We start from the raw sequence: 57,671 nt of genomic DNA on the forward strand, positions 1-57,671 counted from the left end.
AAGGTACTACGTTGCCGTTTTCGAAGAGCGGGTGCAAAGATAAGGAGCGGAGTAATGATAAAACAATCTGTTCTGTTGTTATTACTCTTTTACAAGCTTCTTATAGTTTGGTAAACCACTGCCTTTCAAATTACTATGTGACTTATCCACCTCATCAATATTCTTTCCTTTCATTGCATCATCCGGTTTTGAATCACCAGGTCATATCCTTCTGTTCGCTTTAATTTAGCAAGAACATGCTTCTTATACTACTGTAAACAATTGCATTTTTCATTCCTGCTATCTCTTTACGATGCTTCTTTTCAGCTCTGTAGTTTATTCTTTCATCTTCTTCTTATATATAAGGATGAACAAAGAAGTTGCACAAACACTAAAATGACCTGGTATAGATATTAGTGGTTCCGCACTCAGTAATTTTGCGGCATGCAAACACAAAGATCCTCGCGTCCTGTAGCTATATGGCTGCTCGTTGGTGTGTTTATGATCATGGTTCAAATTGTACTGGGTGGCATTACCCGGCTTACAGGTTCCGGTTTGTCCATTACAGAGTGGGATGTGATTACCGGTTCGCTGCCGCCCCTCAATGAAGCCCAATGGCTAATGGAATTTGACAAGTACAAGCTTACTCCCCAGTTCCGCCTGCTCAATTCTGACTTTGGCCTTTCTGATTTCAAGTTCATTTTCTTTTGGGAATGGTTTCACCGTTTGTGGGCCCGCCTCATTGGTCTTGTGTTCGCCATTCCTTTTATTATCTTCCTGGTGCGAGGTCGTTTTCGCAAAGACATGGTTAAGCCCCTTGTTGTATTATTTATTTTAGGTGGCTTACAAGGGGCAGTAGGTTGGATTATGGTTGCCTCGGGTCTTGTTGGCGATGCGGTATATGTAAAACCTACCCGCCTGGCTGCGCATTTTGTATTGGCACTTGGCCTGCTTGCCTACACTTTTTGGTTTGCGCTGAAATTGCTGGTTCCCCATCGGCAGCTTGTTGCTGCCCCCCGCCTGAAAAACCTTACTATTGGTATCATTGCCTTGCTGTTTATACAACTTATATATGGTGCCCTCATGGCGGGCCACAAGGCGGCTCCCGCAGCGCCAACCTGGCCCGACATCAACGGCGCATTTCTTCCCAAGTATGTTTTTCGCAACCCACATGGCTTGCTTGGTCTTATTGACGACCGGATAGTGGTACATTTTATTCATCGTACTACGGCTTACCTGTTGGTAGCGCTTGTTATACTTTGGACGGTACGTGCGGTCAAAGAAAACGCAACACCTCTGTTTGCAGTTGTACGCTGGCTGCCGCTTGTTACGGTATTGTTGCAAACTACGCTCGGTATTCTAACCGTACTTACCAGTATTGGTATCCGGGCAGGAAAATGGAATGCATTTGAATGGATGGCGCAGCTGCACCAGGTAGTTGCGTTCTTCCTGTTGTTATCGCTTGTACTGGCAGCCTATGTGCTGCGCAGGCAGGTACCAGCAACGGCTGCTTTTAGCCGCGATTTGAATAAAACACCTAAAGCAAGCTTTGCAGGGTAAATAGTTATTGCTGGAAAAAAGGCATTGAAAAAGCGGCATAATAAAAGAGGCATCATCACTGATGCCTCTTTTATTATGCCGCATACATTACTTTCAAAAAAGGTTGGTGCTCTTTAAATACTAATAGTACAAGCATTTACAAAGAGATTTGCAGGTATACCCGCTTGCGCAGGCTGTTCAAAACCGCGGCCACGCATCCGGGCACCCGGCACTGGTTTTATAGAATAGATAGTATAGCAATTTCATCGTAAATTAAATCTATCTACAAGCCGAGCCCATGGAGTACCTCAGAGGTATATTTTATTCCCTTCCTGTACAATTGTTATTCCTGCACTTTCGCAAATACCAGTTGCTGCTCCTTTTTTGGGTGATCCTTTTTGCTACGGTATCCGGCAACTTTTTAAAATCAATGGGTGCTGATGCCCTTTTCCTGGCCCCTGAATACCTGGGCGATGTAAATGCACTGAGCGCAGGCATCATGGGGATGAGCATCGGGGTGTTCATCATGTGCTGGAACATCACCACTTTTATCCTGTTCAGCAGGCATGTGCATTTCCTGGCGGCAACGCAGTATCCTTTCTTTAAATACTGCGTCAATAACAGTGTTATTCCCATCAGCTTCCTGGTTTATTACCTGGTGAAGGCCTACCAGTTTTCGCACTACAAAGAGCTTATTTCAAATGTTGAAATCATCTTTATCAGCATCGGTTTCATCACTGGTCTTATACTCACCTTAAGTATTTCGTTTACCTACTTTTTTGGCGCAGACAAAACCATCCTGAAACGCATTCAGCCCCTGTTTAAAGGCGCATCCGATTTTGTATCGCACTTGCAACCCGAGCAACCCCGAAAAACAGGCTCGCTGATACATGCCGAATGGTTCCTTACTTCCTTTAACTCGGTGCGGCGCTGCCGTGATGTATCGCATTACAGCGAGCACATGATGAATACCATCTTCAAGCGGCATCACTTTGCAGCGGTGGTTTCCATACTGGTGGCGGTGTTCTTTTTGGTCACCATTGGCTTCTTTCTGGAGTCGCCGTTTTTCCAGATTCCTGCAGGCGCTTCTATCACTTTACTTTTTGGTATTCTCATCGGTGCATCGGGTGCATTGGCTTATTTCTTTCAAAGCTGGAGCATCCCGTTTCTTGCTATATCGTTGGTTGTGCTCAACTACCTGTATAAAACGGATATCATCGATCCGCGCAACAAGGCTTATGGCCTTAGTTATAACAACAAGGACGCATGGCCAACTTATAGCCGTGAGTGCCTCGACTCGATGGCCAGTGCAGCAAACCGTGCTGCCGACCGTGCAAACATGGAACAGATCCTTTGGCGCTGGAAGGCCAGGCAAGGAGAGGAGAAGCCCCTGCTGGTACTAATAGCCACCAGCGGCGGCGGCAACCGAAGCGCCACTTTTACCATGAACACCCTGCAAACACTCGATAGCCTGATGGGCGATCAGTTGATGAAACGCACCGCGTTGATTACCGGTGCATCGGGTGGCATGATCGGCGCTACTTATTTCCGCGAACTGTATCGCCAAAAGCTCAATGGCAAACCCATTAACCTGCGCGACCAGCGCTATGTGGAGCATATTGCACGCGACCTGCTCAACCCTATTTTTTCTTCCTTTGTGGCACGCGATGTGTTTGCGCCAGCGCAGTTTTTTTCGGTTGGTGAAAACCGCTATATAAAGGACAGGGGTTTTGCTTTTGAAAATAAACTGAATCAAAATACCGACAGTTTGCTGGATCACCGGCTGCGCGATTATGTGCAGGACGAAACACAGGCACGCATACCCATGATCCTGTTTCATGCACTCATCAATCGTGATGCCCGCAAGCTGGTGATCAGCACCCAGCCGGTAAGGTTTATGATGCAATCGCCAGCCGATACCTTGCATGCACCACCTGATGCCGTTGACTTTGTATCCTTTTTCGCCAACCAGGATCCCTACAGTTTGCGGATGCTTACCGCGCTCAGAATGAATGCCACCTTTCCGGTAGTACTGCCTTCGGTTTGGCTGCCTTCGCAACCTGTAATTGATATCATGGATGGCGGCTTGCGCGATAATTTCGGCGTGGAAAACAGCCTGCGTTTCCTGAGTGCCATGCAGCAGTGGATACAGGCCAACACAAGGGGGGTGCTGCTCATCCAGATACGCGACCGGCAGCCCGGCTCCTGGGATGATCCTTTCGTGCTAAAAGGTTTTGGCGATCATACCATCAAACCCATAATGCTGTTGCAAAACAACTGGGCAGATATGATGGAATATTTTCAAAACGATAGCTATACCTATTTCGCCCTAAATAATGGTCTGCCCATACACCGCGTCATCTTTCAGTATGTGTCGGATAAAAAAAAAGAGAAAGCGGCCCTGAGTTTTCACCTCACCAAAAGCGAAAAACAAAACATCCGCGAATCATTGCATGCACCGGTAAATATGCAAAGCTTTGAACAGGTAAAAGCGTTGCTGCAGGCAGTAAAAGTGGAGGAGCCGGTTAAGCCAGTAGAATAAAGGTGATGTGTTTTTACACCAGTGCACAATCAGCACGTACAACGATACGGCAACACCTTTACAGCTTTATGGATAAATAAGTTGGAATGCACCAGGAAATAGCTGCACATCAAAAAGATGCGAACTGTCGGCAGGGTCACCATCTACATGCAACAAGGCACCGGAAGGATTGTGGATCCTGATGGCATTGGTTTGAAAATACAAAACGCTGGCTTCGGCGCTGATCTGCTCAATGCTTTGCAACTGCACCAGCCCGGTTACCTGCCGCAAGGTTTGCAGCAGTACACTCCACTTGCTTTGCCGCAGCATCACCACGATATCGAGCAGGCCATCTTTCAGTGAAGCCTTGGGTGCAATGGTAAACTGGTTGCCAAACTGGTTGCTGTTGGCAATAGAGATAAAGTAAGCATCCAGTTGGAGGCTGTCGCGGCCATTTTCCAACACAAAGGGATGTGTTTGTGCTGTCCAGAAATTGGATACCACTTTCCGGATATAGGTCGTCAGTCCACGTTTGCCGGCATTGGCAAAATCGTGCGCCACCTGGGCATCGAAACCCAGTCCGCACAACATACAGGCAAAGCGGCCATTGATGGTAAATGCATCCGTTGCCTGCGGCTGGCCATTGATCACAATGTCCAGTGCCCTGCCCGCATCTTTGGGAATACCGGCGCTAAAGGCCAGGCCATTGCCCGAACCTGAAGGGAGGATGCCAAAGGAAACAGGGTGGTGTCGTAAAGCCTGCACCACGCTGTTGATGGTACCATCGCCACCGGCAATAATGATATCGGTAAAATCCCGCACCTTTTCTTCCAGGAAGCTGTAATCGCCGGATGCCACGGTATTTTCAATGGCGTAATCGACACCGGCGGCAGTCATTTTTTGTTGGATTAACAGCGGTAAACCAGCCTTGCTGGTGGTACCGGATATGGGGTTGACGAGAAAGAGAAAGCGGCGTTGCATGGACATGTTCAGGCGGCAATATTAGGATAATGAGAGAAGAAGGAAATGGTAAAACTTACAGGAAGGCTTAGGCAGCAAAAGAAACCTTGTGGAAAGAGGAGGCAGCGTTTGATTTAAGGCACAAAATAAACAGGCATGTATTTGCCAGAAGCATACAGGATAATGGTGCCCCCTAAAAGCTGACAGCATATCTTTTAAACAGCAATCATCCTGATGGCTGGAGCAAAGCCTTATTTTTTAAAAGCATGGGAATAACCAAATCGGAACTGCTACAAGAGATATCGGAACATCTTGCAACACATAATCCTGTTGGCACCACAACAGATTCGCCCTATGGAAATAAGTTTATCGTTGAGGGGGAATATAGCGGCCTGCAAGGCAAATCCTTCCGCCTAAGAACCGTCTGGATCGTACTTCCAGGAAGTGAAATATGTACCTTTATTACAGCTTACCCAATATGATCAAAGCATTAGAAAGAGTATACCTGCTGGAAGACCTTACCGGTACTGCCTTTGTTAAGGGAGATGTGGGTACTGTAGTAGCCGTTTACCCCAATCAAAAAGGGTACGAGGTAGAGTTCTTCGCCCTGGACGGCACCAGCCTGGGCGTAGAAACGGTGTTGGCTCACCAGGTACAATCTGCCAACGGCATCAAAAAAGTTTTACATATTGATATAGCTGCATAAACCAGGCTTTTTGCATTGTCTACCCATCCCGCCAAATACCTCATCCTCCTCGGCCTGGCCATTGTCCTTATCGGCGTGATCTGGTATTTCTTCGGCAACCGCCTGCATTTCCTCGGCAGGCTGCCCGGCGACATCCGGGTAGAGCGGGAAAACTTCCGCTTCTATTTCCCCCTCACCACCATGATCCTGCTCTCTATGCTGCTCTCCGGCCTGCTCACATTGATTAAAAAGTTTTTGTAAACTCCTTGCCTGCGGCCTTTTCCCGGGCTGAAAGGCATACCTTTGCGGCTCAAATTTTTAATAAGTCAGCGGAAACCAACGATGACGGACAACAGCCCACAGACCACGGTTTACTGCCGTCTGTTGTTTGTCGCCGAGCCTTCCGCCTGCCTTCTGCCTTTTTTATGGATATCAGAAACATTGCAATCATCGCCCACGTTGACCATGGTAAAACTACCCTGGTAGACCGGATCCTGCACACCACCAAGGTGTTCCGCGATAACCAGGAAACCGGTGAGTTGATCATGGACAGCAACGACCTGGAAAGGGAGCGTGGCATCACTATCTTCTCTAAAAACGCCGCTGTTACTTACAAAGGCGTTAAGATAAACGTTATTGACACCCCTGGTCACGCCGACTTTGGTGGTGAGGTAGAACGCGTACTGAAAATGGCCGATGGTGTGATCCTGTTGGTGGACGCCTTTGAAGGTCCCATGCCCCAAACGCGTTTTGTACTCCAGAAAGCCCTGGCCCTCGGCCTGAAGCCCATGGTAGTGATCAACAAGGTTGACAAGCCCAACTGCCGCCCCGATGAAGTGCACGACGCGGTATTTGAATTGTTCTTCAACCTTGATGCTTCCGAAGAGCAGCTCGACTTCCCCACCTTCTACGGTTCGGGCAAAAACGGCTGGTTCAACAGCAGCCTGGAGCAGTCGGAAGACATTACCCCGTTGATGGACGGCATCCTGCAATACGTACCTGAGCCCAAAATTGCCGAAGGTCCGTTGCAGCTGCAGGTTACCTCGCTGGACTACTCTTCTTTCCTTGGCCGTATTGCCATTGGTAAAGTAGCCCGCGGTACCATCAAGGAAAACCAGCCCATTGCCCTGGTACAGGCCGATGGCACCATCAAGAAACAACGCGTAAAAGAACTCTACGTATTTGAAGGCATGGGCAAAAGAAAGGTAACTGAAGTAGTTGCCGGTGACCTTTGCGCCGTGGTAGGTATCGAAGATTTCACCATCGGCGACACCATTGCCGACCAGGAAAATCCCGAGGCACTCCCCATCATTTCGGTGGATGAGCCTACCATGAACATGCTGTTTTCCATCAACAACTCGCCTTTCTTTGGTAAGGACGGCAAGTTTGTTACTTCCCGCCACCTGCGCGACCGCCTGGTGAAGGAAACAGAAAAGAACCTGGCCCTCCGTGTGGTTGACACCGACAGCGCCGATTCTTTCCTTGTTTATGGTCGTGGTATCCTGCACCTGGGTGTACTGGTGGAAACCATGCGCCGCGAAGGTTATGAACTGACCATCGGCCAGCCACAGGTTATCGTTAAGGAAATCAACGGCGTGAAGAGCGAACCGTTTGAAACCCTGGTAGTAGACGTGCCCCAGGAATATGCTTCTAAAGTAATTGACCTGGTTACCCGTCGCAAAGGCGAAATGCTGGTGATGGAAACCAAGGGCGATATGCAGCACCTGGAATTTGAAATTCCTTCGCGTGGCCTGCTGGGTCTGCGTACCCAGATGCTCACCAACACCGCCGGTGAAGCCGTGATGAACCACCGCTTCAATGAATACAAGCCCTGGAAAGGACCCATCCCCGGACGTAACAACGGTGTGTTGATTGCCAAGGAAGCAGGTAGCACTACCGCTTACTCTATCGACAAACTGCAGGATCGTGGTTTCTTCTTTGTAGACCCAGGTGAAGAAGTGTATAAAGGCATGGTGATTGGCGAAAGCAACAAGCCCGGCGACATGGTGGTAAACCCCAACGAAGGCAAGAAGCTCACCAACATGCGTGCATCGGGTTCCGATGGTACGGTAAGCCTGCCGCCCAAGCGCCAGCTGTCGCTCGAGGAGTGCATGGAATACATCCAGCAGGACGAGTGCATCGAGGTAACACCTAACTTCATCCGCATGCGCAAGGTACTGCTCGACGAAAACGAACGTGCCCGCGTAGCCAAGCAAATGAAGGCTGAAGCTTTATAATACCCAGATCTTCCATCTCTTGAAAAGATGGAAGATCTTTACCAAAGCCGCTCCAATTGGGGCGGCTTTTTTATTGCAGGCTACCCTGCAGCTATAAGCATTGATGGCATTTTACCGGTGAGCTTTTAGCCATTGCTGGAGCTGCTTTATTTCCTGCGGTTGTGTTTGAACTATGTTGCGGGCCACCTCCATCAGGCCGGCATCACTGCCCTCCTTCAGGTAAGCATTTGCCATCTTTACGCCGTCTTTGTGGTGGGGTATCATCATGGAGGCAAACATATGGTCCACGGAGCCGCCTTCCATTTTATCCATAGCGCTCATCATGCCCATAGCTTTCCTGCCATATGCTGATTTACCGGATGCTGTAGGGCGCTGCAGGGTGGCGTCGAAAAGGTTCATCTCCGCTTGCTGGTCGCGCACAATGGTACGGGCCAGTTGTACCAGCGAACTGTCCGTGCCGCCCGATATTTCGGCCTGGGCCATCTCCACTGCACTTTGGTGATGTTTCCGCATCAGGTAGGCAAAATCGCGGTCAGCATCGCCGGTGGGCTGGTAGGTGTGCATGCTGTCCATCATGGTATTCATGGCCTGGTGCATGTCGCGCATGGGATTGGGCGCCGTTTGTGCCATGGCATCATCCATATAGGTATTGGCGTGCATGTCGTGGCTGGGGTGCGCCCCGCTATCCAGGTCATTATCAGTTGTGGCAGCATCATTGCCACAGGCTGCCAACAGGCTGAGGGCAATCAGGTATCGGTACATACAATTTGTTTGGGGCATGCAGGCAAAAACCCTTCCACCACGCATAAGCAAAGAGAACTCCCTGCCATTGCCCACCGCGGTTTACTTTCTTTAGCCTTTCCCGTCCTATCTTGCCGCCCTTAAACCAACCAGGCGGCTGATGAACCTTACGCTTTGTTTCGATTTTGGCAATACCCGCTGGAAGGCAGCACTATTTGCCGGCAGGGAAATACAGGAAACCTTCCTGTTTGATGAAGACCTGGTGCTGCAACAGGTATCTGCCGTACTCCAACAATACCAGCCCGCAGCTGCCATCCTTTCTTCGGTGGTCAACCACCCGCCCGAACTGGAGTCCCTGTTGGCTGGGCATACCGATTTTCACCGGCTGTCGCACCTAACCCGGCTGCCCTTTACCATCCCGGTGGGCAAGCCCGAAACTGTAGGCGCCGACCGGCTGGCCTTATCAGCCGCCGCAGTATGGCTGCACCCCGATAGCCATAACCTGGCCATAGGCCTGGGATCCTGTATCACCTTCAATTTTATTGATAAAGACCACCAACTGCTGGGCGGTTCCATATCGCCCGGACTGGAGATGCGCCTGCGGGCCATGCACCAGTTTACCGCCAAACTGCCCCTGGTACAGGCTACCTGGAATGTGCCGCTGGTAGGCTACGATACTGCCACCAACCTCCAATCTGGAGCGGTGCTGGGTATGGCCAAGGAGATCGACGGTATCATTGATGCCTACCAGGAGCGGTACCGGAACTTTAACGTGCTACTAACAGGGGGAGATATACCCTATTTGGCGCCTCATTTGAAAAACAGGATATTTGCCGACCCTCATCTCATTTTTAAAGGTTTGTATGCAATCAGTGAAGTCAACCGCAGCCGGTAAGCGGAATAAATTACGGGCTTGTGGTGTAGCGGCTGCCGCGCTTTTGCTTGGCACCGCGCAGGTGTCGGCCCAGGAAAACGCACCTTACTCCCGCTACGGTTTGGGCGAGCTTGTTCCCAATACCCACGTACTCAACAGGGGCATGGGCGGTATCTCGGCAGGTTATGCCAATTTCCTGGAAGTAAACGCCAATAACCCCGCTTCTTACTCGGCCTTTAAAACCTTTGTAGAAGAACGTTCCAAAAAAGCCATTTCCGGCCGTGTGCTGCTGGATGTGGGCATTACGCAGGAAAACCGTACCCTGCAAAGCCCCAACCAAACCAACCGGTTTTCTTCCGCCAACCTCTATTTCTCCTATGTGCAGCTGGGCATTCCGCTCAACCGCAACTGGGGCCTGAGTTTTGGCCTCCGCCCGGTAAGCCGCATCAACTATAAAATCTCCCGTTTCGACAGGCTACAAAATCCCGGCACGGGCACCAATATCGACAGTGCCTACACCGAGTTCAACGGTGCCGGCGGTGCCAACCTCCCTTACATTGGTACCGGTTACGCCATCAAAAACCTGAGTATTGGCGCCAATGTGGGTTATATGTTTGGGCGCAAGGAGTACGACACCCGCCGCTCCCTGCTCAACGACAGCATCAGTTATTACAGTTCCAAACACAGTACGCAGTCTTATTTCAGCGGCCTGTTTTATAATGCCGGTGTGCAGTATAAAATTGACCTGAATAAAAAGACCTTTTTGCGCCTGGGTGTATCGGGCAACTGGAAACAAACCCTCAACACCAGCACCGACCTGACCCGGGAAACCATTGTACGCGACCAGACAAACGGCGACAGCCGACTGGATTCGGCTTACGCAGAAACCGACCGCAAGGGTGAAGTGATCATTCCTGCTTCTTATACTTACGGTTTTGTGCTGGAACACCAGGACGAGAAAGGCCCCAGTTGGCTGCTAGGTGCCGACCTGGTACAAAGCAAGTGGAACCAGTACCGTTTTAACGGCGCCAGAGATTCGGTGCAGGACAACTGGCAGATCCGCGTAGGTGGCCAGTGGCGTCCGGAGCCGGGCAGCAACTACTTTTCAAATGTCAGCTACCGCCTGGGCTTTTTTACCGGTGCCGATTATATCCGTGTGGGCCGTAAGCTGCCCCAGTACGGTGTGAGCCTGGGATTGGGACTACCCATTGCCAACTACAACCGTCTTTCGCCCGGCCAGTTTACCATGCTCAACCTGGGCTTTGAGTTCATCGGCCGCGGCAACAATGAAAACACCCTGAAGGAAAACCTTTTCCGCGTATCGGCCGGCTTCTCCTTCTCCGACCTGTGGTTCAACAAAAGGAAGTATGATTAAAAGCCAACAGACGACCGGCCACGGACAACAGCAAAAAGACCATCGACCACTGACCATGGGCAATGGTCTTTTTGCTGTTATGGCGCTGCTGGGTTTGGCAGCAGCAGGCTGTGAAAACTCGGAAAAAGCCATCAAGGAATGGAGTACCAATAAAGTGCTGGTGGAAGAAGCCCGGAGCATTACCACCCATTTCAGCCAAACGGGGCGGGCCAAGGCTACGCTAACGGCGCCCCTGATGTTGCGCCGACAGGACGACTCGGTGTTCGTAGAATTTCCCAGAACGGTACATGTAGATTTTTACGACAGCCTGGGCCGCAAGGAGAGCCAGCTGGATGCCCGCTATGCCAAATACTACGAAACCGCCAACAAGGTATTTCTGCGCGACAGCGTGGTGGTAGCAACTACCAAGGGCGACACCCTGCGTGCTCCCGAACTGTGGTGGGACCAGAACAAGGGTAAGTTTTACACCGATAAAATGGTACGCATCATCCAGGCCGACAAAACCATCAATGGCGGCCGCGGCTTTGAAGCTGAACAGGATTTAAGTTCCTATACCATCTTCCAGAATACCGGGGTGGTGGCACCGCCGCCGGGGATGTAAGCAGTTTGGAGTTGTGGGTTTGGAGTTTGGGGTTAAATACAATCCATCTTTATTGTTGGTATAATTGTTTACATCTTGGATTGCTTTTTTGGTCCTGGTTAGAATCAGCAGCCTGTATTTTAACCCCAAACCCAAAACTTCAAACCCAAAACTTTTAATTCATGGAATACCGCCGCATGGGCCGTACCGGCCTCCAGCTCAGTGCCCTCTCTTTTGGCAGCTGGGTAACTTTCTCCAAACAGGTAGACGACTCGCTGGCCGACGAACTGATGGGCCTTGCCTACGACAACGGTGTCAACTTTTTTGATAATGCCGAAGTATACGCAAGGGGCGAAAGCGAAAAGCTGATGGGCCGCGTGCTTAGTAAAAAAGCATGGGACCGCTCTTCCTATACCATTAGTTCAAAAGTGTTTTTTGGCTCGCGGGGGCCGGCCAACAAACCCAATATGACGGGACTGAGCCGTAAGCACATCATCGAAGCCTGCAACGAAGCCCTCCAGCGTCTCCAAACCGAATACCTCGATTTGTATTTCTGTCACCGCCCCGATCCGAATGTGCCCATTGAAGAAGTGGTGTGGAGCATGAATATCCTGTTGCAACAGGGCAAGATCCTGTACTGGGGCACCTCGGAGTGGAGCGGCGTGGAAATAATGGAAGCCCACCGCGTGGCCAGCGAACTGCGCCTCATTGGCCCATCCGTGGAGCAGCCGCAGTACAACCTGCTGGAGCGTTTTAAGGTAGAGCAGGACTACGATATGGTGTACAAAACCGTTGGCCTGGGCACCACCATCTGGAGCCCGCTGGCATCGGGCCTGCTTACGGGCAAATACAACGAAGGCATTCCCGAGGGCAGCCGCTTTGCACTGGAAGGCTACGACTGGCTGAAAGACCGCTACCTGGCCGAAGAAAAAATGAACCGGGTAAAACAGCTGACGGCGCTGGCCGGCGAACTGGGTGTATCGGTAGGTGCCCTTTCCATTGCCTGGACGCTGAAAAACCCCAATGTTACCACCGCTATCCTGGGAGCTACCCGCCGCGAACAGCTGGAAGAAAACCTGAAAGCACTGGACGTACTGCCCCTGCTCACGCCCGAAGTGTTGGAACGCATTGAAGCCATTATGCAGACAAAGCCGGTGCGGGTGAGTTTTTAGTCCGGAAAGACAGAAAAGACGGGAAAGAACGCAGTTCAAAGTGGTAATACCCATATTTGTATACATAGGGTTTATCACTTTGAACCATCGACTTTAAACTGCACTAAGCTGCCTTGTCCGCAGCCAGCAGGCATTTTTCCAACTCCGAAACATAACGCTCAAATTCGGGCCATGCTGATCCACCTTGCTCACGGGCCGTGGTGTAGGCACCAGCATATTTATCCTGCACTTCCTGCAACGATTCCCGCTGGACGGCGTCCCATTCCTCTTGCAAGGCCTGGCCGATCTGTTCATTGATCTGCTGGAAGTTGGCTTCATTGCCCCGGTGTTCGCGCAGAAAGGCAAGCAGGTGTTTGGGTTGGGCGGTGGTATTGGACATGTTTTCCTTTACCTGCTGCAATTAGTGGTCCATTGCCTACAGCTTGCAGATCAGCTTTAGGGTCAGCGCCCAAAGGCGTACCTTATGTACATGAAAGCATACTTCAGTGCACTGTTGCTGGCCGGCTCACTGGCGGGCCATGCACAATCCGGCCAACAGGCAGCAAGGATCAAACAGGTGGAAAACAGCCTGATTCCCTATGTTCCTGTGCAGGGCTTTGCTGCCTGGAAGCTGCCCGATAGGATGCGCTACCACAAAGTGCCCGGCACCAGCGTTGCCGTCATCCGCAATTATGCCATCGACTGGACCCAAAGCTACGGGTTGGCAGACACCACCCGCAGGGTTGCCGCTACCGATACCACGCTTTACTCGGCAGGTTCCATCAGTAAACTGGTTACAGCCGTTATTGCCCTGCAACTGGTGGAAGCCGGCAAAATGCAGCTCGACTCGCCCATCAACCTTTACCTGCGTTCCTGGAAGCTTGCTGAAAACGATTTTACCCGCGCCAAACCCGTTACGCTGCGGATGTTGCTCAGCCATACCGGCGGCACTTCGCAAACATCCTATTTTGGATTTACCCCCGACCGCACCTCATTACCCACAACAGTGGAAATACTGAGTGGGGCGCCAGCGGCAGAATCAAGGCCCGTGGTGGTAAACAGCGAACCCGGCAAAGAATTCCGGTACTCCGGCGGTGGTTACATGGTGGTGCAGCTGGCTATTACCGACCTGCTGCAGGACGATTTTGCCACCATTGCCCAACGCATGGTTTTCGACCCGCTGCAGATGCGGCATGCCAGTTTTCGCCAGCCGCTGTCTGCAAGCCAAGCCGCCATGGCTGCCTGGGGCTATTCGGCTGCACCCTGGTACAAGGGCATGCCCTATGTATACCCGCAGCAGGCGGCGGCAGGCCTGTATAGTACCGCCACAGACCTCGCCCTGCTCATCATCGAACTGCAAAAGTGTTTTGCCGGCAAGGGCACACTGCTCAATGCAGCTACCGTGCAGCAGATGTTTACGCCACAAGCCACCATCAGCACCGGCGCTTACCGGGAGGAAATGGGCCTGGGTGCTTTTCTGCTGGAAAGGGAAGACAACCAAACCGCAGCGGGAAAATACTTCGAGCACCAGGGTGCCAATGCCGGCTTTATTGCCTATGCCATGGGCAGCGTGGAGGGCGGCAATGGCGTGGTGATCCTGATGAATACCGGTGACGATTTCAACGGTTTTGGCAAGGAACTGCGCAGGGCAGTGGCACAGGTGTATGGCTGGGAAAACTTTCTGCCCCAAGCCATCCGGCCGGTAAAAAAGTCGCAAAAAGAGCTGGACGTCTACACAGGCCGCTACCGCATGGGTAACGATGAAGTGGTTTATATCCGGAAGGAAAAGGACTACCTGGTGGAAAACATCAACGAAGGCCCGGATATCTATTGCTTTCCTGTTGGCAAAGACAGTATTGTATTTACCGATTTCAATGTAAAAGGATGGTTTGGCAGGGATGCAGCGGGTAAAGTGGTGTCTTTACAGTCCGCCTACCAGGATAAGCCCATGGCCAAAATGCGGGCCGATGAATTTGCCCCCTCCGAACTGCTGCGGCAAAAGAAATACGCAGCGGCAAAAGAAGCTTTCGGGCGGCTGAACCTGAATGAATACCAGATCACCTACAAAGCCTACGAACTGCTGAACAAGAAACCTTTTGACCCCGAAGCAGCAAAAGCAATGCTTGAACTGGCAATTGCCCAACACCCCCGTTCGGCAATCGTACGCAGCCGCTGGGGCGACTATTACCGCAAGCTTAACGACCGGGTAAAAGCCCTTTCGGAATACCAGGCGGCCGTTAGCCTTGATCCTTCCGACGAGCAGGCCAAAGAAGCCATCCGGGCACTGGCGCAGTAAGCCGGTATCTGTTGTATTTGCCTTACCTTCCTTTCGGCCAACCCTTTTGTATACCATGACAACAACACAACCTGCAACGCGACCCAGAACAGCACTCATCACCGGTGGCAGCCGCGGCATTGGTAAGGCCATTGCCCTGAAGCTGGCCGCCGACGGGTACAATGTGGCCATTGCCGCCAAAACAACCGAAGCGCATCCCAAGCTGGATGGCACCATTTACACCGCCGCACAGGAGATAGAAGCCGCGGGTGGTAAGGCCCTGGCCCTGCAATGCGATATCCGTTTTGAAGAACAGATTGCAGCCGCGGTGGCCCAAACGGCAGATACTTTTGGCGGGCTCGACATCCTGGTGAATAATGCCTCGGCCATCCACCTGGCGCCCACTACCGACACGGAGGCCAAGCGCTTCGACCTGATGCACAGCATCAATGTGCGGGGCACCTTCCTGGTGAGCAAGCATGCCATACCGCATTTGAAAAAAGGCCATAACCCGCATATCCTCAACCTCTCGCCCCCCATCAATCCTAACCCGAAATGGCTGGGCGCCCACCTGGCCTATACCATGAGCAAGTATGGCATGAGCATGGTGGCCATGGGGCTGGCCGAAGAACTGAAACCCTTTGGCATTGCCGCCAATGCCCTTTGGCCCCGCACCACCATTGCCACGGCCGCAGTGCAAAACCTGCTGGGCGGCGACTTTCTGATACAGCGCAGCCGTACGCCCCAGATTGTGGCCGACGCCGCCTGGATCATCCTCAACAGGCCCGCAGCGCAGTGCAGCGGCAACTTTTTTATCGACGAGGAAGTACTGGCCGAAGCAGGCGTCACCGACCTGTCGCAGTACACCATCAACCCCGACCACGAGTTGATGCAGGACCTCTTCATCTAGGGGTGAAACACACGCAGCATTGCGGCTATCAATTTCTTTGTATCATTGCACTTTGGTCAGGTACACTTTTTATACTGACCAGAAAGGATGCTTTTTAGCTTTTCGTTTCTACCTGCATCCTGTTCCAAATCCTACGATAATACGGTCGTTGTTCATTTTCGCAGCACCTCGTGGTGCTACTCCAATGTCTTTCTGAAGCACCCTTTGTTACCCTTAAATCACACCATTACGGTTACCATGAATTTTGAAACCCTTTTCCCCGACAACAGGGCCAGCGGTGAAACTACCCTGCGTCAGTGCCAGTTGGTGATGCTGCGCATGCTCAAAGTTTTCGATCACCTTTGCACCCGGCACAACATTGAATATTTCCTGATCGGCGGCACCCTGCTGGGCGCCATCCGCCACAAGGGGTTCATTCCCTGGGATGATGACCTCGATGTGGGCATGACGCGGGAGGCCTACGAAAAATTCCTCAGGCTGGCTGTTGCGGAACTGCCCAACGATATCTTTTTCCAGAATACCCAAACAGATAAGTACTATAAACACGGGGTAAATGTGGACGCCCGCCTTCGGGATAAGTTCAGCAGCTACCGCCACCTTACCCGCCCCAGCGAACCCTGGCACCAGGGATTGCAGGTGGATATTTTTGTGCACGACCGGGCTTTTGTAAAAAACGATTACGGAACCGTGATCATAAATAAAATTGCCAACAAGGTTTTGGGCGGACGCAAGCGGGCACAAATACTCAATGCTATCAGCCGGTGGAGCCCGCTGGATATGGTTTACAACAGTAACTATATGCAGGAGTGGGTGCAGGCAGGCCAGGGCACCTATATCACCAACCAGGAGCTAAGCAAGCTGATCCGCTGGCCTTTCGAAGACATGAATGCACTCATCCCGGCCGATTACCATACCTACCTGAGCCGCCAGTTTGGTAATTATATGCAACTGCCTCCCGAGGAGAAACGCGTTTCCAATCACAATGTAATTGCCGACCCGTTTACGCCCTGCCAGCACCCCGAAGTGCTTACCTGGCCTAAATCCATCCAGACACCAGCAGCTACTGGTTGATTGCTACAATAACAAAGGGGTGTTTTTTACCCCTTTGTTATTGTAGGCTGTACCCGGAACTGCAATGGACAACCCTTTATCAAAACATCACCTTTATACCAGTTTATAGTTTTGGTAATCAAAAAAGCGCCTGCCGGTAAGCTTTTCCAACCCGTTTTTAATGCGGTCTTTAAGTTTGGTGCGGTTGTAAGTGAGGTCGTAATCAAACTGCCAGTTGATGTTGCGGATGCGCTCCTGCATTGCCTGCGGATGGGTGCCGGTAAACTTTGCTAGGGAGTCGATCTGGCTATAATCAAACGGCTCGGCGTAAGTGTTGGCAAACTGCTCCGCTGTTTCATTTCCGTGGTAGTAGCGTACAAAGTTGTTGGTTTTTTCCTGCATCACCTGTGGAGGGCGCACCCACCCGTAATGATGCATCCAGGCACCAACAGCTTTCACGCGTAGCTTTTCATCCTTGTTTTTGCGAAAACCCTGCGCATCACGAAACGAATAGATGGCCGGGTTGTTTTTTACCACCCTGATTTCGTTGCGGTACCACTTGGATGAATTGCCGATATAATCGTAAGAGCCATAGAAGTGCCGGTATTGCAACAACAATCCATCTACACCTACATCGTCTTTCCAGTTCTGCATGGCCGCTTTCAATGAAGAGTAACCAGCTTCGTGCAGCACCTCATCGCCTTGGATATACATACACCAGTCGGCATCGGGGCCAATAGCCTGTAAAGCCTTATTGGTTTCCTCGGCCAGCACGGCGCCTTCGGCCAGTTTCGATTTATCCCATACTGTATCAATGATCCTGATCTTGGGGCTGATGGAAGCCACCAGTTCACGGGTGCCGTCTTCCGAATCGCCCACTGCTACTACCACTTCTTCACAAAGGGGCAGGATGGAACGAATGGCCTCCTCAATGGGATAGCTGTACTTGATGGCGTTGCGGATAAATGAGAAACCAACTATACGCATGAATATCATTTTACCCCAAGCTCCATTCAAAAGTCTTGCTAGCCTGGTAAAGATCAACCCCGCACAATGCGATAGTTTTTATAGGAAAATAAACGCTTGCCGGTCAGTTCTTCCACCCATTTCAGCAGGTGCTCTTTAGGCTTCATATTGCTGCGGCGCGGGTCGTAGGTAAACTGCCAATCCTGGGCCGCAATTACCGGCTGCATCACTGCGGGGTGGGTGCCGGTAAATACTTTCAAATAGTCATACTCTCTATAGCTATACCCGTCGGCTTCCTTTGTATTTAGTTCTGAAATAAAATCATCAGAGGTATTGTAAGCTTTACCAAAAGCAATTCGTTTGGCAGTGAGCTTTTTCGGAGGCCTTGCCCAACTGTAGTGGTAAATGGTAGCAGATACCATTTTAGCATGGAGTTTCATGCCTAGTTCGCCATCCTGATTTCCCGGGTTATTGTATTTGCGAAACCCCATCGAATCTTTATAGCTCCTGATAGCTGGATTATTCCTTATAACCCTGATTTCATAATTATGAAACCGCCGGGTAGGACAGTAATGATTGTAGTCGCCGTAAAAATGAATAAAAGGGAACAACAGTCCATCAATACGCGGATTGTTCCTTTCTGCTACCAGCGTGCTGCGCAAAACCTCCAGGTCCTGTTCGTGCAACACTTCATCAGCCTGCAGGTGAAAAAGCCAGTCGGCATCGGGGCGGCAGTGGTCCATCCCGATATTGGCCTGTTGGGCAAACACCTTCCCGCCGGTGCGGAGCTGTTCATCCCAAACTGTATCTATGATTTTTATTTTGGCATCACCGATAGCAGCCACCGCGTCGCGGGTACCATCGGTACTGTCGCCTATTACCACAATATATTCATCTACCAGCGGCAACAAACTTTTAATAGACTCCACGAATGGGTAAGCATAAGTCAAACCATTGCGCACAAAGGTGAAAGCGGAAACAACCATGAACCGGTGATTTACAGGATTTATGAAGGATTGAAAGGAACTTCTTTGCATCCTTCGCGGCCGCTTTGCGCCCTTTGCGATACTAAAAAGATAAGTAACGCAAAGACCGCAAAGGTGATGGCAAAGTTCGCAAAGAAGGAGCGGGGTACAAAAACAAAACAGGCTGAACCAGTGGTGCAGCCTGTTTTGTGTATTGAATTAATCAGGTCTTTTTATGCTTTTCGCCGGCTGCCTGCATCCGGAAACTGGCAACCGGCAACCAACTTTACCCTTCCGCTTCCTGCTCTTCATGGCCCCACTTCTCGGGACGCATCTGCGGGAAAAGGAGCACATCCTGGATAGAAGGCTGGTTGGTGAGCAGCATACACAGGCGGTCGATACCAAAACCGATACCGGCTGTGGGTGGCATGCCGTATTCGAGGGAACGCAGGAAGTCGTAGTCGATGAACATGGCCTCGTCGTCGCCACGCTCCATCAGTTTTACCTGGTCTTCAAAACGTTCGCGCTGGTCGATGGGGTCGTTCAGTTCGGAGTAGGCATTGGCGATTTCCTTGCCGTTTACGATCAGTTCGAAACGCTCCACCAGCCCGGGTTTGCTGCGGTGCTTCTTGGTCAGCGGGCTCATCTCGATGGGGTAGTCGATGATGAAAGTGGGCTGCACATAGTGGTGCTCGCATTTGCCACCAAAGATCTCGTCGATCAGTTTGCCCTTGCCCACCTTGGGATCGGCTGCAATATCCAATTGCTTGCATACTGCACGCAGTCCTTCTTCGTCCATTTCGCTTACATCGATGCCAGTGTGCTCCTTTATGGCATCATAAATAGAAATGCGCTTGAAGGGCGCTTTGAAGGAAATGGTATTGTCGCCGTTTACAAAATCGGTGGTGCCGTTCACATCGAGGGCTGCCTTTTCCAGCAGTTGCTCGGTGGTGTGCATCATCCAGTCGTAGTCTTTGTAGGCGGTATAAAATTCCAGTACGGTAAACTCGGGATTGTGGGTGCGGTCCATGCCTTCGTTGCGGAAGTTGCGGCTGAACTCGTACACCCAGTCGAAACCACCCACGATGAGGCGCTTGAGGTAGAGCTCATTGGCAATACGGAGGTAGAAGGGCACGTCCAGCGCATTGTGGTGCGTCACAAAGGGGCGTGCAGCGGCACCGCCGGGAATGCTTTGCAGCACGGGGGTATCCACTTCCAGCGCACCATTGCCGTTGAGAAACTCGCGGATGGAGTTGATCAGCCTGGAGCGCTTGACAAAAGTTTCCTTTACGGTGGGGTTGATCACCAGGTCGGCATAACGCTGGCGGTATTTGAATTCGGGATCGGTAACGGCATCGTATACCACGCCATCGGCCTCTTTTACAATGGGCAGGGGACGCAGGCTCTTACCCAGGAAGGTGAGCTCTTTTACGTGTACCGAAATCTCACCCAGCTTGGTGCGGAACACAAAACCTTTCACGCCCACGAAGTCACCGATGTCGAGCAGCTTTTTCCATACCGTATCGTACATCGAAGTGTCTTCACCGCGTGCCAGGTCGTCCTTGCTTACATACAGTTGTATGCGGCCGCTGCTGTCCTGCAGCGAAGCAAAGGAAGCCTTGCCCATCACCCGCATGCTCATAATGCGGCCGGCGAGGCACACTTCTTCAAAAGCGGCAGGGTTTTCATCAGAAAATTGATCCTTGATATCGGTAGCGTAATGCGAAACGGGATAAGTGGGTGCAGGATAGGGGTCGATACCCAGTGCCTGCAGCTGCGCCAGCTTGTCGCGGCGTATCTGCTCCTGCTCGGAAAGGTGTTGTTGCATGCTCACTTGTATTGAGGTGCAAATGTAGTTGGAAGACGGGAAAGACCGTAAAGACAGTAAAGACGGAAGAGACAGAAAAGAAGGTAAATAAGATTGGTTTTAAAAAATAGGTTTGCTTTCGGTTAGTCAAACCGCAGCCGGTAGGCCAGGGCAAGGCGGGCAACCACGCCATCGTTAAATTTTTCCTGCACATCGTACTTCGATTGGCCGCCCTCCTGCCCCAGGCGAAAGCGCCGGAAAAAGGAATGACCAAACTCTGAGGTAAGCACTAGTTGCCTGGACAGGTACCAATCAGCAAAACCCTGCAACTGGTTTTCATCGATCCGGATAAAACGCAGGGGCGTACCGCCATTGTTTTGGTACCGGTACGAATTAGTTATGGCCCTGAAAGAAGCGCCGTAGTAAAAACGGCTGTTTACTTTCTTTTCCAAGGTAAGGCTGCCGGGCAGGTTGCCAAACAACTGCAGGCCGGGTTTGATGCGGTACTCGATGCCCAGCACCGGCACCACGAAATTTCCAAAGAACTCGTGGTTGTAGTAAAGCCCCATTTTGTATTTGAGTCCCGGCTTGCGGGTGAGGGTAGCCAAAAAGAGCCCGCCCATCTGGAACTTATCCGAGCCCTTTACACCCTGACCGTTCCAACGCGGAATAAGGGCAATGGTAGTGGTCAACCGCGGTGTCCAGGGTTTGATAAACGCGGTAAACAACACCTTTCCTTCCACCTTTTCAGGTAATGAAGGTGCTACCGGCAGGTTGATCCACCACCGTTCAAAGATGGGGTTCACCAGTAGCAGGCTGCTGTCCTTGAATTGAATGGGCACCTGCACCTGTGCATTGGTGTAATAAAAACTGTTTTGCTGTTGGTTGCGGCGCACCAGCCCGGCATCAAAGCCGCGGCTGTAACGCACCGATGCAAGATCAAGGTAAGGCTGTGCTACTGCCGCATGGGCAAGGAGCAAAAGGCAAAGCAGGCGGAACATAAAAGAAGGTTTAGGAGGTGATGGCAATATCCTCCATAGGTTAGACTGCTTTTTTTGAACCACAGAGACAAGACGGCAGGGAAGGGCACAGAGCAGAAAGCGTTAGTCTTCAATGCGGGTGTATAATTTCAGCAGGTACAAGTATAATTAGTATACCGAAATATACCCTTCGTGCAACTTTCTGTCTTTGTGTCTTCGTGGCTCAAACCGCTGCAAACAACGTTGCAACAATCACTGCCCTGACATCTTTTGCGCTGCTGCCAACCCGCTGGCCAGTGCGCCTTCTACCGTACCGATCGCTGCACCGGCATGCAGGGCCTCACCGGCAAAAAACAAGGTATTGTCTTCGGGCTCCAACAGGGTGTTGATATGCCGGTGGCCATCCACCACTTCGTAGGAATATGCGCCATGGAAGTAAGGATCGGCCGACCAGTTGTGAGCGGCCGCACCCTGCAACAGGCCACGCAGCCTTTCCTCGTTGATGGCAAAGATCTGGAGCAGAGAAGCAATGGCCTTTTCCACCAGTTCTTGTTCTGAAAGTTGTTGCAAAGCTGCTGCCTTGGGGCCACCCATCCAGCCGGTGAGCAGGGCATCCTGCTGCGGGTGCTGCGTCCACCAGGTGGGAATGGCGGCTTCGAAAAAAAGGAAGAACAGGTTGTCGAGGGCCTTACCTCCGGTATACTCCGGGTTCTTCCAAAACGCCTCGCTGAACTGCAGGGCCACTTTTACCACATGGCCAAAACCAAGTGCCTTGATTGCCTCCGTTTTTTGTTGCGGCAAGGCTGGTAAAAAAAGGATCTTTTCTGATTGCAGCACGCCCAGTGAGACAGTGATGAGCACCTGTGCGGCGGTAAAGCTTTGACCTGTTGTAAAAACGGTTGCGCTTCCCCGTTGCCACCTGATTTCCCGCACCGCTTGCTCCAGGAAAAAGGCAACACCCATTTCCCGGCATTGCGCTTCCAGGTATTGCACTAAGGGGCGGTAGCCACCCACCGGACGGTATTGTTCTTCATATTCGGCGGCAAGGTCTTCGCAAAGGGCTTTGGCACTGCTCCTGTTGGTATCGGCAGCAAAATAGCCTTCGGCATAATCCTGCATGGCTGCTTTTTCTTCGGGGTCTTCCACCTGTGCCAGGAACTGCGCAACGGTAATATCCTTTTCCAGCGTATCGCAGGGCAGGCCGCTTTCGTCTTCTTCGGCAAAGCTTTCCTGTTGGGTAAACTCCCCCTTGCTGCCCTGCCAGTTGCTGCCATCGGCCGGTACATAAGCTATACCGGCTTCATCGAGCAAAGACTTGGTGAGGGGCAGGTCGCCGTGGATAAACTCGGCGCCCAGCTCCACGGGTTTGGCAAAACCTTCGTGGGTGATGGTATACATCCGGCCACCTGTGCGGTCAAGTGCTTCCACGATGGCTACGCTTTTGCCCTGTTGCGCCAGGTGGCGGGCCGCCATGAGGCCGGCAGCACCGGCACCGATGATGAGTACATCAAAAGAAGCTGGGTTTGTTTGCATAAAAGGCTTTGCTGCAAAGGTGCTGCCACCGGGCTTTTTTCCAAAACCTATAAGGTTTTTAAAACCTTATAGGTTTGTGCGGGCTACTGGTGAAACCTTGAAGGTTTTATCATTTTCCCAAAGCAATGTGCACACCCAGGCTGGGCAGGCTTTGGCTGTATTTATGGGTAAACGGTACGGGCTTATTACTCATCAGCAGTTTTGCCCGGCGCTTGTTTCTGAAGCCCTGCACAAACAGGGGAATACTGCCTGCAACAGCGGCGGTGCCAAAAATCATGGCCATACCGTCACCACCGGAGCCGTCCAACGAAAAATTGTCCAGGCCTACATGCCACAGCACCAAACCCGAGCCCAGCAAAATGAATGCAGCCACTTTCTGCTGGCGGCTCCTAGCAAGATAGCTGTCGCTTGTAGCCACATCGTCGATGCCCCCGGAGTAAGTACTATCCTTCTGTGCCAGCACTTCAAGTCCGGCCACCAGCAACAGGGAGAAGAGCAAGGTTTTCATGATTTTGATTTTTCAATGACGGTTGTTAACCCAATTCCATAGGGGCTTGGAAAACAAAGACTTGAAGCTTGTAGCCAACAGCTTGCAGCTTTTCCGCAATTGTCTTAAAAGCAGTATTACAACACATTATACCCCACACTCAAATAATACATCGCCCCGATCCTGGGATTGGCGTAGCCCTCGATATAATACCGGTTGGTGATATTGGTGCCACCCAGCTTGATGATGCTTTTGATTTTTGGAAAAAGGTAATTCACCTGTGCATCCATCGTGCTGAAGGCGGGTACCGGGCCATAAGCCAGTTCGCCCTGCCAATCAAAGGCATCGCGCCAGCGGTACAGCAGGTTAAAACCCCAGCGTTCCTTTTTACCCAAACCTGTATTGCCCACCCCTGCATTCAGGCGGTATTTGGGTGTGTTGAACAGGGACTGAAAATCGGCGGGCACATCCGAAAGGCGGTCGGAGTAGGCATTTACGAAAACAGAAAAGTTACGCGGCAGGCGGTAGTCGAAGCTGGCGCCAAACCCATAGGTGCGTACTTCGGGTGCACTGTTTACCACCACCGAATAGATTTCGCGGGTGGCGGGTTGGAACAGGGTGCGGCGTCCCAGGAAATTGCGGTACTGCCCGGCGTATGCATACGCGTCTACCGAAAGGCGGCGGGCAAGGGTAGCCCGGTAGCCCAGTTCAAAACTGCGCATGCTTTCGGGTTCCAGCTGCCGGTAGGTAAAAGGCTGCTGCGTGATGAGGTCCACCAGCGGGAACTTGGCCGCGTTCATGTACTCCATGATCCAGGGCAGCCCGCCCAGTATGGTATAATCGCCCACATCCAGGCGGATGAATTTTTGCTGGGTAGTGGCAAAACGGTAAGCCGTTTGGTAGCTGAAGCGCAGGGTTTGCTCAGGCGCCAGCTTCAACAGGGCCGTTGCCCGGGGTGTGTAGCGCCCTTCAAAGTCCTGGTTTTTGTCATAGCGAAGCGAAACAGAAAGGGTAAGGGCATCGTTGGGCAGAACGGGCTTACTCAGCTGGGCATACAATCCCAGCTCGTTGATGCGTATGGGCGCCATGGAGTCGATAAACAGGGTGCCCTGCGAGTTGAGCACATAACGTTTGAAATTGCCACCCACCACCAGGTCGGCAAAGCGGGTCAGGTTCTTAAAGTGGTACTGCCCTTCATACATCCACAACTCCGATTTTTCGAGGAACAAACCACCACGGGGGATAGGCACTTTGCGCACTTTATCAAAAAGCTGCTGGAAGGCTGCAGTGCCGGGTTGCGGCCTGCCCGCATCGACAAAAGCCCGGGCAGCATTGTGTATTGCGGCCCCACTGTTGGCTGCCAGCACTGCCTGCTCGGCAGCCGTGCGGGCTTCGGCGGCAGGTTTGCCTGCAGCAAGCGCATCCCCAAAAGCCTTGGTGTATACAGGAACCAGTTGCTGTACCAGCGCACCGGTGTACTGCGGAAACCAACTGCCTGCTGGGTTGCTGTTGTCCAGGCTTCTTTTCCAGCCTTCATTCATCAGCTGGGCGGTAGTGGTGGCACTGTAGGCATCGCCGGCATCTTCCTGCGTGGTAAAGGCGCGGAGGAACCAGTTCTTGTTGCGCAGCTCGGCCTTGTATTGCGCGATGGTAATGCCTTTGAGTACAAAGCGGTTGTTGCCCGTATACACCGTATTGCCCCGGGCCCAGTTGCCGGATAGGATGGCTTCGGTATTGCCACCCAGGCGGTAGTGCAGCGCGCTGGTGAGCTTGAGGTTTTTTGTGTTGGGATCGATCATATCCCTTTCGCTGTAACCGGTACGCGATACCACCTGCGGGCTGGACATCAAAGGAAGTAGCACCGGTGCAAGGGCATTATTTCCCTGCATCATAGCTTGCATTACACCCCTGATATCGCCGCTGGTTTCATCGCCATACACATTTACGCCGTCGTAGCCTTTAGCGGTAGCGCGGCTGCCCGGGATCACAACGCCACCCGAGCCCGTGCGGCGGTAATTGTTTTCGTTATCGGCCAGCCAGTCCTGCGCCTGCAGGTATTGCCCCGAAACCTTGAAAGCAAACCGGTTGAAGGATTTAGCATACCGCAAAGCATAGTCGTACAGCGGCGCCGGCGAGCGGCCATCGGGTGCATCAATGTGGTTGACGCCCTGCTTCAGTTGCAGGCTCAGTCCCTGATGTTCAAAGGGGCTTTTGCTGTTGATCAGAATGGTGCCGTTCATACCACCGGGTCCGTACAGCGCCGAAGAGGCGCCCGGCAGGATTTCTACATGGTCCACATCCAGTTCCGTTAAGCCTGCAAAATTGCCCACGAAGAAGTTGAGGCCCGGTGCCTGGTTGTCCATGCCGTCCACCAGTTGGTTTACCCTTGGGCTGCCGCTGCCATTGAAGCCACGGGTGCTGATGGTTTTAAAGGTGATGCTGGAAGTGGTAATGTCCACGCCCTTGCGGTAAACGGCCAGGCTGTAATAATCGGTGGGGGCGTTGGCTATCTGGCGGTAGCCATACCGTTCGATGGTTACCGGTGCATTGCGCAGGCGGGTGGGCATACGGGTGCTGCTGGTTACCAGCACTTCCTGCTCGGTAACCATTTTGGGCGTTAGTTCCATCACCCCTAAAGCCGTGGATGCGGCTTCCAGGACCAGTGAGTCGTACTCGGCCGAAGTGATCACTACCCTGGCTGGCAAGCCAGGCACCGAGAGGAAGAAATGACCAGTTCCATCAGTGCGGGTAATGGCACCACCGGCACTTACGGTTACATCGGCAAGAGCGGCGCCACTGATCTTATCGCGTACCTGCCCTTCCAGTTTTTGCTGGGCAAGTACCTGGTTCAGTAGGGCGGCAAGCAACAGGAGGGTAATGCAAAACTTTTTCATGATGATCGCTGGTTTGTGGTGAATAATGAGGTGAAACTAGCAGGGCAAACAGGCGGTGGGAAACGGAATGCTGCGGCAGGCAGCCCGGAGGGTAGCAGTATTTGCCAAAAGCCAAATTGGCTATTCTGGTGGGTGGCATCAATCCGTAACCGGCTCTTCGTGGAGGTGGTTGCGGGTGTAATAAGCCAGAATACGCGGAGCGATTTTGGCGGGTTGCGGCGGAAGGGTTTGGAAAAGATCATCCCACCAGGGTACGCAGATGCCGTAACAGGTATTGGGATATTTCCAGTGGTGGAAAAAATGGTAGCGGTACAAGCGGCGGAACAGCCTTGCCGACCAGGGCTGGTGCAGCACCCAGTGCATGGAAAAATAGCTGTAAATGCCTGCGGCAAAACCGGCAAGCAGGGTAAAATAGTTGTGCAGCCACACCGCAACAGCAGCTATCATTGCCAAAAGCAGCAGCATAGCAACTCTTGCAAACAAGGGTACCGAAATCTCGGTAGGATGTTGGTGGTGGCGCAGGTGCTGGCGGCTTAGCTGGGTGGCGCTGCTTCGGTGGCGGTGTAGGTAAAAACGGTGCAACAGGTACTCTACAAAAGTCCAGCTGCACCAGCCCAGCAACAGCAGCCACAGCTGTGCGCCAAGAGGTGTATAGCGGGCCAGCCAGCGTTCCAGAATCAAAGCCGGCAGGAAGAGTAAGGCAAAAACAAGCCAGCAGCCTGCCTGCCCGGGCTTATGCAGCAAGGAAGACGGTAGCAAGGACAAGGGTTTCATACATCTTGTTTTGAGGTTGGGAAAATGGGGTATGGGAGGTCGGCAGGGGCACCACTTCAGCCTTAAAGCTTTTTTGTTGGAAAGCCGTCAGCCTGTCCTGCAGCCAGCCGGGGCACCAGTTGCTTACCTGTAGCAGCAGCCTGTTGATACGGCCGGGAACGATGCGGGCTTTTTTGCGCAGCATACCCTCGATGGCTGCCTTGGCCACCACCTGTGGCTCCAGGGTAGAGCGGCGGCCCAGCCACGTGCCGGTGCGGTTGGCCAGTATCAGCCGCCAGCTGGTGTTGATGGCACCCGGGCACAGCGCCGATACATACACTTTTGGGGGCCGCAGCTCGCGGCGCAGGCTGCGCGAAAAAGCCAGCAGGTAGGACTTGGTGCCGCCATACACCTGTTTTTGCGGCAGCGGGAAGAGGGCTGCCAGGCTGCTTACATTGAGGATATGGGCAGGAGCAGCAGCCAGCAAATCATCGAGGAACAAGCGGGAAAGGAGCGTGGGTGCAAGTGTATTCAGGCGGATCAGGCGGCTGTAGTAACCGGTACTGCGCTGGTGAAAATAAAAGGTGCCGCCCATGCCTGCATTGTTGACCAGGATGCCGATGCGGCAACCCAGGCCCTGTACCTGCCGGTGCAGGGCGAAGCAGTTGGCTTCTTCCGACAGGTCGGTTTCGATGGCATGTGCCACCACGCCAAAATGGTTTTGGATGAAATTGGCGGTATGCGCCAGCCCGCTGCCGGGCAGGGCCACCAGCACCATGGGTATGCCCCTTTCGGCACATTCAAGGGCAAGGGCTTTGCCCAACCCTTCGCTGGCGCCGGTGATGAGGGCATAGTCAGTGGGTTGCATAACGACCGGTTTTGAAGTACTGCAGGGTAGCGGCAATGCCCTGCGCCAATGGGGTGATGGTATAGCCCAGCTCCTGCACGGCCTTGTCGCTGCTCATGGCATAGCTGCGGAAGAGGCGGCGCACCGTTGCCGGCTTCAGCTGGGTGTCGATGCCCAGCAGGGATGCCATGCGGCCGTAAACTGTGCTCCAGCCTACCAGCAAGCCCTCGGGCAGCGGGAGGATGCAGAGCCTGCGGCCGCTGACGGATGCAAGGGTCTGGAAGAGTTCGGCATAGGTGGCATTGGGCCCGCCCAGGATGTACTTGGCGCCGGGCTTTCCTTTTTCCAGCGCCAGCAGGTGTCCTTCCACCACGTCTTCGATAAAAGTGTAGGAACCCACCGCTTCCGTATGGGCGGGGATAAAGGCAAACCCATTTTGCAGGGCCTGCCGCAGGGTTTTGGTTACCGGGTTGGCCGTGGTTTCGGGGCCGGGGCCATATACCCGTGGCAGCGACACAATCGTTGCCTGCAGGCCCAGGTTTACGTATTAGGCCACCAGCTGCTCGGCGCAGTACTTCGATACTTCATAGTCGTTGTCGAAAGGCCGCAGGCGGGTATCGGTTTCGGTAACCGGGCGGCCATATGAAGGGCCCAGCACCGCGCAGGTGCTGGTAAACACTAGGCGGCTGATGCCCTGCCGCAGGGCCGCCTCCAGTACATGATGGGTACCGCCCACATTGACGCGGAAAAATTCGGATGCACGGGGGTGGTAATAGCGGGCAAGGGCTGCGGCGTGTATCACCTGTTGGCAGCCTTCCATGGCGCGGTCCACCGAGGCGGCATCGGTGATATCGCCGGTAAAAAAGCGGATGTTGGGGTGGCGGGGCAGGTTGCGCTGCAGGTTACGCACCAGGGCCTGTACCTGGTAGCCCCGTTTTGCGGCATGCAGGGCCAGCCGGTGACCCACATAGCCTGTGGCGCCGGTAAGAAAAAGCTTCATATCTGTGGTTTTAAGGGGTGCTTATCAGTTGTCTGCAATCATTTCGGCAGTAAACCAGCGGCTGCGTAATACCACGCGGTTGCAGCGTCCGCCGCTGTACCAGAACTCATTGATTTTGCCATCGGGCAGTGCCACCTGGTAGTGGCCTGCCTCTATTTTCCGGATGGGAACCAATTGGGCATGGCTGTCGGAAAACACATGGCTGCGTTGAAGCGGCTCCCGGGCATACAGGCTTAGGGTACTGTACCCAACGGGCGGGTGGCTGATGTGGCGCTGGCGGCCATCTTCGTTGAGGCGGCAGCCCCCGGGCACCGCGGTGAGGGTGCGGTTTTCTTTTTCTAATCCATTGATGGTGCGGCGCACCGAAGCATACACCAGTTGCTCCTGCTGGTACCAGCTTTCTTCCGTGGCCTTAATGCGTATCAGCGTAACAATCCGGGTTTGCACTTCCGATTCCAGCTTCAGGCGGGTAGTGCCATGGTGCTGGGCCGTTTGCAACTGCAAATGGCCAACGGGTTTGCCATTTCGGTAAATGGTAAAATGCTTTTGCTGCGCACAGGCGGCAATGCCCAGCAGGAGGAGTAAAGCAGAAAACAACAGCGGATGAAAGCGGTAGGTGTGCCGGGGAGTACCGGCTTTGAGGCGCCTGAGCCATAACAGGAGGAGCAGGGTGATCATGACGTTGGTTTCTGCAGCTAAACTAGCAGGCACCTCAGCCCTCCCGTAATTGAATTATAACCGGCAGCAGTACTGTTGTGGCAATTATTGCTTCCGGCAGCTTCAAGCGCATTGTGCAAACGCATTATTTGCACTATTTTGAAACACAGGTCTGCTCCCGCCGCAAGTTTTTGCCAAACCTTTTGCCTACAACCGTTTTATATGAGTACATCATCGGTACAGGGTGCATTGTTTCAAAAAATCAGGGAAAAAGCCAGCGACCAGCAAGGCCTGGCCGAAACCATCGCTTCCCTGTTACATGTAAGCACCGACAGCGCTTACCGCCGCATCAGGGGCGAAAAGCCTTTATCGCTGGAAGAGTTCCAGTTGCTGTGTACCCGCTACCAGGTGTCGGCCGACCAGCTTTTTGGCCAGCAGGCAGGCGGCTTTATTTTCCAGGGCAAACTGCTGGAAACTACCCAGTTTCGCTTCGACAAATACCTGGAAGGCATTATCATGCAACTCAAGTACATCGGGTCTTTTACCGACAGCCATATGTACTATATGTGCAAGGATATCCCGGTATTTTACCATTTCCAGTTTCGCGACCTCGCCGCTTTTAAATACTATATCTGGATGCGGGCCATCATCGATCACCCGGAGTTTACCAATAAGCCTTTCCGCTTTGCCGATTACAGCGATGAACTCTTTTCGCTGGGCGGTAAAATCGTTGAGCTCTACAACCGTTTCCCTTCTACGGAACTCTGGAATGTGGAAAGCATCAACAGTACCATCCAGCAGATCAAATTTTGCCGCGACATGGGCCTGATCACCAGCAACGAAGACCTGCAACGGATCTACCATTCGCTCCGCCAGCTGGTAGACCACCTGGAAGCACAGGCGGCCGAAGGCATCAAGTGGTATGCATCGGGTGGCGAACGCATGGGGGCCGCTTTTGGCATGTACCACAACGAGTTTATCCTGGGTGATAATTCTATCCTGGCGGTTACGGGCTCCCGCAAAATGGCGTTCCTGGTACACAGCGTTATCAACTATGTCAGCACCCATGATGTTGCCTTTTGCGACCACCTGTACCACAACGTGCACAACCTGATGAAACGGTCGACCCTTATCAGCACCGACAGCGAGGTTGAACGCAATGCTTTTTTCAGGCTGCTGTACCGCAAGCTGTCGCAAAGCACCGAAGCCCAGCCTTTGTAAACCGGCATGGTCTGGCAAAGCTTTTGAAGCAAGGCAGTAAACATTCTATGATCCGTAGCTTTTCCTTCCTGTTGCTGCTGTTGTGTGCATTGAGTTCCTGTGGTTTACTGCAACAGTCTCAGGTTAAAATACCCCTCACTGAAACTGAAGCCGCACAGGGCATCCGCGAAGCCCTCGATCAGGGTGTAGGCAGGGGCATCGCCCAGCTACACCGCGAGGATGGCTTTTTCCGAAACAATACCTACAAGATTTTATTACCTGCCGAAGCGCAGAAAGTAGAAGCCGTGTTGCGGCAGATGGGTATGGACGCCCTGGTGGACAGGACGATCCTGCAGATCAACAGGGCCGCCGAAGACGCCGTTGGCGCTGCACGTCCCATTTTCGCCGAAGCCATCAGTGGCATGACGCTTACCGATGCCCTCACCATTGTGCAGGGGCAGCAGGATGCCGCCACCCAGTATTTCAGGCAAAAAACCACCAACCAGCTGAAGGCAGCCTTTACGCCCATCATTCGTTTATCGCTGGACAAGTTCAGCGCCACCAAGTATTACGAAGACCTGATCAACACCTATAATAATTTTCCCACTACGCTCCAGAAAGTAAACCCCGACCTAGCAGGGCATGTAGCTGACAAGGCCGTAGTGGCGCTGTTTGACCAGATAGCAACAGAAGAAGCGCGCATCCGCAGCAGCGGCGCTGCCAGGGCTACTCCCATTTTAAAAAGGGTATTCGGCAGGTAAAACCAGCAGGGTTGGGGCGTACTGGTTTTAGTTTGCCCCATCGCCGTCCATTACCTGAATACCGCAGTTTGAATTCTTACAATCTCATTGCTTCAGGGGCTGTGTCAAAGGCAGGATGATGTGAAAGCTGGCACCGCTACCCTCGGTGCTTTGCGCATAGATATGGCCTTTGTGCCGTTCCACGATTTTACGGCAAAGCGAAAGCCCCAAACCTGTACCCTCGTACCTGCTGCGGGGATGCAGGCGGTGAAATACATCAAAGATCTTTTCAGCGCTTGCTTCCGAAAAGCCAATGCCATTATCGGCAACGGTGATGGTGCAGTATTCCAGGCGGGGTTGCAACTGGGGAAAAAGGCTGTACGATTCGTGTGGCAATAAACTGGCACTAATCCTGATTTCAGGAACCGCTTCGCCTTTGCAGAATTTCAATGCATTGGAAAGCAGGTTATCGAACAGCTGCTGGAGCAGTATGGGATGGCCTTCCACTTTGGGCAGGTCGCCGGTGAAAATGCGGGCACTTCGCTGGGATATCAACAGCTCCAGGTCGCTTTCCACAAGCCTTACCACTTCTACCAGGTCCACCTCTTCCAGTTCCTCGCTTTCTCCACCCAGTATGGAGTAGTTGAGGATGCCGTCTACCATCGAGGACATCCTTTTGGCGGCATCCATGATCTTTTGCAGCAATAGCTGTTGCGGCTCCTCCATTCCGGTGGCCTTGTTCCGCAGCTGGTCGCTGAATACTTTAATTTTTCGGAGCGGCTCTTTCAGGTCGTGCGATACCACGTGGGCAAAATGCTGGAGGTCTTCGTTGGAGCGTTGCAGCGATGCGTTGAGGCGGATGTATTCTTTTGTGCGGCGCTGCACAGCTTCTTCCAAAGCCTCGGCCATATTGCGGGTATCGTGAATATCGGTGCCGGTACCCAGCCATTTGATGATGTTTCCCTGTTCGTCGCGCAGGGGCAGGGCCCTACCCAGCACCCAACGGTACTGCCTGCTGGGCGCATGCAGCCAGCGGTATTCTATTTCGAACACCTTACCCGAACGCACGGCTTCAAACCATAGGTCGAGGCAATGCTGGCGGTCCTGTGGGTGAATAGAAGCCAGCCAGGTTGCTTCGTCCAGGCATTCCAAACTATTGCCGGTAAACTCAAAATAGATGCGGTTGCAGTAATCCAGTTGCCCATCGGGGTTGGCCGTCCACACGGCTTGTGGGCTGGAGTCGGCCAGCTGGCGGAAGCGGGCCTCGCTTTCCTGCAGGCTTAGTTCTGCCAGTTTCCGGTTGGTGATATCTGCCGAGGAAGCAACATAACCTGCAAAAGCACCCGATGTATCGAAATAAGGTTTTGCCTCGGTATAAATCCAGCGCTGGCTGCCATGGGCACCCAGGAGGCGGTGTTCGGCGGCAAAGGGCTGGCGGCTTTCAAAAGCGATAGTGAAAGATTGCAGGATGCCTTCCTGCTCTTCAGGCGCCGTGGCATACAGGCAGCCCTCCTGCTGGAGGGTTTCGAAGCGCATCCCTGTCCAATCCAGCCAGGTTTGGTTGGCAAAAACAGGCATACCGTTTCCGTTGGTCATCCACAAACCCACCGGCGATGCGTTGGTGATGGTGCGCAGCTTTTGCTCCGAAGCTTCTATAAGGGCAGCACCTTCCACGGCACTGGTTACATCCTGCGCTGTACCCACAAAGCGGGCGGGTTTGCCTTCGGCGTCCAGGAATATGCGGCCAAGGGCACGCATCCATTTTACCTGGCCATTGGGGCACAGTACCCGGAAGGTTGTTTCATACTCTGTATTTTCCGCACGGCCCTCCATCAGGCGGTGGTTCATTTCCAGCACCCACTCGCGGTCGTCGGGGTGGATACCGTCGGCAAAATGCTGAAAGGTAAAACGGGTATCGGCATCCAGTCCATAGATGGTATTGAGCAGGGGCGAGCTGGTGAGTACACCTGCTTTCAGATCGTTGTGCCACCAGGCCATGCCGGTAGCTTCGCTTGCCAGGCGCAGTTTTTCTTCCTTGTACCGCAGTTCTTCAAAGGCCTGCTTTTCGGCCGTTTGGTCCAGTATGGTACCCAGCACCCGGTAGCGCTGGCCCTGTTCGTTTACATATACCCTGCCCAGGTTGGCATACCAGCGCACCTGCCCGCCGCTCAGCACCACCCGGAAATTGTTGCGATAGGTAAGCGGCGAGTTGGGATTGGAGATGAAGTTTACATTATTGAGCGATACCGCCTCCCGATCTTCGGGATGTACTTTGCTGATAAAGTCGGTAAAGCCAAAGGGTTCACCGGGCGCCAGTTCGTACAGCTCCCGTGCCTTATCGTTCACCACGGTGGTGTCGGTAACGACGTCATAATCAAAAATGCCCAGTTCGGCAGCGGTTACGGCCAGATTCAGTCTTTCCTCCTGCTGTACCAGGTTGTTTTCCAGTTCTTTCTTTTCGTTGATATTGGTACAAATGGCCAGTACATACAGGGCCTCGCCCATGGCGTCGAGCAACACGGAAGGCTGGCCCAAAAACCATTGGTACTGCCCGTCTTGCTGGCGTACCCTGAACTCGAAAGGCGGCAGCCCTGCGGAAGAGGGCTGGTCAAATAAAACTGCCGCTGCCCGCTGGTCGGCGGGATGAATATAAAGACGCCAGTTTTTCAGCAATGCGTCTTTGCTGGGAGCACCGGTACCCTGCAGCCATGTTTTGTTGGCAAAAATCAGCTTGCCTTCGAGGCTGAGCAGGGTTACAGGAAAAGGAAAAGAATCGGCTACCCGACGCAGTGTGGCCAGGTCCTGTGCTCCTGCCAGGGAGTGCTGGGCCAAACCAGCATTAAATTGGAGAAGGGGTTTGCTCATTACAGTGTTTCCTGCCGCCAACAAACTGCAGGCTGTGCCGAAGTTACTCCAGTACCAAGGGACGCACTGTAGAACAAGCTTGCTTGTTGGTTAAGCGCTAACACCTATATCCTTTAGCATAAAAAAGCGCATTGCGGTCCTTTTCAGGAACTGCAATGCGCCCATGGTGTAATTGTGTTTACTGATCTTGTTTTTCCAAACTAATGCTGGCACAATCAGGCTTCCTGGTCAGCGTTTTCCTGCTCCAGCGCATGCCACAACATGTCCTTGAGTTGCTGGATATTTTTACCGGCTACCGAAGAAATGAAGATGCTCGGGATTTCCCGGGGCAGCTCGGATTTGATGGCGTCCATCAGCTCCTGATCCAGCATATCGCTTTTGGAAATGCCAATGATGAACCGCTTGTGCAGCAATTCGGGATTATATTCTTCCAGCTCGTTCATTAGGATGTCGAACTCCTTGCGGTGATCCTTGCTGTCGGCAGGAATCAGGAAGAGCAAAATGGGATTGCGTTCAATATGCCTTAGGAAGCGGTGTCCAAGCCCCTTTCCTTCGGCAGCACCCTCAATGATGCCGGGCAGGTCGGCGATACAAAAGCTCCTGTTGTCGCGGTACTCCACGATGCCCAGGTTGGGCGTGATGGTTGTAAAAGCGTAATCGGCGATTTTGGGTTTGGCGGCGGTCATCACCGACAGCAGGGTTGATTTGCCCGCATTGGGAAAACCTACCAGGCCCACATCGGCCAGCACCTTTAGTTCAAGCACTTTCCAGCCTTCAATGCCGGGCATACCGGGCTGGCAGTATTCGGGCGCCTGGTTGGTGGGTGTTTTAAAATGGGTATTGCCCAATCCCCCCTTACCACCTGGCAGCCACACTACCTCTTCGCCGTGGTGGAGCACCTCGGCTTCTTTTTCACCTGTTTCTTCGTCAAAAGCAATGGTGCCAAGGGGCACTTCCAGGATGATGTCTTCGCCATCGCTGCCGGTGCGGTTGCCATCGCTGCCCCTTTCGCCGTTTTCGGCCAGTACGTTTTTGTGGTAGCGCATGTGCACCAGGGTCCACAGGTTGCGGTTGCCCCGCAGGATGATATGCCCGCCCCGGCCGCCATCGCCCCCGTCGGGGCCGCCATAAGCCGTGAGCTTATCCCTGCGGAAATGCTTGATACCCGCACCGCCATGGCCACTGCGGCAGTATACCCGTATCTGATCAACAAAATTGCTTCTTTCCAAGCTGGTGTTTTTTGAATAAGCTGCAAAGATAACCCGCAGAAAATAGTTTGGGGTTTGGAGTTTGGGGTTAGGGGTTAGGCGTTTGGGGTTAGGCGTTTGGGGTTGGGTGTTTGGGGTTGCAGTTTTTGGTTTTTTGTTTTTGGTTTTTGGTGGTTAAAGACAGAAGCCTGTACAACTCAGTACAGGCTTCTGTTATGCAAGTTACTGGTTTTGCAAACAAAGTAGAACCCCAAACCCTAAACACTCAACCCCAAACTCAAAACCTCACTGCACAACCAATTTTTCTTCATGCGCCAGCTTGCGGTTGCGGTCGGTGACGCGAACAAGGTAAACAGCCTTTGCATGGGGCAGGGTTAGGGTTTGGGTCTGCCCTTCAAAGGCTATGCTGATGCGGCGGCTTTGCACCGGGCGGCCCAGCACATCCACCAGGTCAATATTGTAATCGCCGGGTGCCACTTTATGAAACTGAAGGGTGATGGCACCGCCTGTAGCCGGGTTGGGATAGAGCTGTATGTTGCGGGTAGCACGGCTTGCGGGTGTTTTGATCGACGTAAGGGTAGCAGGTGCAGGCTTCACCTGCAGGTAATTGCTATTGGCCAGGTCGGAACTGCGGAAAACATTATTACCGTTGGAAGGTGTTGCCTTCCAGCTTTGCGGGTCCACGCGGTAGTAGTCGCTTTCATCCACGCCGCTGCTCACCAGCAGGCGGCCTTCATCATCCACAACGGCGCCATTTACCGTAAACTTTTCGGGCAGCCCGCTGATGCTGCCCAGGTAGGTAGCCAGCCTGTTGGCAGGCGTTACTTTGAACACATGGTTTCGGGCGGTGATGATGTACAGATTGCCGGCATCATCGGCAATCATATCGCCCCCATAACCGGTACAGGCCGAATGAATGGAAATGTTTTTATTTTCCGGTGCATCAATAAGGCCGCCCATCTGCTCAATCGCTGGTTTTTTACCCGAAGTAAAACGGGCCATATGCGCACCATCGTTGGTGATGGCATAGCCCACGCCATCAGGCGTAATCACCATGCGGGTAACCACCTTACCGCCATCTGGCTGTCGCAGGTCGTGGGTCATCAGCAACTGGTCGGTGATATAAAAGAGTTTATTGGTACGCAGGTCGAGGTAGCGCAACTGGCCCACAAACATGGGCGTGAAATACAGCCGCTGGTGCGGTTTGTCATAAGCCATGGCCGCCACCCCCGTAACGAAGGGCTGGCTATACACCTGCTGCCCGGCTTTTTGCGCTACCGCAACATAAGGCTGCTTGGTTTGGGCATCAAAAGCTTCAAGTTGCACACTGGCGCCATCAAACAAAAAATCGGTGTAAGTGCCGCTACGGAAATCAAAGCGACGGATCTTGCTCCAGTCGCCACTCTGCCGGTCCACGCCGGTAATGGCATAGGCAAATTGATCTTTCTGGGCTTGTGCATCAAACAGGGCGCAGCAGGCTGCCACCGAAAAGATAGCCGAAAGGAGAGCTCTTTTCATAGCTTGGTTTTTTAGCATAAAATGGTGGGAGATGATACTACAAGTTAATATAAAATTCAGCCTGCTCATAGTACTGCAAACCACGAAAGAACAGGAAGACGCCGGATACGGTATTCTAGATTTCGGTAGCGGCTCACAGCAGCATGCATTCTACTGAAACAAACTGCTGAAATCCGAGATCTGCGCCTTTATGAAAGCTTTTTAAATACTTGATAGTCCACCACCCGCAACGGCTGCTGCGTTTGGGCTTCGTTGAGGGGCTCGCAAGGTTGCAACGTTTCGTAGCACCATTGGGGCAGTTGCTGGTACAGGCGGGTGCCTTCCGTTTTCCAGGCCATCATTTCATCGCTCACTTCGCGGATGATGCGTGCCGGGTTACCTGCCAGCAGGGAGCGGCGCGGTATGCGCTGACCGCCTTTTACAAAAGCCAGTGCTCCGACTATGCATTCGGCTTCCAGCACCACTTCATCCATGATCACCGCGTTCATGCCCACCAGGCAGTTGGGGCCAATGGTAGCACCATGGATGATGGCACCATGGCCAATATGTGCCCCTTGCTGCAGTAACACGGTTACGCCGGGAAACATATGAATAGTACAGTTTTCCTGCACGTTGCAACCGTCTTCGATGATGATGGCGCCCCAGTCGCCGCGGATGGCCGCACCGGGCCCGATGTATACATCGCGGCCAATGGTGACATTGCCGGTAACGGTGGCTTGGGGATGTACGAAAGCGGAAGGATGCACCACAGGCTTGATGCCGTTAAATTGGTAGAAGGGCATGGTTGAAGTTAAAGGTTCTTGTCAACCTATAAGGTCTTGAAGACCTTATAGGTTTAAACCCGGCAGCTTGCAAAAGCTCAGCCGGCTTTGTACCTTATTATATGGGCAATATTGACTACCACATAGCGTTGCAGCCCGATGGCATCTACCATGTTCTGAACCGGGCTAACGGCAACGAACATTTGTTTTACAATGATGAAAACCGACATTTTTTCCTGCGTAAGTTTCAATTGCATGTAGGACCTGTTGCCGACCTGTATGCCTGGTGCTTATTACCCAATCATTTTCATTTGTTGATACAGGTGAAACCCGAGCTGAAAATTGCTGCGCACCAGCAACAGGTGAAAAGTGGATTCAGGCAAGCGGCCACCAATCCTTTATCCAACTTTATTATGGAACGCTTTTCCAATTGGCTAAATGCCTATTCTAAAGCTTTCAATAAGATGTACAGCCGGAAAGGCAGCTTGTTTACCGACTACTTAAGGCGTATTGCAATAACCAACGATCAACAGCTAGCAGCAACGCTGTTCTACATCCACCGCAACCCTGTTCATCATGGTTGTTGTCAGCACCTGGATAGTTGGGATTGGAGTTCTTACCAGGAGTACCAAAACCGGCAGTATGTGTTGATATCACCTGCTTTTGTGCAACAGTTCTTTGGCACTTTGGGAGCATTTAAAAAGTTTCACAGCCAACCTGTGTATTTGAAAGAAGCCAAGGTAGTAGAATAAGCTGGCTGGTAAACCTATAAGGTTTTAAAAACCTTATAGGTTTTGTGCAGGTTTCCGCTGCAGCACCCACACGATGATGCCAACTGCTGCCACACCAAGAATCAATTTCCCCTGCCATCCGAAATCAGTTACCTGCTGCACAGCAAATGCTTCAATCAACAACGCAGGTATTTTACCCAGGGAAGAAGCAAGAACAAAAAGCAACGCAGGCACTACACCCACGGCTGCGGCAAAGGTTACCAAACCCGAGGGCACAAAGGGCAGCAGGCGCAAAGAAAAGATCAGGAGAAAAGCTTCCCTGCCTTTTGCCTGTACCAGCCGCTGCGCTTTGGGAAATCGCTGCAACTGCTTGTCTGCACCTTTCTTAAATCCTTTCCGGTACAACCAAAAAGAAACAGCGGCTCCTAAAGCTTCACCCAGGAAGGAAATAAAAGTGCCGGGCCAAAATCCAAAGAACAGGATATTAGCCGCAGTAATAAATACACTGGGCAATATGCCAATAACGGCAATTGCGACATTCACCAACAGGCTGATGAACAAAGCTGCACCGGGGTTGGCCGCAAAGAGTTGGAGTAGGTCTTCCTTCACTCCGGCAAGTTAAGGGATGAGCGGCTTGCCGGTACGAAAACAGGTGCCTTTGAACAGGGCCACCAGTTCGTTGTGCTGGTTCAGCACCCGCACCTGGTACAGGCCCGTACTGCGGCCATTGTGCAGCTCGGTGGCTTCGGCGGTGAGCACATCGCCGGGCTTTGTTGTTTTGGTAAAATTGATGGCAGTATCCAGCGCGAGGGAAAGGTTATTGTAATTGTTGCAGGCAAAAGCAAAGGCACTGTCGGCAAAGGAAAAAGCAATTCCGCCATGGATCACGCCAAAGCCGTTGAGCATTTCATTGCGCAGCACCATGCTGATTTTGCTATACCCTGGTGAAATATCCAATACTTCGATGCCCAGCCAGCGGCTAAATGCATCATGCTCCAGCATATGGGCCACTACTGCTTCCGGGGTTTGTTGCTTGATCATGAGTGCAATTTCGGATTTTAGATTGCGGATTTCGGCAGTTGTTGAATGAAGAAGACCTTCAGCTGTATTAAACTTCCAAAATCCCACATTCGAAATATCCTCATTCGCCCTTAAACACCGGTGGTCTTTTTTCCAAAAATGCCTGAACGCCTTCCTTGAAATCGGCGGTGGCACCGGCACGTTGCTGGAGTATTTCTTCGTCGTGCAGCTGGTCTTCGAAATGGTTTTGAAAGGAGCCGTTCAGCGCCTGCTTGGTAAGTGCCAGTCCCCTGGTGGGCATTTGCGCCAGCACCACCGCCAGCTGCATGCTTTCGGCGGCAAAACTTTCGTCGTTAAAAACTTTATAGATCATGCCGATGCGCTGGGCTTCTTCGGCGGGTACTTTATCGCCGGTAAGCATCAGGGCCGATGCCTTTTGCCAACCGATCAAACGCGGTAAAAAGAAGGTACCACCGCTGTCGGGTATCAATCCTATTTTGGAAAAAGCTTGTATGAAAGATGCCGACTGCGCAGCCACTACAATATCGCAACTGAGGGCAATATTGGCACCGGCACCGGCAGCCACACCGTTTACGGCAGCCACTACAGGCTTATCGAGCTTGCGGATACGCCGTACAATGGGATTGAAATGCTCGGCGAGGATGGCAGGCAACTTAGGCCCGTTGGGATCCACCACTTCATTCAAATCCTGACCCGAACTGAAAGCCTTGCCCGCACCGGTAAGGAGCACGGCACGTATGTCTTTGCGTTTCTTGCATTCGTCGAGGTATTGCTGCACCGTCAGCGCCATTTCTCGGTTAAATGCATTGTACTGTTCCGGCCGGTTGAGCGTGATGATGCCCACACTATTCGCTACTTCAAAAAGGGCTGCCATGGGGATGGTTTTGGGTTGGCCTAAGATAAGAAATGAGCCAATGTGGTAATGAGCTAATTAGCCAATTTGCTAATGTGCTAAGCAGCTAACACAGGTAGTATTGATGCTCTTTTATTAGTGCGGAGGAACAAAATATTTTGACTAATGAAGACAAGAATAATTGCAATGTAACTGGTTGTCCGTGGTCTGTTGTCTGTTGTCCCTTTTAAAAAAGCTACAAGCATCCAAACCCATCGGCACATTACCTACATCTCTCCGCTCAGTTCCTTTTGTTCCAGCCTTGCCAGGTGGCTCATCACCGCTTTGATCTCGCCATAGCTGTAATCGTTGCCCAGCCGGGCTTTGAGGGTGCCCAAAGTTTTTTGTTCCACCTTGGCAATGGCCGATAAGATCACGGGAATTTTATGCCCGGGCACCACATCGTTTACCGATATCTCACCGCTTTCGATATAAGCGGCCAGGTGTCCTTCGATGGTGGATACCGTAAGGTTGCGTTCGGCGGCAATAGTGGCAATGTCTTTACCGGCACGATACATTTCCAGCGTTATGACCTTGGTTTCTCCTTTCGCCACCTTCTCTTTTGCAGGTGCTGCAGCTTCAGCCGTTTGTACAGGCACGTGCTTTTTGCGTTGCTCCTCCACAATTTGCAGCAGGGCAATGGCATCCAGCCCCTGCGTCAGTCCTTTTGCGAGGTGCACGGCATGTTCAATCGCCCACTTTTTCCGCTCCATGGCTGTGGCCAGTTGCTCCAGGTCCTTACCGTATTTTTTTACCCTTGTTTTAATCCGCCAATGGGTAGCATGGTCGCGGATAGCCTGCAGCAATCCTTCGTCGAAGGCTTTTACAAAATAGGAGGCAGCCTTTTGAATGCGCTCCGACAGCTGTTGAAAATTGTCGGCTTCTGCGGTGGGCAGCATGGTTTCGAGCTGCATGATAAAACGCATCCCCACATCCTGTAACTCCTTGCCTTTTACAACCAATGCTTTGGCCCAGGCAATGGCCTCTTCCTCGTCGGGAATATTGCGGCCGGCATACGACTCCAGGTGGTTCTGCAGCAGGTCCACCTGCTTGGCCAGCTGAAAGGTAGACAGCAGGGTTTGGGTGATAAAGAACTTTTGCTCTTCCTGCAACAGCTGCTGCAATTGGGTTTCTTCCAACCCTGACTGCGAAAAATCGTGGATGCGTTCATCGCTGCGAATGCTGTGTGCCGGAATGCGCGAATACAGCACCATGCCCTTCATATTGGTCAGGCGGCTGAGCGCCACGTATACCTGGCCTGCGGCAAAAGCTTCGCCTGCATCGATGATGGCTTTTTCAAACGTAAGACCCTGGCTTTTGTGAATGGTGATAGCCCATGCCAGCCGGATGGGATACTGGGTGAAAGATCCCAGTTCTTCTTCTTCTATTTCGTCGTTTTCGCGATCGTAGGTGTAGCGTATGTTGTGCCAGGTTTCCTTTTCTACCAGCAGCTCGTCCGCTTCGCCCTGGAAGCGCACATAAAGGTCATCGTTTACAATACGGCTAACAGTACCAATTTTACCATTGTAAAAACGGCGCACTTCACCCTTGTCGTTTTTGATGAACATCACCTGGGCGCCCACTTTCAGCGCCAGGTTTTTCTCCGCCGGAAATGATTTATCGCTGAAATCGCCTTTTACTTCCCCTTCGAAATTGAACACCTTACCCTGGAGCTTTTGCAACTCGCGCTGGTTGATGGCGTCGGCCTTGGCATTGTGCGAGGTAAGCGTGATATAACTTTCGCCAGCAGGAGGCACAAAGCGCGGATCGTAGTGCTGGTTCAGCTGGGCCAGGTCGGCACTGGTGGCTTCGTTGTTGCGGATGTTGTTGAGGATGCGGATAAAGTCCGGGTCGCTCTGGCGGTAAATCTTATTAAGTTCGATGTACACCGGCGGTGCGGCCTGTACGGCAACCGCATCAAAAAAGAAAGGGCTTTTGTAATACTCTTTCAGCACCTGCCACTCGCGCTGGTTCACTACGGGTGGCAGCTGGTTGAGGTCGCCGATGTACAACACCTGCACCCCACCAAAAGGGATATGCAAAGCCTGGCGCACATGGCGCAAAATGGTATCTACACAATCGAGCATATCGGCCCGCACCATCGACACTTCATCAATCACCAGCAGTTCTATTTCGCGCAGCAGTTCGCGTTTGTTTTTGCTCAGGCGCAGGTTTTTGAACAGTGTATGCTCGTTGACAATCTCGGTGCCTGTATCGGCCTGTACATACTGCCGCGTAGGCAGGTAGGTACCCATGGGCAGCTGGAAAAAAGAGTGCATGGTAACACCGCCGGCATTGATGGCAGCCACACCCGTGGGTGCCACAATGGCGATGTTCTTAAAACTGTTTTCCTTGAGGTAACGCAGAAAAGTTGTCTTGCCCGTGCCCGCCTTGCCGGTAAGGAAAACGTGCTTGGATGTGTGTTGCACGAAACCTGCCGCCAGGCGAAACATAGTATTGAAATCCGTTCCAGACATGGCGATAAAAGTACCACGCAATCAGCATTTTAAAGAATAGGGAACTGTGAAAAAAGTAAGTGATTGGTGATTAGTGATTAGGTATTGGGAATTGGGTGTTAGGGTACTGAGATGGTGGTACGCTGGCTGAAAGCAAAAGCATTTCTGCCAGCCCTTACCTTTAAAGCTAGATTGTGCACCCGAATTGTGCACCCGAAATCCGAAATCGCAAATCCCTATGTCCGCCCTTTGGAACGACCGGCTCAATTTTCTCTCCAAGCTCACCCTGCGCAGGGTGGCCAACATGACCAAAGTGTGGGCCAGTTACCATTGTTCGAAGTGGAGCGGAAAGGCGGTACAGTGGGGCATGCCTGTTTCCATTGCCTTTGAACCCACTACTTCCTGCAACCTGCGTTGTCCCGAATGTCCCAGTGGGTTACGGGCGTTTAGCAGGCCAACCGGAATGTTGCAGCCCCGGTTTTTCCAGGCCACCATCAACGACCTGGCACCTGATATCTCCTACCTTGTTTTTTATTTCCAGGGCGAGCCCTACCTCAATCCTGCTTTCCTCGATATGGTGCACTATGCCGCCGCCAAAAAGATTTATACCGCCACCAGCACCAATGCGCATTACCTGACCGACAGCCTTGCCCGCCGCACCGTGGAAAGCGGGCTGGACCGCCTGGTCATTTCCATCGACGGGGCTACCCAGCAAACCTACCAGCAGTACCGCGTAGGTGGCAAGTTGGATAAAGTGCTGGAAGGAACGGCCAATATTTTAAAATGGAAAAAAGAACTGGGCAGCAAAACGCCGCTGGTTGTTTGGCAGTTTTTAGTAGTGCGCCACAATGAACACGAAATCCCGGCCATCAGGCAGATGGCGAAGGAATCAGGCGTAGATGCGGTTTGGTTTAAAACCGCGCAGGTATACGATTTTGAAAACGATCCCAATGGGCTAATCCCGAACAACAATCAATACAGCCGCTACCGCCGCAATGCATCGGGGCTGATGGTGTTTAAAGGAAACAACCAGCGGCACTGCTGGCGGTTGTGGCATGCACCGGTTATTACCTGGGATGGCGCGGTGGTGCCCTGTTGTTTTGATAAAGACGCCCAACATACCATGGGCAGCCTGCAGCAGCAATCGTTCCGGGAGCTGTGGCAAAGCGGGTTATATCAGAAATTTAGAGCTAAAGTGCTGCGCAGCCGCAGCGAGGTGGACATCTGTACCAATTGCTCGGAAGGCGTGCAGGTGTGGGGATGAGAGGAGCTACAAGCCGCAAGCCGTAAGCTGCAAGTTTTTAGCTTCAAGCTGCAAGGGGGCCAAATACTGTAATGCGTATTGATTGGAAAGCGTGATGAACAGTTATAATACTTTATCATTCAAAAACGCAACTACAGTTTTTACAACCTTATACATTTATGATGTCACCTGTGTTTTAGCTATAAAACTGGCAAGAATACAGGAAATGGTATTACTTGTGGCTTGCAGCTAAAAGCTTGCAGCTAAAAGCTAACAGCTTTCCCATCCTCATCAACCAACCTGCCATGCCCCAAACCATCACCCATATTTCCCTCTACCGGCTTGATGTGCCGTTGAAAGAGCCTTTTGTCATTTCCCTTGGTCCCATCGAAACCGTGCAGAACGTAGTGGTATCCATCCACACGACAGAAGGCCTGACCGGCTGGGGCGAGTGCAGCCCTTTTGCTACCATCAACGGCGAAACGGCGGACACCTGCCTGGTGGTGGGCCGGCTGCTGGCACAAGCCCTTAAGGGCCGCGACGCTTTGGATATTGGCAGCAGTATTACCGCTATGGACAAGACCATCTGGGCTAATAGTTCCATTAAGAGTGCATTCGACATGGCGCTGCACGATATTGCCGCCCAGGCAGCTGGCCTGCCCTTGTACCGGTTTTTGGGTGGCGAAGCAAACAAAGAACTATTTACCGACATGACCGTAAGCATTGGGCCTGCGCAAAAGATGGCTGCCGATGCCCTGCGTTTCCAGCAGGCAGGATTTACGGTAGTTAAGGTAAAACTGGGTGGTGTGCCCGTTGAGGATGTGGTGCGGATAAAAGCGATCAGGGCGGCGGTAGGCCCTACCTTTCCTTTGCGCATTGATGCCAACCAGGGCTGGCCCGATGTCGAAACGGCTCTGGACGTTTTGCAACAACTGACACCTCTCAATATCCAACACTGCGAGGAACCCATACCACGCTGGCAGTACCAGCACCTGCCTCGCTTGTCGGCGGCGTCACCCATTCCCATAATGGCCGATGAAAGCTGCTGCGGTCCGCATGATGCCGAAAGGCTGATTGGCATACAGGCCTGCCCGCTGCTGAATGTAAAACTGGGCAAGGCCGGCGGACTGCGGAAAGCTGCACAAATTGTACAATTGGCTGCCGGTGCCAGAATGGGTATGCAGGTGGGAGGTTTTATGGAAAGCCGGCTGGGAATGACGGCTGCGGCCCACCTGGCGCTCACCAGTCCTTTTATCCGCTATTGCGACTTTGATACGCCGCTGATGTTTGCCGCGGACCCGGTGTTGGAAGGCATCCGGTACGAGGCCGGTGGCAGGGTGGTGGTGCCCGGTCAGCCGGGCCTGGGTGCGGCTCCCGACCCCGGTTTTTTACAGGAAGTGACAAAAATTTAATTGCCGGGCCTGTTTCCTGATTTCCAGCCTTTTGACGCCGGCCATGGGCCCCAAAGCGCCGTTTGGTTGAATATTTTTTTGCATATCAGGGGTTACTTTCTTCCTTTGCAGCGTATTAACCCACAAACACCAACCACCTAAAAGTGCGCACATGGTAACAAAAACCTATTACAAGACTAAGGAATACTGCAAAGTGAAATTCACCTTCAAGGTTGACAATGCAGAAACCGTTGAGATCCTTGGCTTGAACAGTGACTGGGAAAATTCAATTGTAATGAGCCGCCGCAAAGACGGCACTTTCTCCTGCGAGGTTCCGCTGCCCAAAAACTCCGAACACGAATTCAAATACCGCATCAATGAGCAGCTGTGGATGAACGAGCCCGAAGCCGATGCGGAAAAGCCCAACGAATTTGGTACCAGCAACAGCGTGATCGTTGTATAAATAACTAAACGGAGGCAGTTATAAGCTGGCCTCCGTTTTATTTTACCTGGTTGCCGCAATGCTAATGCCTATTTATCCTTGTACCGCCACAGGTGCAGGCAGGCATAAGTGCGGTAAGGTTTCCAGACCTCGGCGATGGCTACCATTTGCTGGCGAAAAGCTTTTTTATTGCTGTCATCCAGCTTGTAGATCTGCTTCATGGCCATCTGTATGCCATAATCATCTGGCGCAAATACATCTTCCCGGCCAAGGGTAAACATCAGGAGCATCTCTACCGTCCAGCGGCCCACCCCTTTGATTTGGGTGAGCAGGCCAATCAGTTCCTCATTGTCCATGCTGCGCAGGCGGTCATCGGCAAGGCTATGCTCCTGGAAAAATGCAGCTACATTCAACACATAGTTGGCCTTGGCATTGGACAAACCTATTCCGCGCAACACCTCGTGGGGCGTGGCTGCAATTTGCTGCGGCGATGGCTCATTGCCGCCAAACAATTCCAAAAACCTCCGGAACAATACCTCGGCCACCTTGGTGCTCAGTTGCTGGCTCATGATGGAGGCGCATAGCCGCAGGCAAAAATTGCTGCGCTCCTTAAGCACTACGGGCTCCTGGTTTTGAATGGCCGCTGCGAGCTGCGGATCACGATTGAGGTGTTCGAGATAGTGCATGACCGAAGGTAGGAGGAAGACAGGAAAGACAGGGAAGAAGGAAAAGACGTTTTCGACAAAACAAAAATCCTGTCAGATACCAACACCATAAACCATCTTGATTGGTTTGCTATTTCTTTTCTGTCTTTCCTGTCTCTTCTGACTTTCCCGACCTTTGCAACAGAATGAAACGACAGATCATTTTAACTAAAGACGGCTCTCATACAGTGGAAATACCGGAGCTGCAGGTAGCTTACCATTCGCATAATGGCGCATTGCAGGAGTCGGTGCATGTGTTTATAGAAGCAGGGCTGCGGTTTGTTGCAGGCCATACTGGTCAGGCCAATACCGCCAGTACGCCCCTCCGCATCTTCGAAATGGGATTCGGCACCGGACTCAATGCTTACCTCACCGCACTGGAAGCCTATAAGCTGCAAATTCCAATTCATTATACTGCCATAGAACCCTACCCCCTCGGCTCTGAGGAAATTGCGTTGCTCAATTACGCAGCAACAGAAGCAGACCGGGAGTTGTTTTCCCAACTGCACCAGGCACCCTGGCAGGAAGATGTGCCCATCACGCCACTTTTTACCCTCCACAAGCAGCAAACAGCATTGTTCCAATTCAACATAGCAGCACCCGTTCACCTTATTTACTACGATGCGTTTGCACCCAGCGCCCAGCCCGAGTTATGGACGGAATCAACTTTCAGCCAACTGCACCGCATGCTGGTTCCGGGTGGTGTGCTGGTTACCTATTGTTCCAAAAGCGTGGTACGCCGCGCCATGCAGGCGGCCGGTTTTACCGTAACCAAAATACCCGGCCCAAGGGGTAAGCGGGAGATGGTGCGGGCTAGCACCCCCTGTCCCCCTGAAGGGGGAACTTAGGCCGGAGTGACCAATCGTATTAGGAGGTGTCCATTAAATTAAGTTTTGATAGGAACGCGGATAGAACAGATATCCGTTTCATCCGTTCTATTCGCGTTCCTATCCCGAAATCAAATAAATAAACCTATTGTGTTTGATAGAAAACAACAGCGCCCCTCTGCTTAGGAGGGGCGCTGTTCGTATAAGTATGTTTGACCTAAGTTCCCCCTTCAGGGGGACAGGGGGTAGATGAGGTTAGGTCCAACTCATCCCGCCATCCTTCTCATCCTTCAGCTGGATACCAATAGCGGCCAGCTGGTTGCGGATGGCATCTGAAGTGCCCCAGTCTTTTTTGGCGCGGGCTTCCTTGCGCAGGTTGATCAGCACCTGCATCACACCTTCCAGCTTGCTGTTGTCGGCAGCCGACTCGGAGCGCAGGCCGAAGATATCCTCCACCCACAGCTTCATTTCTGCTTGCAGCAGGCTAAAGGTTTCAGCCGACAAGGCCGTAGCCGCAATATTCTTATCCTTTAGTCCATTGATTACCGGCACCAGCTCGAACATGGCCGCCAGTACCCTTGCGGTACCAAAGTCATCGTTCATATATCCGGCAAAGCTGGCCAGCAGGTCTTTTACTTTTTGCTCCAGGGCAGCATCGGCAGGTTGCCCATTGCCGGTTGCGGGTGCTTTTTGCAACCATTCGTAAGCTTCCATCAGGCGCTTCAGCCCTTTCTCAGCCGCTTGCAGGGCTTCGTTGCCAAAGTCGAGCGTGCTGCGGTAGTGGGTTTGCAGGATGAAAAAGCGCACCGTCATAGGCGAGTAAGCTTTTTCCAGTTCGGGATGCTGGCCGCTGAACAACTCGGTAAGTTTGATCACGTTGTTATAGCTCTTGCCCATCTTGCGGCCGTTGATAGTGATCATATTGTTGTGCATCCAGTAGCGCACGGGCGGCGTGTGGTTGCAGATGGTGCTTTGCGCAATCTCGCTTTCGTGGTGCGGAAACTGGAGGTCCATACCGCCGCCGTGGATATCGAACTGCTTGCCCAGGTACTTGGTAGCCATGGCCGAGCACTCGATGTGCCAGCCCGGGAAGCCTTCGCCCCAGGGACTGTTCCAGCGCATGATGTGCTCCGGCGGGGCGGCTTTCCAGAGGGCAAAATCCGTTTTGTTGCGCTTTTCGTCCTGGCCTTCCAGGTCGCGGGTGGTTTCCAGCATTTCGTCAATAACGCGGCCGCTCAGTTTGCCGTAGTCGTGGCCTTCAGCGTATTTGCGCACATCAAAGTACACGCTGCCGTTTACCTCGTAGGCAAAACCCTGGGCAATCAGTTCCTGGATCATATCGATCTGCTCCACAATATGACCCGTAGCGGTTGGCTCGATGGATGGCGGTATGCAATTGAACTGGCTCATGGCCCAATGAAACAGGTTGGTGTATTTCTGCACCAGCTCCATGGGCTCCAGCTTTTCCAGAACGGCTTTCTTGGAGATTTTATCCTCTGCCTCGCGGCCTTCTTCTTCAAAGTGGCCGGCATCGGTGATATTGCGCACATACCGCACTTTGTAACCCAGGTGGCTCAGGTAGCGGTACACGTAATCGAAGGTGATATAAGGACGGGCATGCCCCAGGTGGCTTTCACCGCTAACGGTAGGTCCGCACACATACATGCCTACATGGCCGGGTACCAGCGATTCAAACTTTTCTTTTGCTCTCGAATAGGAATTATAAATGTGCAGATCCGTCATGGTTTCCTGTTTGCTTGTACCCGCCAGGGCGGGGAGGGCAAAAGTAACTAATGCAGGGCAGAATGGCAGGGGCGAAACCAAAGCACGAACGGCAGGGCCAGCGCTCCTTTCAACCCCTAAACCCCTCACTTTCCCGCAAGTTTGATTCTTTCGCCTTGAATGGGTGAATAGTCTTCTTTCACGGTGCCGTTTACCAGCAGTTTATTAAAGTAACATTTCACGCCGGTGGCCACATTCATATCGGCCGTGTTTTGCACATGAAAATGCAGGTGCGGCTCCGACGAGTTGCCCGAATTGCCGCAAAGCCCCAGCAGTTGTTCCGCTTTTACTTTTTGCCCTTGCCGCACCTTGATGGTGTGTTGTTGAAAGTGGGCAAAGAACAGGTACTCCTCGCGGGCCGTTTTGATGATCACGGTATTACCCGGAACATAAATGGGGTTGAGGGTGCCGGGTGTATTGTCCGGAATGCCATCTACTACCTGCACCACCTCGCCATCGGCGGGTGCATAAAGGGGTTTGCCAAAGGCGTAATAATCAGCATTGCTGGCTCCCTTGTTGCGATGCGACTTGCCCGCACTATCCTTTATCACCAAGTCGAAAGCATGTTGCTGGGCGGGGCTTTCTACGTGGTAGTTCTGTTCTTTGGTATCGCCGCCCCACACTACCGTCCATTCCTCTTTAAAGGGCAGCGCCAGTGGCGACAGGTTGCGCTTCATTTTAGGCAGACTGCTTTCGGTAAATGGCCTTACCAGCAACCCGCTGATGCGGCTGCTATCGTCAACGGCAATATTGAGCGAAAACAAGGCCTTTTCAAAACGGGTTTTGTATTCGTCAAACCCGGCCCGGTGCCGCACAAATTCGCGGCTTTGTATGGTGCCCGCCTGCTTATTCAATCCCTGCAAAAAAGCAACGGTTTTATCGGCAGGCAGGGCCTGCTTCATTTGTGCGGTGAAGAGCGCAAAGATGCTGTCGTACCGGCCTGCATTGTACAGCATTTCAAACCTTGCAGCTACCTGCTGGTTTTGAGTTTGGCTGTTTTGTGCGCTTAATATTTGGTTGGCGAACAGGCTAATGATACAGAGCAACAGGTTGCGCATAAAAGGTTTTGTGAGGAAAGAGGAAATAGGTTTTGTAAGATAAAAGGTGCCTGCTTGCATAGCCGTTATGATTAGGTATGCCGGCTACTGCAAGCAAGCCATCAAGGGTGCGGTACCAGCGCAGGATCACCCGCTTTTTCCGGGAATACCAATCCGCAACAGGTTTTATTGTTTTTCAATGGTAGCCGGCGGGTGCAGCTTCAGGTCTGCTACCAGTGGATAGTGGTCGGACAGGTCGCGTACCAGACGCTGGAACTGCATTACTGCAAAGTCCTTGCTGGTGAGGATATAATCAATGCGCAAAGTGGGCGAGATGCCGGTGAAGGTGCGGCCGATGCCGAAACCTTTTTCCAGGAAAACATCCTGCATGCCCTTGCTGATGTGGCGGTAAGTAAAGGAGTTGGGAATATCGTTGAAATCGCCAGTGAGCACCACGGGGTAAGGGCTGCGCTCCACTTGCTCCCGTACCAGTTTTGCCTGAACGGCTCTTTGCTGTCCTGCAAATTTGAGTTTACCCAAAATACCCCGCGAATTTTGCAGCAGGCTGTCATCGCGGTCCTTGATCTCTTCGATGTTTTGGTAGTCCTCGGGGCGAAACTGTACCGACTGCAGGTGAGTGGTCATCACCCGCAGGGTATCGCCTTCATGCACCACGTCGGCCATGATCAGCGCTTCGTGAATACCCGGCTTGGGAAAATAAATTTTAGCCGAATCAATGATGGGGAAACGGGAAAAAATGGCCTGCCCGAACCACTCGTCGGTCACAATCTGGTTGCCGCCAAAATAGAAATAAGGATAACCCAGTTCTTCCTGCAGGTAGCGCACATTATTGTACTGTGCTGGATTGGTGCTTTTATAAAACTCCGACATACAAATGATATCGGGATTTTGCTTGCGTATCAGGTCCAGCATTTTCTGGCGGGTGCGGCTACCCTTATTGTCGTTGCGGTTTACCTCTATAAATCGGGCCACGTTCCAGTGCAGTACCCTGATGTTGCCGGCTTCTTTTTTATCAATAAAATCGGGCAGGGGACGCAGGGTTACAAAGCGCAGGATGCTTTGGTACCCGATGCCCATGGCCAGCAGGGAAATAAGGATGTAGCGCGGCCCGAAGATGATCCAGAAAAAGATAAAGGCGATGAGCACCAGCAGCAGGATGGGAAAACCCAGGCCCAGGAAAGTAACCCCCCACCAGTGTTGCGGAGAGATAAAGGATCCGAAGGCGGCAACTAAAAAAAGAAGGGCAGCACCTACATGCAAAAAAAGAAAAAAGCGTTTTGCAATACGGGTAAACGAGACTGCCATTGATGCAAAATAAATGAAAAGCGGCAATGGAATAATGAGCTAATGAGCTAATTGGCTAATGTGCTAAAAAAGACAGGCCTCATTCGGACAGCCTTTAGCACATTAGCTCCTTATCCTATTAGCTAATTTCGATAGCTGGGCTAATATGCAAATGGGAAAAGAAAAGGCCGTCCTTGTTTGGACAGCCTTAGCATATTATCTCATTATCGCATTAGCAAATTTTCAGAGCAGGTCTTCGCGGCTGGCGCGGGTAAGGATTTCCCTTTCTTCATCACTCAGCGAGCCATAGCCCTTCTGGTTGATCTTGTCGAGGATATCATCAATACGCTGCTGGGTAACATTGGAAGTTTTCTTGAAAGGCTTTACACTGCTTTTATAAAACAACTGAGTTTTTACTTCCTTTCCTTTTGCCGGCTTGTCGGGGTTGAACAGGTTATTGATCCAGTCGTAAAAATTATTCATCCAGGTACTCCAGTCATAACCTTTGCGCAGCAAACCAACCAGCACAAAACCCGTACCGGCACCTGCCAGGTGGGCGATGTGGCCACCGGCATTGTTGTAAGGTATGGTAGCCAGGTCGATGATGACAAAGATGAGGGTGAGCACCCACAGCGGAATACCGCCGTTCAGCAAGGGGAAGATGCGGTAGTTGGGCGCCAGCACCGTGGTGGCAATGGCAATGGCCATCACGCCAGCCGATGCACCAAGGGCGCTTGAAGCAGCCAGGTTTTCGCGCAGGGGCGGCAGCAGGTTGCAGGCCAGCATATAGGCTGCCGCACCCGCTAGGGCACCATAAATAAAAATGGGAATCAGCTTACGGTTGCCTGCCAGGTCCTGGAGGATATAGCCAAAAGCCCAGAGCCAAAGCATATTGGCAATGATATGCCATACGCTGTCGTGTACGATGAAGTGGGTGAGCAGGGTCCAGGGGCGGGTAATAAACACCTGAAGCGATGCAGGCAGGGCCACCCAGTCCAGTACATTATCCTGGTAGATTAGCACACCCTCCTTTCCGTAGGTGAAATAATAGACAACCTTGATGAAGGCCAGGAGGATGAATACCACCAGGTTCACGGCAATCAGCATGACCAATGAGTTACCGTCATGACCCACTGTCAGCCTGCTTCTGTTTTGTTCTCGGTAAAAGCTCATGATAGCATTAAAGTTACAAGAAAGCGTAAATTATTTTAATAAAAACGGCTCCTGCTCCGGTTCCAATTCCATACCATGATGGCACCGGTAAGCGCACCGCCAAGGTGTGCAAAATGGGCGATATTATCCGTACCCTGTATGCCGCCAAAAAGATCAAATCCAATCAGGATCAGCATGGCCCATTTGGCCTTAATAGGCACCGGAACAAACAAAAACATCAGCTCGGTATTGGGAAACAAAAGCGCAAAAGCCACGAAGATACCCATTACCGCACCCGAAGCACCCACCGCAGGCGCACCATCGCCCGAAGCGTACTGAATGAGCAGGTGCAACACGGCAGCGCCCACACCACACATCATGTAAAACGCTAAAAAACGCTTGCCGCCCCAAATATTTTCCAGCTGCCGGCCAAACATGTAGAGCGCAAACATGTTGAACAGGATATGAAACAACCCGCCATGGGTGAACATATGGGTCAATATCTGGTAAGAACTAAAGTAAGGATGGTCCAGCGGGTACAGCATCAGCAGCCTCGTAAGCCCAATACTGGGGTCGAGCAGCGTTTGCGCAATGAATACCACTACGTTGATGATGATCAGTGTTTTTACCACCGGCGGAAAACCCTCTGTACTGTAAGATCTGAAATTGCTCATGGGTTCTTACTCCTTAGCTTTAGTTGTACCACGTTCTCGATGTGGTGGGTATGGGGAAACATATCTACGGGTTGCACCTTGGTCACCGCATATTTGGCATCCAGCAGTGCCAGGTCGCGGGCCTGCGTTGCCGGGTTGCAGCTTACATACACCACCGTGGGTGCTTCCATCTCCAAAATCTTATGTACCAGCTTTTCGTGCATGCCTGCCCTTGGCGGGTCGGTTATGATGACATCGGGGCGGCCATGCTCGGTAAAGAAGGCGTCGTTGCACACATCAATCACATCGCCACTAAAAAACACCCCATGATCAATACCGTTCAATTGGGCGTTTTCTTTTGCATCTTCAATGGCTGCTTCCACCACTTCCACGCCAACAATCTTTTTGGCGCCGCGGCTGCAGAAGATACCAATGGAACCCGTACCGCAATACAGGTCGTACACTACCTGGCTGCCATCGAGCTCCGCGAAGTCACGGGTGATCTGGTACAGCTTTTCGCCCTGGCGGCTGTTGGTCTGGAAAAAGGATTTGGGACCGATCTTAAACCGGAAGTCTTCCAGCATTTCCTCCACATACCCCTTACCCTTGTACACCAGCGGGTTTTGATCAAACAGGGAGTCGTTCCATTTCAGGTTGATGGTGTATAGCAGCGTGGTGATCTGCGGAAAGGAAGCAACCAGCCATTCCAGCAGGGGCATCAGCTTTTTCTTGTTGTCCTCGCCCACCACCAGGTTTACCATCACCTCGCCGGTGGTGGTAATGCGTACTTGCATGGTGCGCAGCATGCCCTGGTGCGAGCGGATATCGTAAAAGGAAATGCCATTATCAAGGGCATACTGCCGGATGGCATTGCGTATTTCGTTGGTAGGCTCGGGCTGCAGCCAGCATTTTTCAATGTGCACCACCTTGTCGAAGAAACCCTTGGCGTGAAAACCCAAAGCCCCTGGGCCATGGTCGGTTTGTGGCCTTTGTGGTTTTTCGCTGGAGTAAGTAACGCCATTGGGGGCACCGGGGGTGATGTGTTCGTACACACCGCCCTTCAGCATCCGGGGGCGTGCAGGCGGCTTGGCCTCGGTGTACTCCTTGGTGCTAAACGTATATTCCAGCTTGTTGCGGTAAAAACGGGTTTCGCCGGCACCGGCAATGGGAATGAAAGGGGGCAGTTCCACCTTGCCAATCCGTTTTAATACTTCTTCTACCTGGCGGTGTTTGCTCTGGAGCTGCTTTTCGTAAGGCAGCATCTGCCACTGGCAGCCGCCGCATACGCCGAAATGTTGGCAGAAAGGCTCTACGCGGTCTTTGGAGTATGCATGAAAATGAAGGGCATGACCTTCGGCCCAGTCCTTTTTGGACTTGCCCAACCGCACATCTACCACGTCGCCGGGAACGGCGCCTTCAATAAAAATGACTTTACCCTCCACGCGGGCCAGGGCTTTTCCTTCTGCGGCGTAGTCTTCCACCAGCAGTTTTTCCAGTACTATGTTTTGCTTTTTCCTCACGGCGCCAAAAGTACACCCTTTGCAGCAAGGCACCCGGCGACGCTTGTTGGCTTTAGGACGAAACTAACAAGACCTTTACCGCAGGGCTGCATGCATGCCTTATTTTTACGAAACGGGAGGAGTCGCTTGAGCGGTTTCAGAAGTTCAATGGGTTCAATGGGTTCAATAAGTTTGATGGGTTTGATGAATCCAATGGATTTCAGAAGTTTCAAAAGCTGCCTTATTACCGTTGTGGCAATTAGGTGAAACTGTTGGCTTGTAGGCAACAGAGCCCGTAGGGCTCCAATATGAATAGCCGCCGGTGCAACCGGCGGTAAAAAGACCGAATGGATAATGATACACCAAACCCCATCGGGGTTGAATATTGATTTGTTGTTCAACCCCGATGGGGTTGGGCATGAAAAGATGGCGGATGATTACCGGTTCCGCCGGTTGCACCGGCGGCTATTTAAATTGAAATCCTAACGGGCTGCTGCAACTGGTAACGCAATACCTATCTTGAAATATAAAAGTGAATACGCTCTTCAGGGAGCCACATATCAATAACCGCATTCCATGAAGCAACTTGCATCATTCCTTCTTTTACTGAGCGCCACAACAGGTTTTGCGCAAACAAAACCTGCAGCCAAACCCGCCGCAGCGCCATCAGGCTTTGAAATAAAGGTTACCCTCAAGCCATTCAAAAATCAGTGGATCTACCTGGGTCATTATTATGGCAAGCAGCTGCCCATCATCGATTCGGTAAAGCTGGACGCCAACAGCCAGGGTACTTTTAAAGGCACCAAAAAGCTGGGGGGCGGTATCTACCTGGTGGGCTTCCCCGACAGGGCCCGCAACTTTGAAATGCTGGTGGATCAAAACCAGCGCTTTTCTGTTGAAGCCGATACCCTCGACCTGGGCAGGATTGTATTTAAGGGCTCGCCCGAAAACGAAGCCTTCCTCGCTTACCAGGATGCCATGGGCCGCAGCGGCCGCGCCATTGATGCACTGATGCGCGAACGCCAGGGCAAGCCCGCAGCAGATTCCATCCGCATCACGGGCGAGATCGCGAAGATGCAGGAAGCCGTTAAGGATTACCGCAACGCCGCCATCCAGAATGACCCCAATGGTATCCTGGCAGCCTTGCTCCAGGCCATGAAAGAACCCGAAGTGCCGCAGAACAGTCCCGAGGCAGCCAAGGACACCCTCTTTGCCTACAAATACTACAAGGCGCATTATTGGGATGGCGTTAATTTCTGGGACGAGCGGCTGGCCCGCACGCCCTTCTTCGAAAACCGCCTCGACCGCTATTTCGAAAGGCTGGTATACCCCGTTGCCGATTCGGTGAACAAAGAAATTGACCGGATGATGGGATTTGCTTCCATCAACGAGGAGATGCAGAAGTTCCTGCTGCTGAAATTCATCAACCGCTATTACAACCAGCAGTACATGTGGGAAGACGCGGTGTTTGTACACCTGTTTGAAAAATACCTGGCGCAGAAAACCTATCCCTGGATGACCGAGCAGGGCAAGAAAATGATCACCGACCGGGCCTATAGCCTGATGGCCAACCTCACCGGCAACCCCGCTGCCGACATCGATCTGCCCGGGCTTGATGGCAAAAACAAAAAGCTTTACGACCTCAAGGCGCCCTATGTGCTGGTAGCCATCTACGATCCTACCTGCGGGCACTGCAAGGAAGTGATGCCTCGCGTGGACAGCCTGTACCGTAGCAAGTGGAAAGCCCAGGGGCTCCAGCTTTTTGGCATGGCAAAAGAAACCGAAGGCACCAAAGAGAACTGGACCAAATTCATCAAGGATTATAAATTGGCCGACTGGACGCATGTGTATTACAGCACCGCCATGGAAAAGGCCCGCGTGGATGCCGGTACCCCCAGCTACTCGCAGCTGTACGATGTGCAAAGCTTTCCTACCCTTTATTTATTAGACAAAGACAAGCGGATCATCGCCAAAAAAGTAACCGAGAAACAGGTGGACGAGATACTGGATTACCGGAAAAAAGAAGGGAAGTAAAGGCAATGTGATAATGAGCCAATGTGATAATGTGCTAAAACGAAAGGGATTATTGATTACTTATTATTGATTATTGGAAGGGCGAAGTAGTAATCTTATTGATCGGGATAAATAATCAGTAATCAATAATCAATAATCTTGTCCCACACGATACCACCATCATGCGCCACCTCCTCTTACCCGCCTTACTTTTTACAGCCTTGCAGGGCAGTACCCAAACATTGCTCACCATCGGCAATGATTCTATCTCTGTTGCGGAGTTCAATGAAGCTTTTCGCAAAAACAATACAGGTAAGGAAACTGCGGAAGCCCGCAGCAAGTACCTTGAACTTTTTATCGCAGCCAAGCTCAAGGTAAAGGAAGCCCGCAGCCGCGGCATTGATACTACTGCGCAGTTCCGCACCGACCTGGAAGCCCTGCGGGC

The 57,671-nt window shown here is 52.2% G+C and carries 51 protein-coding genes and 1 pseudogene (1 of these 52 running past the window's edge); 22 read left to right on the forward strand and 30 right to left on the reverse strand.

What is annotated here, in order from left to right:
• Positions 1-423 precede the first annotated feature (423 nt).
• Positions 424-1,539 (forward strand): COX15/CtaA family protein, encoded by a 1,116-nt coding sequence (locus BUE76_RS02210; RefSeq protein WP_083596660.1) that lies wholly within the window; start codon positions 424-426, stop codon positions 1,537-1,539.
• A 277-nt stretch (positions 1,540-1,816) separates the two neighbouring features.
• Positions 1,817-4,060: a patatin-like phospholipase family protein gene (locus BUE76_RS02215; protein WP_073046751.1), complete on the forward strand. Its 2,244-nt coding sequence runs from the start codon at positions 1,817-1,819 to the stop codon at positions 4,058-4,060.
• 66 nt (positions 4,061-4,126) lie between these two features.
• On the opposite strand, the gene BUE76_RS02220 is transcribed toward BUE76_RS02215, so the two are convergent.
• Positions 4,127-5,020: a diacylglycerol/lipid kinase family protein gene (locus tag BUE76_RS02220; protein WP_073046784.1), complete on the reverse strand. Its 894-nt coding sequence runs from the start codon at positions 5,018-5,020 to the stop codon at positions 4,127-4,129.
• 179 nt (positions 5,021-5,199) lie between these two features.
• Between BUE76_RS02220 and BUE76_RS25425 the strand changes: the two genes are divergently transcribed.
• The 4 genes from BUE76_RS25425 to typA all read left to right on the forward strand — a co-directional run bounded on the left by BUE76_RS25425 (position 5,200) and on the right by typA (position 7,921).
• Positions 5,200-5,481, forward strand: a complete 282-nt coding sequence (locus BUE76_RS25425; RefSeq protein ID WP_394333551.1) for a DUF6883 domain-containing protein — start codon at positions 5,200-5,202, stop codon at positions 5,479-5,481.
• Positions 5,478-5,705, forward strand: a complete 228-nt coding sequence (locus BUE76_RS02225) for a DUF4926 domain-containing protein (RefSeq protein WP_073046781.1) — start codon at positions 5,478-5,480, stop codon at positions 5,703-5,705. The genes BUE76_RS25425 and BUE76_RS02225 overlap by 4 nt, the downstream gene beginning before the upstream one ends.
• A 15-nt stretch (positions 5,706-5,720) precedes the next feature.
• The gene (locus BUE76_RS02230) at positions 5,721-5,945 is read left to right on the forward strand and encodes a DUF2905 domain-containing protein (RefSeq protein WP_073046749.1); all 225 of its coding nucleotides are present in this window, start codon (positions 5,721-5,723) and stop codon (positions 5,943-5,945) included.
• A 164-nt stretch (positions 5,946-6,109) separates the two neighbouring features.
• Positions 6,110-7,921 (forward strand): translational GTPase TypA, encoded by a 1,812-nt coding sequence (gene typA / locus BUE76_RS02235; protein WP_073046778.1) that lies wholly within the window; start codon positions 6,110-6,112, stop codon positions 7,919-7,921.
• A 111-nt stretch (positions 7,922-8,032) separates the two neighbouring features.
• Here the strand turns inward: typA and BUE76_RS02240 are convergent, their stop codons facing one another.
• Positions 8,033-8,683 (reverse strand): DUF305 domain-containing protein, encoded by a 651-nt coding sequence (locus BUE76_RS02240; protein WP_073046746.1) that lies wholly within the window; start codon positions 8,681-8,683, stop codon positions 8,033-8,035.
• Between the two features lie 139 nt (positions 8,684-8,822).
• Between BUE76_RS02240 and BUE76_RS02245 the strand changes: the two genes are divergently transcribed.
• The 4 genes from BUE76_RS02245 (at position 8,823) to BUE76_RS02260 (ending at position 12,663) form a co-directional block, all read left to right on the forward strand.
• Complete coding sequence (locus tag BUE76_RS02245) at positions 8,823-9,557, forward strand: type III pantothenate kinase (RefSeq protein ID WP_073046743.1); 735 nt, start codon at positions 8,823-8,825, stop codon at positions 9,555-9,557.
• Positions 9,526-10,911 carry a hypothetical protein gene (locus tag BUE76_RS02250; protein ID WP_073046740.1) on the forward strand — a complete coding sequence of 462 codons (1,386 nt, stop codon included), beginning with the start codon at positions 9,526-9,528 and terminating at the stop codon, positions 10,909-10,911. Before BUE76_RS02245 ends, BUE76_RS02250 begins: the two co-directional genes overlap by 32 nt.
• A complete protein-coding gene (gene lptC / locus BUE76_RS02255; RefSeq protein ID WP_143157431.1) occupies positions 10,904-11,512 on the forward strand; it encodes an LPS export ABC transporter periplasmic protein LptC in 609 nt (202 codons plus the stop codon). The genes BUE76_RS02250 and lptC overlap by 8 nt, the downstream gene beginning before the upstream one ends.
• A gap of 161 nt (positions 11,513-11,673) precedes the next feature.
• On the forward strand, positions 11,674-12,663 hold the full coding sequence (locus BUE76_RS02260) for a potassium channel beta subunit family protein (protein ID WP_073046734.1): 990 nt from the start codon (positions 11,674-11,676) through the stop codon (positions 12,661-12,663).
• Between the two features lie 103 nt (positions 12,664-12,766).
• Here BUE76_RS02260 and BUE76_RS02265 read toward each other — a convergent pair whose 3' ends face one another.
• Entirely contained in the window at positions 12,767-13,042 is a 276-nt protein-coding gene (locus BUE76_RS02265; protein WP_143157430.1) for a hypothetical protein, read from the reverse strand.
• Positions 13,043-13,132: 90 nt separating this feature from the next.
• On the opposite strand from BUE76_RS02265, the gene BUE76_RS02270 reads away from it, so the two are divergent.
• From BUE76_RS02270 to BUE76_RS02280, 3 genes are all read left to right on the forward strand, one after another.
• Entirely contained in the window at positions 13,133-14,938 is a 1,806-nt protein-coding gene (locus BUE76_RS02270) for a serine hydrolase domain-containing protein (RefSeq protein WP_158069915.1), read from the forward strand.
• Between the two features lie 55 nt (positions 14,939-14,993).
• On the forward strand, positions 14,994-15,827 hold the full coding sequence (locus BUE76_RS02275) for an SDR family oxidoreductase (protein ID WP_073046725.1): 834 nt from the start codon (positions 14,994-14,996) through the stop codon (positions 15,825-15,827).
• A gap of 237 nt (positions 15,828-16,064) precedes the next feature.
• Complete coding sequence (locus tag BUE76_RS02280) at positions 16,065-16,898, forward strand: LicD family protein (protein ID WP_073046722.1); 834 nt, start codon at positions 16,065-16,067, stop codon at positions 16,896-16,898.
• A gap of 93 nt (positions 16,899-16,991) precedes the next feature.
• Here the strand turns inward: BUE76_RS02280 and BUE76_RS02285 are convergent, their stop codons facing one another.
• The 11 genes and pseudogenes from BUE76_RS02285 to BUE76_RS02340 form a co-directional block, all read right to left on the reverse strand.
• Entirely contained in the window at positions 16,992-17,864 is an 873-nt protein-coding gene (locus BUE76_RS02285) for a glycosyltransferase family protein (RefSeq protein WP_073046718.1), read from the reverse strand.
• A 53-nt stretch (positions 17,865-17,917) separates the two neighbouring features.
• Complete coding sequence (locus BUE76_RS02290; RefSeq protein WP_073046775.1) at positions 17,918-18,829, reverse strand: glycosyltransferase; 912 nt, start codon at positions 18,827-18,829, stop codon at positions 17,918-17,920.
• A 265-nt stretch (positions 18,830-19,094) separates the two neighbouring features.
• Entirely contained in the window at positions 19,095-20,636 is a 1,542-nt protein-coding gene (gene lysS / locus BUE76_RS02295; RefSeq protein WP_073046714.1) for a lysine--tRNA ligase, read from the reverse strand.
• Between the two features lie 122 nt (positions 20,637-20,758).
• Positions 20,759-21,616, reverse strand: coding sequence for a hypothetical protein (locus BUE76_RS02300; protein ID WP_073046711.1), 858 nt, complete (start codon positions 21,614-21,616; stop codon positions 20,759-20,761).
• Between the two features lie 231 nt (positions 21,617-21,847).
• Positions 21,848-23,128 (reverse strand): flavin monoamine oxidase family protein, encoded by a 1,281-nt coding sequence (locus BUE76_RS02305; RefSeq protein ID WP_073046708.1) that lies wholly within the window; start codon positions 23,126-23,128, stop codon positions 21,848-21,850.
• A 109-nt stretch (positions 23,129-23,237) separates the two neighbouring features.
• Positions 23,238-23,636, reverse strand: coding sequence for a hypothetical protein (locus tag BUE76_RS02310; protein WP_073046704.1), 399 nt, complete (start codon positions 23,634-23,636; stop codon positions 23,238-23,240).
• 116 nt (positions 23,637-23,752) lie between these two features.
• The gene (locus tag BUE76_RS02315; RefSeq protein WP_073046700.1) at positions 23,753-26,509 is read right to left on the reverse strand and encodes a TonB-dependent receptor; all 2,757 of its coding nucleotides are present in this window, start codon (positions 26,507-26,509) and stop codon (positions 23,753-23,755) included.
• A gap of 138 nt (positions 26,510-26,647) precedes the next feature.
• Positions 26,648-27,283: a sterol desaturase family protein gene (locus tag BUE76_RS02320; RefSeq protein ID WP_083596656.1), complete on the reverse strand. Its 636-nt coding sequence runs from the start codon at positions 27,281-27,283 to the stop codon at positions 26,648-26,650.
• Positions 27,243-28,130, reverse strand: a complete 888-nt coding sequence (locus tag BUE76_RS02325) for an SDR family NAD(P)-dependent oxidoreductase (RefSeq protein WP_073046694.1) — start codon at positions 28,128-28,130, stop codon at positions 27,243-27,245. Before BUE76_RS02325 ends, BUE76_RS02320 begins: the two co-directional genes overlap by 41 nt.
• A pseudogene (locus BUE76_RS25055) lies at positions 28,117-29,109 on the reverse strand (NAD-dependent epimerase/dehydratase family protein). Before BUE76_RS25055 ends, BUE76_RS02325 begins: the two are co-directional and overlap by 14 nt.
• A gap of 24 nt (positions 29,110-29,133) precedes the next feature.
• Positions 29,134-29,787 (reverse strand): DUF6134 family protein, encoded by a 654-nt coding sequence (locus BUE76_RS02340; RefSeq protein WP_073046686.1) that lies wholly within the window; start codon positions 29,785-29,787, stop codon positions 29,134-29,136.
• A gap of 201 nt (positions 29,788-29,988) precedes the next feature.
• On the opposite strand from BUE76_RS02340, the gene BUE76_RS02345 reads away from it, so the two are divergent.
• Together BUE76_RS02345 and BUE76_RS02350 are read left to right on the forward strand one after the other, a co-directional pair.
• Complete coding sequence (locus tag BUE76_RS02345; protein ID WP_073046683.1) at positions 29,989-30,987, forward strand: helix-turn-helix domain-containing protein; 999 nt, start codon at positions 29,989-29,991, stop codon at positions 30,985-30,987.
• Between the two features lie 47 nt (positions 30,988-31,034).
• Positions 31,035-31,727: a DUF4197 domain-containing protein gene (locus BUE76_RS02350; protein ID WP_073046680.1), complete on the forward strand. Its 693-nt coding sequence runs from the start codon at positions 31,035-31,037 to the stop codon at positions 31,725-31,727.
• An 84-nt stretch (positions 31,728-31,811) separates the two neighbouring features.
• Here BUE76_RS02350 and BUE76_RS02355 read toward each other — a convergent pair whose 3' ends face one another.
• From BUE76_RS02355 to BUE76_RS02370, 4 genes are all read right to left on the reverse strand, one after another.
• Positions 31,812-34,571 (reverse strand): PAS domain-containing sensor histidine kinase, encoded by a 2,760-nt coding sequence (locus BUE76_RS02355; protein ID WP_073046677.1) that lies wholly within the window; start codon positions 34,569-34,571, stop codon positions 31,812-31,814.
• 215 nt (positions 34,572-34,786) lie between these two features.
• Positions 34,787-35,800, reverse strand: a complete 1,014-nt coding sequence (obgE, locus tag BUE76_RS02360) for a GTPase ObgE (protein ID WP_073046674.1) — start codon at positions 35,798-35,800, stop codon at positions 34,787-34,789.
• A gap of 264 nt (positions 35,801-36,064) precedes the next feature.
• On the reverse strand, positions 36,065-37,297 hold the full coding sequence (locus BUE76_RS02365) for a T9SS type A sorting domain-containing protein (RefSeq protein WP_073046672.1): 1,233 nt from the start codon (positions 37,295-37,297) through the stop codon (positions 36,065-36,067).
• Between the two features lie 188 nt (positions 37,298-37,485).
• Positions 37,486-38,079 (reverse strand): acyltransferase, encoded by a 594-nt coding sequence (locus tag BUE76_RS02370; protein ID WP_073046669.1) that lies wholly within the window; start codon positions 38,077-38,079, stop codon positions 37,486-37,488.
• A gap of 101 nt (positions 38,080-38,180) precedes the next feature.
• On the opposite strand from BUE76_RS02370, the gene BUE76_RS02375 reads away from it, so the two are divergent.
• Entirely contained in the window at positions 38,181-38,810 is a 630-nt protein-coding gene (locus tag BUE76_RS02375; RefSeq protein ID WP_073046666.1) for a hypothetical protein, read from the forward strand.
• A 33-nt stretch (positions 38,811-38,843) separates the two neighbouring features.
• On the opposite strand, the gene BUE76_RS02380 is transcribed toward BUE76_RS02375, so the two are convergent.
• The 4 genes from BUE76_RS02380 to BUE76_RS02395 all read right to left on the reverse strand — a co-directional run bounded on the left by BUE76_RS02380 (position 38,844) and on the right by BUE76_RS02395 (position 43,199).
• Entirely contained in the window at positions 38,844-39,398 is a 555-nt protein-coding gene (locus tag BUE76_RS02380) for a TVP38/TMEM64 family protein (RefSeq protein WP_073046663.1), read from the reverse strand.
• 9 nt (positions 39,399-39,407) lie between these two features.
• Complete coding sequence (gene paaI / locus BUE76_RS02385) at positions 39,408-39,830, reverse strand: hydroxyphenylacetyl-CoA thioesterase PaaI (RefSeq protein ID WP_073046660.1); 423 nt, start codon at positions 39,828-39,830, stop codon at positions 39,408-39,410.
• 100 nt (positions 39,831-39,930) lie between these two features.
• The gene (locus tag BUE76_RS02390; protein ID WP_073046657.1) at positions 39,931-40,704 is read right to left on the reverse strand and encodes an enoyl-CoA hydratase-related protein; all 774 of its coding nucleotides are present in this window, start codon (positions 40,702-40,704) and stop codon (positions 39,931-39,933) included.
• Positions 40,705-40,949: 245 nt separating this feature from the next.
• Positions 40,950-43,199, reverse strand: a complete 2,250-nt coding sequence (locus BUE76_RS02395) for a helix-turn-helix domain-containing protein (RefSeq protein WP_073046654.1) — start codon at positions 43,197-43,199, stop codon at positions 40,950-40,952.
• A gap of 217 nt (positions 43,200-43,416) precedes the next feature.
• Between BUE76_RS02395 and BUE76_RS02400 the strand changes: the two genes are divergently transcribed.
• From BUE76_RS02400 to BUE76_RS02410, 3 genes are all read left to right on the forward strand, one after another.
• A complete protein-coding gene (locus BUE76_RS02400) occupies positions 43,417-44,442 on the forward strand; it encodes a radical SAM/SPASM domain-containing protein (protein ID WP_073046651.1) in 1,026 nt (341 codons plus the stop codon).
• A gap of 284 nt (positions 44,443-44,726) precedes the next feature.
• On the forward strand, positions 44,727-45,833 hold the full coding sequence (locus BUE76_RS02405) for a mandelate racemase/muconate lactonizing enzyme family protein (protein ID WP_073046772.1): 1,107 nt from the start codon (positions 44,727-44,729) through the stop codon (positions 45,831-45,833).
• A gap of 151 nt (positions 45,834-45,984) precedes the next feature.
• Positions 45,985-46,275 (forward strand): isoamylase early set domain-containing protein, encoded by a 291-nt coding sequence (locus BUE76_RS02410; RefSeq protein ID WP_073046648.1) that lies wholly within the window; start codon positions 45,985-45,987, stop codon positions 46,273-46,275.
• Positions 46,276-46,343: 68 nt separating this feature from the next.
• Here the strand turns inward: BUE76_RS02410 and BUE76_RS02415 are convergent, their stop codons facing one another.
• Complete coding sequence (locus BUE76_RS02415) at positions 46,344-46,940, reverse strand: DNA-3-methyladenine glycosylase family protein (protein WP_073046645.1); 597 nt, start codon at positions 46,938-46,940, stop codon at positions 46,344-46,346.
• A 164-nt stretch (positions 46,941-47,104) separates the two neighbouring features.
• On the opposite strand from BUE76_RS02415, the gene mnmD reads away from it, so the two are divergent.
• Entirely contained in the window at positions 47,105-47,806 is a 702-nt protein-coding gene (gene mnmD / locus BUE76_RS02420; protein WP_073046642.1) for a tRNA (5-methylaminomethyl-2-thiouridine)(34)-methyltransferase MnmD, read from the forward strand.
• 234 nt (positions 47,807-48,040) lie between these two features.
• Here mnmD and cysS read toward each other — a convergent pair whose 3' ends face one another.
• The 7 genes from cysS to BUE76_RS24100 all read right to left on the reverse strand — a co-directional run bounded on the left by cysS (position 48,041) and on the right by BUE76_RS24100 (position 55,633).
• On the reverse strand, positions 48,041-49,528 hold the full coding sequence (gene cysS / locus BUE76_RS02425; protein WP_073046769.1) for a cysteine--tRNA ligase: 1,488 nt from the start codon (positions 49,526-49,528) through the stop codon (positions 48,041-48,043).
• A 125-nt stretch (positions 49,529-49,653) separates the two neighbouring features.
• On the reverse strand, positions 49,654-50,625 hold the full coding sequence (locus BUE76_RS02430) for a peptidoglycan DD-metalloendopeptidase family protein (protein ID WP_073046766.1): 972 nt from the start codon (positions 50,623-50,625) through the stop codon (positions 49,654-49,656).
• A 165-nt stretch (positions 50,626-50,790) separates the two neighbouring features.
• The gene (locus tag BUE76_RS02435) at positions 50,791-51,930 is read right to left on the reverse strand and encodes an endonuclease/exonuclease/phosphatase family protein (protein ID WP_073046639.1); all 1,140 of its coding nucleotides are present in this window, start codon (positions 51,928-51,930) and stop codon (positions 50,791-50,793) included.
• A gap of 222 nt (positions 51,931-52,152) precedes the next feature.
• Positions 52,153-53,016: a rhomboid family intramembrane serine protease gene (locus BUE76_RS02440; RefSeq protein WP_158069916.1), complete on the reverse strand. Its 864-nt coding sequence runs from the start codon at positions 53,014-53,016 to the stop codon at positions 52,153-52,155.
• 101 nt (positions 53,017-53,117) lie between these two features.
• Positions 53,118-53,735, reverse strand: coding sequence for a rhomboid family intramembrane serine protease (locus tag BUE76_RS02445; RefSeq protein ID WP_073046633.1), 618 nt, complete (start codon positions 53,733-53,735; stop codon positions 53,118-53,120).
• Positions 53,732-55,234 (reverse strand): 23S rRNA (uracil(1939)-C(5))-methyltransferase RlmD, encoded by a 1,503-nt coding sequence (gene rlmD, locus BUE76_RS02450; RefSeq protein WP_143157427.1) that lies wholly within the window; start codon positions 55,232-55,234, stop codon positions 53,732-53,734. The genes BUE76_RS02445 and rlmD overlap by 4 nt, the downstream gene beginning before the upstream one ends.
• A 162-nt stretch (positions 55,235-55,396) precedes the next feature.
• Positions 55,397-55,633 carry a hypothetical protein gene (locus BUE76_RS24100; RefSeq protein WP_143157426.1) on the reverse strand — a complete coding sequence of 79 codons (237 nt, stop codon included), beginning with the start codon at positions 55,631-55,633 and terminating at the stop codon, positions 55,397-55,399.
• Between the two features lie 156 nt (positions 55,634-55,789).
• Here BUE76_RS24100 and BUE76_RS02460 point away from each other — a divergent pair, with 156 nt between their 5' ends.
• Positions 55,790-57,247 carry a TlpA family protein disulfide reductase gene (locus tag BUE76_RS02460; RefSeq protein ID WP_073046625.1) on the forward strand — a complete coding sequence of 486 codons (1,458 nt, stop codon included), beginning with the start codon at positions 55,790-55,792 and terminating at the stop codon, positions 57,245-57,247.
• Positions 57,248-57,408: 161 nt separating this feature from the next.
• Positions 57,409-57,671 carry the 5' end (the start) of a peptidylprolyl isomerase gene (locus tag BUE76_RS02465; protein WP_073046622.1) on the forward strand. 1,636 nt of this gene lie beyond the right edge of the window, so only the first 263 of its 1,899 coding nucleotides appear in the window; it begins with the start codon at positions 57,409-57,411; the stop codon falls past the right edge of the window.

It is taken from the genome of Cnuella takakiae (assembly GCF_001953305.1).
In the GTDB taxonomy this organism is placed as follows: domain Bacteria; phylum Bacteroidota; class Bacteroidia; order Chitinophagales; family Chitinophagaceae; genus Flavisolibacter; species Flavisolibacter takakiae.

Excerpts from the sequence above, each read along its gene's own strand:
- BUE76_RS02280 (WP_073046722.1), top strand. The coding sequence starts at position 16,065 with ATGAATTTTGAAACCCTTTTCCCCGACAACAGGGCCAGCGGTGAAACT.
- BUE76_RS02350 (WP_073046680.1), top strand. The coding sequence starts at position 31,035 with ATGATCCGTAGCTTTTCCTTCCTGTTGCTGCTGTTGTGTGCATTGAGT.
- BUE76_RS02250 (WP_073046740.1), top strand. The coding sequence starts at position 9,526 with ATGCAATCAGTGAAGTCAACCGCAGCCGGTAAGCGGAATAAATTACGG.
- BUE76_RS02225 (WP_073046781.1), top strand. The coding sequence starts at position 5,478 with ATGATCAAAGCATTAGAAAGAGTATACCTGCTGGAAGACCTTACCGGT.
- BUE76_RS02265 (WP_143157430.1), bottom strand. The coding sequence starts at position 13,042 with ATGTCCAATACCACCGCCCAACCCAAACACCTGCTTGCCTTTCTGCGC.
- BUE76_RS24100 (WP_143157426.1), bottom strand. The coding sequence starts at position 55,633 with ATGCCCAACCCCATCGGGGTTGAACAACAAATCAATATTCAACCCCGA.
- paaI (WP_073046660.1), bottom strand. The coding sequence starts at position 39,830 with ATGATCAAGCAACAAACCCCGGAAGCAGTAGTGGCCCATATGCTGGAG.
- BUE76_RS02320 (WP_083596656.1), bottom strand. The coding sequence starts at position 27,283 with ATGAAACCCTTGTCCTTGCTACCGTCTTCCTTGCTGCATAAGCCCGGG.
- BUE76_RS02370 (WP_073046669.1), bottom strand. The coding sequence starts at position 38,079 with ATGCCCTTCTACCAATTTAACGGCATCAAGCCTGTGGTGCATCCTTCC.
- BUE76_RS02365 (WP_073046672.1), bottom strand. The coding sequence starts at position 37,297 with ATGAAAAGAGCTCTCCTTTCGGCTATCTTTTCGGTGGCAGCCTGCTGC.
- typA (WP_073046778.1), top strand. The coding sequence starts at position 6,110 with ATGGATATCAGAAACATTGCAATCATCGCCCACGTTGACCATGGTAAA.
- BUE76_RS02305 (WP_073046708.1), bottom strand. The coding sequence starts at position 23,128 with ATGCAAACAAACCCAGCTTCTTTTGATGTACTCATCATCGGTGCCGGT.
- BUE76_RS02210 (WP_083596660.1), top strand. The coding sequence starts at position 424 with ATGCAAACACAAAGATCCTCGCGTCCTGTAGCTATATGGCTGCTCGTT.
- BUE76_RS02215 (WP_073046751.1), top strand. The coding sequence starts at position 1,817 with ATGGAGTACCTCAGAGGTATATTTTATTCCCTTCCTGTACAATTGTTA.
- lysS (WP_073046714.1), bottom strand. The coding sequence starts at position 20,636 with ATGCAACAACACCTTTCCGAGCAGGAGCAGATACGCCGCGACAAGCTG.
- BUE76_RS02325 (WP_073046694.1), bottom strand. The coding sequence starts at position 28,130 with ATGCAACCCACTGACTATGCCCTCATCACCGGCGCCAGCGAAGGGTTG.
- BUE76_RS02290 (WP_073046775.1), bottom strand. The coding sequence starts at position 18,829 with ATGGTTGTTTCCGCTTTCACCTTTGTGCGCAATGGTTTGACTTATGCT.
- BUE76_RS02275 (WP_073046725.1), top strand. The coding sequence starts at position 14,994 with ATGACAACAACACAACCTGCAACGCGACCCAGAACAGCACTCATCACC.
- BUE76_RS02460 (WP_073046625.1), top strand. The coding sequence starts at position 55,790 with ATGAAGCAACTTGCATCATTCCTTCTTTTACTGAGCGCCACAACAGGT.
- BUE76_RS02345 (WP_073046683.1), top strand. The coding sequence starts at position 29,989 with ATGAGTACATCATCGGTACAGGGTGCATTGTTTCAAAAAATCAGGGAA.
- BUE76_RS02310 (WP_073046704.1), bottom strand. The coding sequence starts at position 23,636 with ATGAAAACCTTGCTCTTCTCCCTGTTGCTGGTGGCCGGACTTGAAGTG.
- BUE76_RS02240 (WP_073046746.1), bottom strand. The coding sequence starts at position 8,683 with ATGTACCGATACCTGATTGCCCTCAGCCTGTTGGCAGCCTGTGGCAAT.
- BUE76_RS02270 (WP_158069915.1), top strand. The coding sequence starts at position 13,133 with ATGAAAGCATACTTCAGTGCACTGTTGCTGGCCGGCTCACTGGCGGGC.
- BUE76_RS02340 (WP_073046686.1), bottom strand. The coding sequence starts at position 29,787 with ATGATCACCCTGCTCCTCCTGTTATGGCTCAGGCGCCTCAAAGCCGGT.
- BUE76_RS02415 (WP_073046645.1), bottom strand. The coding sequence starts at position 46,940 with ATGCACTATCTCGAACACCTCAATCGTGATCCGCAGCTCGCAGCGGCC.
- BUE76_RS02285 (WP_073046718.1), bottom strand. The coding sequence starts at position 17,864 with ATGCGTATAGTTGGTTTCTCATTTATCCGCAACGCCATCAAGTACAGC.
- BUE76_RS02390 (WP_073046657.1), bottom strand. The coding sequence starts at position 40,704 with ATGGCAGCCCTTTTTGAAGTAGCGAATAGTGTGGGCATCATCACGCTC.
- lptC (WP_143157431.1), top strand. The coding sequence starts at position 10,904 with ATGATTAAAAGCCAACAGACGACCGGCCACGGACAACAGCAAAAAGAC.
- BUE76_RS02440 (WP_158069916.1), bottom strand. The coding sequence starts at position 53,016 with ATGCTGATTGCCGTGAACCTGGTGGTATTCATCCTCCTGGCCTTCATC.
- BUE76_RS02435 (WP_073046639.1), bottom strand. The coding sequence starts at position 51,930 with ATGGCAGTCTCGTTTACCCGTATTGCAAAACGCTTTTTTCTTTTTTTG.
- BUE76_RS02410 (WP_073046648.1), top strand. The coding sequence starts at position 45,985 with ATGGTAACAAAAACCTATTACAAGACTAAGGAATACTGCAAAGTGAAA.
- BUE76_RS02315 (WP_073046700.1), bottom strand. The coding sequence starts at position 26,509 with ATGAAAAAGTTTTGCATTACCCTCCTGTTGCTTGCCGCCCTACTGAAC.
- mnmD (WP_073046642.1), top strand. The coding sequence starts at position 47,105 with ATGAAACGACAGATCATTTTAACTAAAGACGGCTCTCATACAGTGGAA.
- BUE76_RS02260 (WP_073046734.1), top strand. The coding sequence starts at position 11,674 with ATGGAATACCGCCGCATGGGCCGTACCGGCCTCCAGCTCAGTGCCCTC.
- BUE76_RS02430 (WP_073046766.1), bottom strand. The coding sequence starts at position 50,625 with ATGCGCAACCTGTTGCTCTGTATCATTAGCCTGTTCGCCAACCAAATA.
- BUE76_RS02405 (WP_073046772.1), top strand. The coding sequence starts at position 44,727 with ATGCCCCAAACCATCACCCATATTTCCCTCTACCGGCTTGATGTGCCG.
- BUE76_RS02400 (WP_073046651.1), top strand. The coding sequence starts at position 43,417 with ATGTCCGCCCTTTGGAACGACCGGCTCAATTTTCTCTCCAAGCTCACC.
- BUE76_RS02245 (WP_073046743.1), top strand. The coding sequence starts at position 8,823 with ATGAACCTTACGCTTTGTTTCGATTTTGGCAATACCCGCTGGAAGGCA.
- BUE76_RS02395 (WP_073046654.1), bottom strand. The coding sequence starts at position 43,199 with ATGTCTGGAACGGATTTCAATACTATGTTTCGCCTGGCGGCAGGTTTC.
- BUE76_RS02220 (WP_073046784.1), bottom strand. The coding sequence starts at position 5,020 with ATGCAACGCCGCTTTCTCTTTCTCGTCAACCCCATATCCGGTACCACC.
- BUE76_RS02300 (WP_073046711.1), bottom strand. The coding sequence starts at position 21,616 with ATGTTCCGCCTGCTTTGCCTTTTGCTCCTTGCCCATGCGGCAGTAGCA.
- BUE76_RS02375 (WP_073046666.1), top strand. The coding sequence starts at position 38,181 with ATGGGCAATATTGACTACCACATAGCGTTGCAGCCCGATGGCATCTAC.
- BUE76_RS02445 (WP_073046633.1), bottom strand. The coding sequence starts at position 53,735 with ATGAGCAATTTCAGATCTTACAGTACAGAGGGTTTTCCGCCGGTGGTA.
- BUE76_RS02355 (WP_073046677.1), bottom strand. The coding sequence starts at position 34,571 with ATGAGCAAACCCCTTCTCCAATTTAATGCTGGTTTGGCCCAGCACTCC.
- cysS (WP_073046769.1), bottom strand. The coding sequence starts at position 49,528 with ATGACGGATCTGCACATTTATAATTCCTATTCGAGAGCAAAAGAAAAG.